At 45.9% G+C, this 57,671-nt stretch carries 53 protein-coding genes (2 of these 53 cut by a window edge); 35 read left to right on the top strand and 18 right to left on the bottom strand.

Annotation, left to right across the window (positions count from 1 at the left end):
• From RIF36_RS24455 to RIF36_RS24515, 13 genes are all read left to right on the top strand, one after another.
• Positions 1-442: the 3' end of a glycosyltransferase family 4 protein gene (locus RIF36_RS24455; RefSeq protein ID WP_350125377.1), read on the top strand. Its footprint begins 701 nt before the window's first position; only the last 442 of its 1,143 coding nucleotides appear in the window; its start codon lies off the left edge, out of view; it ends in the stop codon at positions 440-442.
• A 105-nt stretch (positions 443-547) separates the two neighbouring features.
• Complete coding sequence (locus RIF36_RS24460) at positions 548-1,684, top strand: glycosyltransferase family 4 protein (RefSeq protein ID WP_350072303.1); 1,137 nt, start codon at positions 548-550, stop codon at positions 1,682-1,684.
• Between the two features lie 96 nt (positions 1,685-1,780).
• On the top strand, positions 1,781-2,392 hold the full coding sequence (locus RIF36_RS24465) for a sugar transferase (protein ID WP_350072304.1): 612 nt from the start codon (positions 1,781-1,783) through the stop codon (positions 2,390-2,392).
• 9 nt (positions 2,393-2,401) lie between these two features.
• Positions 2,402-3,043 (top strand): acetyltransferase, encoded by a 642-nt coding sequence (locus tag RIF36_RS24470; RefSeq protein ID WP_350072305.1) that lies wholly within the window; start codon positions 2,402-2,404, stop codon positions 3,041-3,043.
• Positions 3,044-3,065: 22 nt separating this feature from the next.
• Positions 3,066-4,130, top strand: a complete 1,065-nt coding sequence (locus RIF36_RS24475) for a ketoacyl-ACP synthase III (RefSeq protein WP_350125379.1) — start codon at positions 3,066-3,068, stop codon at positions 4,128-4,130.
• Positions 4,131-4,156: 26 nt separating this feature from the next.
• Positions 4,157-4,384 (top strand): acyl carrier protein, encoded by a 228-nt coding sequence (locus RIF36_RS24480; protein WP_339792897.1) that lies wholly within the window; start codon positions 4,157-4,159, stop codon positions 4,382-4,384.
• A gap of 87 nt (positions 4,385-4,471) precedes the next feature.
• A complete protein-coding gene (locus RIF36_RS24485; protein ID WP_350072308.1) occupies positions 4,472-5,533 on the top strand; it encodes a 3-oxoacyl-ACP synthase III family protein in 1,062 nt (353 codons plus the stop codon).
• Positions 5,534-5,677: 144 nt separating this feature from the next.
• Positions 5,678-6,442, top strand: a complete 765-nt coding sequence (locus tag RIF36_RS24490; RefSeq protein ID WP_350072309.1) for an SDR family NAD(P)-dependent oxidoreductase — start codon at positions 5,678-5,680, stop codon at positions 6,440-6,442.
• The gene (locus RIF36_RS24495) at positions 6,442-7,227 is read left to right on the top strand and encodes an SDR family NAD(P)-dependent oxidoreductase (protein ID WP_350072310.1); all 786 of its coding nucleotides are present in this window, start codon (positions 6,442-6,444) and stop codon (positions 7,225-7,227) included. Before RIF36_RS24490 ends, RIF36_RS24495 begins: the two co-directional genes overlap by 1 nt.
• A 228-nt stretch (positions 7,228-7,455) precedes the next feature.
• Positions 7,456-8,130: an acetyltransferase gene (locus RIF36_RS24500; protein WP_350125383.1), complete on the top strand. Its 675-nt coding sequence runs from the start codon at positions 7,456-7,458 to the stop codon at positions 8,128-8,130.
• Positions 8,131-8,298: 168 nt separating this feature from the next.
• Positions 8,299-8,889, top strand: coding sequence for a YdcF family protein (locus RIF36_RS24505; RefSeq protein ID WP_350125386.1), 591 nt, complete (start codon positions 8,299-8,301; stop codon positions 8,887-8,889).
• Between the two features lie 1,039 nt (positions 8,890-9,928).
• The gene (locus RIF36_RS24510; RefSeq protein ID WP_350072313.1) at positions 9,929-11,038 is read left to right on the top strand and encodes a DegT/DnrJ/EryC1/StrS family aminotransferase; all 1,110 of its coding nucleotides are present in this window, start codon (positions 9,929-9,931) and stop codon (positions 11,036-11,038) included.
• A 237-nt stretch (positions 11,039-11,275) separates the two neighbouring features.
• The gene (locus RIF36_RS24515) at positions 11,276-12,571 is read left to right on the top strand and encodes an enolase C-terminal domain-like protein (RefSeq protein ID WP_350125389.1); all 1,296 of its coding nucleotides are present in this window, start codon (positions 11,276-11,278) and stop codon (positions 12,569-12,571) included.
• Positions 12,572-12,578: 7 nt separating this feature from the next.
• Here RIF36_RS24515 and RIF36_RS24520 read toward each other — a convergent pair whose 3' ends face one another.
• From RIF36_RS24520 to RIF36_RS24530, 3 genes are all read right to left on the bottom strand, one after another.
• Entirely contained in the window at positions 12,579-13,034 is a 456-nt protein-coding gene (locus RIF36_RS24520; protein WP_350123815.1) for a heme-binding domain-containing protein, read from the bottom strand.
• 3 nt (positions 13,035-13,037) lie between these two features.
• Positions 13,038-13,442 (bottom strand): heme-binding domain-containing protein, encoded by a 405-nt coding sequence (locus RIF36_RS24525; RefSeq protein WP_151998739.1) that lies wholly within the window; start codon positions 13,440-13,442, stop codon positions 13,038-13,040.
• Positions 13,443-13,621: 179 nt separating this feature from the next.
• Positions 13,622-13,996 (bottom strand): iron chaperone, encoded by a 375-nt coding sequence (locus tag RIF36_RS24530; protein ID WP_350125392.1) that lies wholly within the window; start codon positions 13,994-13,996, stop codon positions 13,622-13,624.
• Between the two features lie 186 nt (positions 13,997-14,182).
• On the opposite strand from RIF36_RS24530, the gene RIF36_RS24535 reads away from it, so the two are divergent.
• The 5 genes from RIF36_RS24535 to RIF36_RS24555 all read left to right on the top strand — a co-directional run bounded on the left by RIF36_RS24535 (position 14,183) and on the right by RIF36_RS24555 (position 24,477).
• Positions 14,183-14,563, top strand: coding sequence for a DUF8788 domain-containing protein (locus RIF36_RS24535; protein ID WP_323306979.1), 381 nt, complete (start codon positions 14,183-14,185; stop codon positions 14,561-14,563).
• Between the two features lie 3 nt (positions 14,564-14,566).
• The gene (locus tag RIF36_RS24540) at positions 14,567-16,486 is read left to right on the top strand and encodes a sensor histidine kinase (protein WP_350072317.1); all 1,920 of its coding nucleotides are present in this window, start codon (positions 14,567-14,569) and stop codon (positions 16,484-16,486) included.
• 909 nt (positions 16,487-17,395) lie between these two features.
• A complete protein-coding gene (locus RIF36_RS24545) occupies positions 17,396-17,953 on the top strand; it encodes an REP-associated tyrosine transposase (protein ID WP_350072318.1) in 558 nt (185 codons plus the stop codon).
• A 231-nt stretch (positions 17,954-18,184) separates the two neighbouring features.
• Positions 18,185-21,493, top strand: coding sequence for a UvrD-helicase domain-containing protein (locus RIF36_RS24550; protein WP_350125395.1), 3,309 nt, complete (start codon positions 18,185-18,187; stop codon positions 21,491-21,493).
• Complete coding sequence (locus RIF36_RS24555; RefSeq protein WP_350125398.1) at positions 21,490-24,477, top strand: PD-(D/E)XK nuclease family protein; 2,988 nt, start codon at positions 21,490-21,492, stop codon at positions 24,475-24,477. Before RIF36_RS24550 ends, RIF36_RS24555 begins: the two co-directional genes overlap by 4 nt.
• Before the next feature lie 76 nt (positions 24,478-24,553).
• Here RIF36_RS24555 and RIF36_RS24560 read toward each other — a convergent pair whose 3' ends face one another.
• The 3 genes from RIF36_RS24560 to RIF36_RS24570 form a co-directional block, all read right to left on the bottom strand.
• Entirely contained in the window at positions 24,554-25,522 is a 969-nt protein-coding gene (locus tag RIF36_RS24560) for a DUF4382 domain-containing protein (RefSeq protein WP_350125401.1), read from the bottom strand.
• Positions 25,523-26,388: 866 nt separating this feature from the next.
• Positions 26,389-26,784, bottom strand: a complete 396-nt coding sequence (locus tag RIF36_RS24565; protein WP_350125404.1) for a DUF423 domain-containing protein — start codon at positions 26,782-26,784, stop codon at positions 26,389-26,391.
• A 40-nt stretch (positions 26,785-26,824) separates the two neighbouring features.
• Positions 26,825-27,508: a YggS family pyridoxal phosphate-dependent enzyme gene (locus RIF36_RS24570; RefSeq protein ID WP_350125407.1), complete on the bottom strand. Its 684-nt coding sequence runs from the start codon at positions 27,506-27,508 to the stop codon at positions 26,825-26,827.
• A 97-nt stretch (positions 27,509-27,605) separates the two neighbouring features.
• On the opposite strand from RIF36_RS24570, the gene RIF36_RS24575 reads away from it, so the two are divergent.
• A complete protein-coding gene (locus RIF36_RS24575; RefSeq protein ID WP_350125410.1) occupies positions 27,606-29,168 on the top strand; it encodes a GH3 family acyl-acid amido synthetase in 1,563 nt (520 codons plus the stop codon).
• A 165-nt stretch (positions 29,169-29,333) separates the two neighbouring features.
• Here RIF36_RS24575 and RIF36_RS24580 read toward each other — a convergent pair whose 3' ends face one another.
• Together RIF36_RS24580 and RIF36_RS24585 are read right to left on the bottom strand one after the other, a co-directional pair.
• Positions 29,334-29,711 carry an HMG-box domain-containing protein gene (locus RIF36_RS24580; RefSeq protein ID WP_350089571.1) on the bottom strand — a complete coding sequence of 126 codons (378 nt, stop codon included), beginning with the start codon at positions 29,709-29,711 and terminating at the stop codon, positions 29,334-29,336.
• Positions 29,712-29,723: 12 nt separating this feature from the next.
• Entirely contained in the window at positions 29,724-30,275 is a 552-nt protein-coding gene (locus tag RIF36_RS24585) for an RNA polymerase sigma factor (protein ID WP_151998726.1), read from the bottom strand.
• A 155-nt stretch (positions 30,276-30,430) separates the two neighbouring features.
• On the opposite strand from RIF36_RS24585, the gene RIF36_RS24590 reads away from it, so the two are divergent.
• On the top strand, positions 30,431-31,495 hold the full coding sequence (locus tag RIF36_RS24590; protein WP_350125413.1) for an LA_2272 family surface repeat-containing protein: 1,065 nt from the start codon (positions 30,431-30,433) through the stop codon (positions 31,493-31,495).
• A 23-nt stretch (positions 31,496-31,518) separates the two neighbouring features.
• Here the strand turns inward: RIF36_RS24590 and RIF36_RS24595 are convergent, their stop codons facing one another.
• The 3 genes from RIF36_RS24595 to RIF36_RS24605 are packed head-to-tail and all read right to left on the bottom strand — an operon-like array spanning position 31,519 to position 34,337.
• The gene (locus RIF36_RS24595) at positions 31,519-32,580 is read right to left on the bottom strand and encodes a vWA domain-containing protein (RefSeq protein ID WP_350125416.1); all 1,062 of its coding nucleotides are present in this window, start codon (positions 32,578-32,580) and stop codon (positions 31,519-31,521) included.
• Positions 32,573-33,442, bottom strand: coding sequence for a hypothetical protein (locus RIF36_RS24600; RefSeq protein WP_350125419.1), 870 nt, complete (start codon positions 33,440-33,442; stop codon positions 32,573-32,575). Before RIF36_RS24600 ends, RIF36_RS24595 begins: the two co-directional genes overlap by 8 nt.
• A gap of 16 nt (positions 33,443-33,458) precedes the next feature.
• Positions 33,459-34,337, bottom strand: coding sequence for a DUF58 domain-containing protein (locus RIF36_RS24605; RefSeq protein WP_151998723.1), 879 nt, complete (start codon positions 34,335-34,337; stop codon positions 33,459-33,461).
• A gap of 51 nt (positions 34,338-34,388) precedes the next feature.
• Here RIF36_RS24605 and RIF36_RS24610 point away from each other — a divergent pair, with 51 nt between their 5' ends.
• Complete coding sequence (locus RIF36_RS24610; protein WP_350125422.1) at positions 34,389-34,766, top strand: DUF4296 domain-containing protein; 378 nt, start codon at positions 34,389-34,391, stop codon at positions 34,764-34,766.
• A complete protein-coding gene (locus RIF36_RS24615) occupies positions 34,763-37,162 on the top strand; it encodes an endonuclease MutS2 (RefSeq protein ID WP_350125425.1) in 2,400 nt (799 codons plus the stop codon). Before RIF36_RS24610 ends, RIF36_RS24615 begins: the two co-directional genes overlap by 4 nt.
• Positions 37,163-37,211: 49 nt before the next feature.
• On the opposite strand, the gene RIF36_RS24620 is transcribed toward RIF36_RS24615, so the two are convergent.
• The 6 genes from RIF36_RS24620 to RIF36_RS24645 form a co-directional block, all read right to left on the bottom strand.
• Complete coding sequence (locus tag RIF36_RS24620; protein ID WP_151998720.1) at positions 37,212-37,715, bottom strand: hypothetical protein; 504 nt, start codon at positions 37,713-37,715, stop codon at positions 37,212-37,214.
• Between the two features lie 105 nt (positions 37,716-37,820).
• Positions 37,821-38,438, bottom strand: a complete 618-nt coding sequence (locus RIF36_RS24625; RefSeq protein ID WP_350125428.1) for an ABC transporter ATP-binding protein — start codon at positions 38,436-38,438, stop codon at positions 37,821-37,823.
• Position 38,439: 1 nt separating this feature from the next.
• Positions 38,440-39,219: an acyl-ACP--UDP-N-acetylglucosamine O-acyltransferase gene (lpxA, locus tag RIF36_RS24630; RefSeq protein ID WP_350072332.1), complete on the bottom strand. Its 780-nt coding sequence runs from the start codon at positions 39,217-39,219 to the stop codon at positions 38,440-38,442.
• The gene (locus tag RIF36_RS24635) at positions 39,216-40,610 is read right to left on the bottom strand and encodes a bifunctional UDP-3-O-[3-hydroxymyristoyl] N-acetylglucosamine deacetylase/3-hydroxyacyl-ACP dehydratase (RefSeq protein WP_350125431.1); all 1,395 of its coding nucleotides are present in this window, start codon (positions 40,608-40,610) and stop codon (positions 39,216-39,218) included. The genes lpxA and RIF36_RS24635 overlap by 4 nt, the downstream gene beginning before the upstream one ends.
• Positions 40,600-41,658, bottom strand: a complete 1,059-nt coding sequence (gene lpxD, locus RIF36_RS24640; protein WP_350125434.1) for a UDP-3-O-(3-hydroxymyristoyl)glucosamine N-acyltransferase — start codon at positions 41,656-41,658, stop codon at positions 40,600-40,602. The genes RIF36_RS24635 and lpxD overlap by 11 nt, the downstream gene beginning before the upstream one ends.
• A 25-nt stretch (positions 41,659-41,683) precedes the next feature.
• Positions 41,684-42,913: an HD domain-containing protein gene (locus RIF36_RS24645; protein WP_350125437.1), complete on the bottom strand. Its 1,230-nt coding sequence runs from the start codon at positions 42,911-42,913 to the stop codon at positions 41,684-41,686.
• 60 nt (positions 42,914-42,973) lie between these two features.
• Between RIF36_RS24645 and porX the strand changes: the two genes are divergently transcribed.
• From porX to RIF36_RS24665, 4 genes are all read left to right on the top strand, one after another.
• A complete protein-coding gene (gene porX, locus RIF36_RS24650) occupies positions 42,974-44,533 on the top strand; it encodes a T9SS response regulator signal transducer PorX (protein ID WP_350072336.1) in 1,560 nt (519 codons plus the stop codon).
• Position 44,534: 1 nt separating this feature from the next.
• Positions 44,535-44,963, top strand: coding sequence for a tRNA (adenosine(37)-N6)-threonylcarbamoyltransferase complex ATPase subunit type 1 TsaE (gene tsaE, locus RIF36_RS24655; protein WP_350125440.1), 429 nt, complete (start codon positions 44,535-44,537; stop codon positions 44,961-44,963).
• Complete coding sequence (locus tag RIF36_RS24660) at positions 44,956-46,182, top strand: alanine dehydrogenase (protein WP_151998712.1); 1,227 nt, start codon at positions 44,956-44,958, stop codon at positions 46,180-46,182. The genes tsaE and RIF36_RS24660 overlap by 8 nt, the downstream gene beginning before the upstream one ends.
• 179 nt (positions 46,183-46,361) lie before the next feature.
• Entirely contained in the window at positions 46,362-49,493 is a 3,132-nt protein-coding gene (locus RIF36_RS24665; RefSeq protein ID WP_350125443.1) for a T9SS type B sorting domain-containing protein, read from the top strand.
• A 12-nt stretch (positions 49,494-49,505) separates the two neighbouring features.
• Here the strand turns inward: RIF36_RS24665 and RIF36_RS24670 are convergent, their stop codons facing one another.
• Entirely contained in the window at positions 49,506-50,060 is a 555-nt protein-coding gene (locus tag RIF36_RS24670) for a DUF4287 domain-containing protein (protein ID WP_350125446.1), read from the bottom strand.
• A 319-nt stretch (positions 50,061-50,379) separates the two neighbouring features.
• Between RIF36_RS24670 and RIF36_RS24675 the strand changes: the two genes are divergently transcribed.
• The 9 genes from RIF36_RS24675 to nqrE all read left to right on the top strand — a co-directional run.
• The gene (locus RIF36_RS24675; RefSeq protein WP_350091496.1) at positions 50,380-50,709 is read left to right on the top strand and encodes a hypothetical protein; all 330 of its coding nucleotides are present in this window, start codon (positions 50,380-50,382) and stop codon (positions 50,707-50,709) included.
• Positions 50,710-50,809: 100 nt separating this feature from the next.
• Positions 50,810-51,298, top strand: a complete 489-nt coding sequence (locus RIF36_RS24680) for a hypothetical protein (RefSeq protein WP_350091494.1) — start codon at positions 50,810-50,812, stop codon at positions 51,296-51,298.
• Positions 51,299-51,573: 275 nt separating this feature from the next.
• A complete protein-coding gene (gene cmk, locus RIF36_RS24685) occupies positions 51,574-52,275 on the top strand; it encodes a (d)CMP kinase (RefSeq protein WP_350091491.1) in 702 nt (233 codons plus the stop codon).
• Between the two features lie 59 nt (positions 52,276-52,334).
• Positions 52,335-53,234: a 4-hydroxy-3-methylbut-2-enyl diphosphate reductase gene (locus RIF36_RS24690; protein WP_350125449.1), complete on the top strand. Its 900-nt coding sequence runs from the start codon at positions 52,335-52,337 to the stop codon at positions 53,232-53,234.
• A 136-nt stretch (positions 53,235-53,370) separates the two neighbouring features.
• Positions 53,371-54,729 (top strand): Na(+)-translocating NADH-quinone reductase subunit A, encoded by a 1,359-nt coding sequence (locus RIF36_RS24695; protein ID WP_350125452.1) that lies wholly within the window; start codon positions 53,371-53,373, stop codon positions 54,727-54,729.
• A gap of 8 nt (positions 54,730-54,737) precedes the next feature.
• Positions 54,738-55,934 (top strand): NADH:ubiquinone reductase (Na(+)-transporting) subunit B, encoded by a 1,197-nt coding sequence (locus RIF36_RS24700; RefSeq protein WP_350125455.1) that lies wholly within the window; start codon positions 54,738-54,740, stop codon positions 55,932-55,934.
• 28 nt (positions 55,935-55,962) lie between these two features.
• A complete protein-coding gene (gene nqrC / locus RIF36_RS24705; protein WP_350091479.1) occupies positions 55,963-56,682 on the top strand; it encodes an NADH:ubiquinone reductase (Na(+)-transporting) subunit C in 720 nt (239 codons plus the stop codon).
• Between the two features lie 36 nt (positions 56,683-56,718).
• On the top strand, positions 56,719-57,381 hold the full coding sequence (locus RIF36_RS24710) for an NADH:ubiquinone reductase (Na(+)-transporting) subunit D (protein ID WP_152000432.1): 663 nt from the start codon (positions 56,719-56,721) through the stop codon (positions 57,379-57,381).
• A 4-nt stretch (positions 57,382-57,385) separates the two neighbouring features.
• Positions 57,386-57,671: the start of an NADH:ubiquinone reductase (Na(+)-transporting) subunit E gene (gene nqrE / locus RIF36_RS24715; protein ID WP_152000433.1), read on the top strand. The gene runs 326 nt beyond the window's last position; the window shows 286 of its 612 coding nt (coding positions 1-286); its start codon is at positions 57,386-57,388; its stop codon lies off the right edge, out of view.

Raw genomic sequence — 57,671 nt, forward strand, 5'->3', positions numbered from 1 at the left:
CCAAGGTTGCAAACCAGTTGTGGTCATGACGGGAAAAATCCCTGACGATACCAGCATGCCGCACATTGCCGAATTGAAATCTCTGATCGCTGACCACGAGTTGCAAGGACAAGTATTTCTTCTGGGGCTGCTTGCGAGAGAAGAGCAGCTTTGTCTTATGAAGTACGCACAGGCTGTCATCCAGCCTAGTCTTTTTGAAGGATGGAGCACGGTGATTGAAGATGCGATATCCCTGCAAACTCCCGTTATTGCCTCAGATATCGATGTGAACGTGGAACAACTTGGCAGTTGGGGCGTATATTTTGATCCACATAGCCCAAATCAGCTGGCGTCAGCTATCAAAGAGTTTCCTGAGAGAACCGATTTCGACAAGATGATCTTTGAGCGTTACGATGAAAGAGTTAGAAAGGCAGCAAGAAGCTTTATTTCTATTTTTAGTTAAGCAAAGGTTGATTACTTTTTTACAAATGCTCGTTCATTTTTCAAATTCGTGGAATTTTTCCACCTGGGTTCAATGCAATAGACCTTATTATATGCCGATCCAAAAATGAAGAGCCAGATAGTCTTCGTCAATCAAAGCTCAGGGTATCTCATGATCGACATTGTCAACGCATTTGACGGGATTTATGACGAACGAACAATTATTTCAGGAATTGTGGTGGAGCGAAACACTGCGCTTCAGAAGGAAGTGAAACAAGAAAGAATAATTCCCTACGATCGCAGTACAAAATTTAGAAGGATTTTTACATGGGTTTGGGGCTTTATTCAGATCGTTTGGTTAATTCGGTGGAAATACCCGAAAGCTCATCTTTTTTTGGTCACCAACCCTCCGTTCTCCACCTTGCTTCCTTTCTTTTGCCGAAACTCTTTCAGTTTTTTGATTTTTGACGTCTATCCAGACGCTCTCATTGAGTATAAGGTGTTGAAGGAAGAGTCATTCATTGTTCGAAAATGGAGAAAATACCACGAAATTGTTTTCAAAAGAGCCACAAGGGTAATAACCATAAGTTCAGGAATGAGGCAGAATTTACTTCAATATTACCCTGGCGTGCCCATAGACACTGTTAATGTGTGGGCCGACGGACTTTTCTTTAAGCAAATACCAAAGGACAAAAACCCTTTCATTACTGACCAAAGCCTTGCCGACAAATTTGTTATCATGTATTCTGGGAATCTTGGCCGCACGCACGATGTAGATATCCTGGTCGATATTGCCGAGAAACTACAGGACACCGATGCCTTCGTGCTTATTATTGGTGGCGGTGAGAAACGTGACATGATCGATAAGAAAATTGAAAAATTGAAATTGAAAAATTGCAGATTATTGTCGCTATTGCCTGTCCAGATGTTACCTTACAGTATGTCGGCTGCTGACTTAGGGGTGGTGAGTTTGGGGCGAGAGGCATCTTTGCTAAGCGTGCCCAGCAAGACATTTAGTTTGTTGTCTGCCGGCCGCCCCCTATTATGTATTGCCGACCCGAGTTCTGAACTCGCTTGTTTGGTTAAAGAACATTTGGTCGGCGAATCTTTTTCGCCGTCTCAATTGGATCAAATGGTTTCATTTATTAGGAAATTGATGCAGGACAACGTGTTGAAAGACCAGCTTTCAAAGAATGCATTAGATGCCTCGAAAAAGTACACTCCAAATAATGCGTCAGAAATTGCCGCATGGTATTCAGCTTAGATTTTCGATCAAGCCCTGGATCACCCTGCAGAAACTGAAAAAAGGCTATCCACTGACGCTCACAATCAGTAAAAAGACCTCAGTTTAAAAGTCGCTATGTACGTTTTTTTGTTTAAGAGGCTAATAGATATTAGTGTGGCCGCTACCTTACTTGTGTTAGTATCGCCAGTGCTCGTCTCACTTTCGGTGATACTCGTAATTTCGAATAGAGGCAAGCCTTTCTTTTTTCAGAATAGGCCTGGAAAAAATGGTGTGCTTTTCCGAGTGATTAAGTTTAAGACCATGAACGACAAGCGTGATTCCATGGGTAATCTGCTTAAAGATAGTGAAAGAATAACCAGAGTGGGGAGGCTTGTGCGGTCGACGTCCTTAGATGAAATCCCTCAATTATTTAATGTTTTGAAAGGTGAGATGAGTCTTGTCGGGCCAAGGCCTCTTTTGATCCAATACTTGCCTCTTTATAATGACCAGCAGGCACGTCGCCATGAAGTTAGGCCTGGAATCACTGGATGGGCGCAAGTAAATGGAAGGAATTCTATTTCTTGGGAACAGCGATTCACATTTGATTTGTATTATGTAGATAATGTTTCCCTGAGCCTTGATATGAAAATTCTTTTTCTTACTATCAAAAAGGTCTTTATGAAGGAAGGAATCAACTCAGCAAAGGATGTTACAATGGAAGCATTTAAGGGAAATAGGGCAAATTAGAATAACAAATTGAAGAAGATAGCAATCTACGGTGCAGGCGGGTTCGGAAAAGAAATTGCATGTTTGATCAACCATATCAACAGTGAGTTTCTAACTTGGGATTTCATCGGGTTTTTTGATGACGGGCTTCCAAAAGGCTTCAAGAACAAATTTGGGACAGTATTGGGAGGAATTCAAGACTTAAATAGTTACTCAGAAGAACTGGGAATTGTCATTTCAGTGGCGAGCCCTGCGGTAATAGAAGATTTGTCCGGGAAAATTGACAATCAGCTTGTGTATTTTCCAAACCTAATTGCACCTAATGTTCTATTTCTTGACAAAGCGTCCATGAAGATTGGGAAGGGCAATGTTGTCTTCTTCAGTTGCCGAATAAGCTGCGATGTCACAATTGGCAACTTTAATTTGCTAAACAGTATGGTTTCGTTGGGTCACGACGTAGTGACGGGAGACTACAACGTTATTGGCCCCTCTTCCCGCATTTCAGGCGAAACTACCATTGGCAATGCTAACTTTTTCGGCGTTCAATCTACCGTTCTTCAGGGATTGAAAATAGGAAACAGAACTAGAGTTGGTGCCGGAAGCGTTATCATGCGGAACACAAAGAATGATGCATTGTATTTAGGGAACCCGGCGAAACGGATTGTATTTTAGTAAATAACATTAAGTATCGAATATGGCTTTTCAATATATTCCTAACATTGCCGTCAAAGGAATGGCTGCTTGCGTTCCAAAAAAAATCGAAGATAACCGAGAGCTCTCTTTGTTTGAGACAGAAGATGATAGGAACAAGTTTATTCAGGCGACAGGCATATTGAAACGGCATACAGTTAAAGGAAGCGATTTATGTGCTTCAGACCTTTGTTTTCAAGCGGCAGAGACTCTCCTGGCTGAAATTGGGTGGGAAAGAAGTGAGATAGGTTATCTGATATTTGTATCACAAACCCCGGACTACATTTTCCCAGCTACTGCATGTATTCTTCAAAATAGGCTGGGGCTTAGCCAGGAATGTTACGCAATGGATATATCCCTTGGCTGCTCTGGTTGGGTATATGGATTAACTACGATTGCATCACTGCTTTCTTCAAGTGTCAACATGAAAAAGGGTTTACTGTTAGTTGGCGATACCACCACCATAACCAAATCTCCAAAAGACAAAAGCACATACCCACTTTTCGGCGATGCCGGCACTGCAACTGCCGTTCAGTATGAAGAGGGGAGCATCGGGCTGAAGATTCATGCAGCCACCGATGGAAGTAGTCACAAAGCTATAATGATTCCTGATGGTGGCTTCAGGAATTTTTTCTCCAGTGATTCTTTGGTTGAACACGAGATTGAGCCCGGTATTGTTAGAAATAGTCTTCAAAGCATTCTTGATGGGCCCGGCGTTTTTACGTTTGGAATAACTAAAGCGCCAAAAAGTATATCCAGCGTATTAGAGTATTTTGACATCAAGATTGACGCCATCGACTATCTCGTTTTGCATCAGGCTAATAAAATGATGAACGAAAAAATTAGAAAGAAGCTTAAAATTGAGCCGGAAAAGGTGCCATATTCACTTCCAGAGTATGGAAATACTTCATCGTCATCTATTCCTTTAACGATGGTTTCGCAACTATGCGACCCACTTAGATTCCGACACAACGTCATTGTTGCATGCGGATTTGGGGTAGGATTGTCATGGGCTTCTGTGATTTTGGAAACGAATAAAATTGTGTGTCCTCCGGTTATTGAAATATGAATTAAAACACATTTAAAAGAAGAAAAATGGAAGAAAAATTTATCAAAGCTTTCAAAGAGGCGTTAGAATTGGAAGATAGGACAATCGACCTCACAGATACTTTTCGAGACTATGAGGAATGGGATTCGTTAGGTCATCTATCACTTATAGCAATTCTTGATGAGGAATTTGGTGTTGTCATTGAACAGGCCGAGTTTAATAAACTAAACACAGTTGGAGAACTAATGGTAGAAGTTAAAAAGAGAATGGTTTAACATCCCAAGTATTGAATTGTGACAAGTTAATTATTGTAATAGTCTGACAATTATGCACCGTCGAATATTTTAAAAGATGCTTTTACTATGTCACTACTAAGTTTTAATGGGATAGGTATTTCAGGTTTGTCTGCCGCAGTGCCAACAAATACGATTGATAACCTGGCCTACCAAAATGCTCTCTTTGGCAAAGAGGTGGCACATGATATCGTCAGCAAGACTGGGATATTTGAGAGGCGTTTTGCCCCCCCCGGGATGTGTGCCTCTGACCTTTGCTACGCAGCAGCCGAAAAGCTACTGACAGATTTAGCTATTGACCGATCAGAAATAGATCTTGTCTTATTTATTTCTCAGACCCCTGACTATCGAATGCCCGCAACCTCGGTTCTTTTGCAAAACAGGTTAGGGCTTTCAAAGCAAACTGCTGCATTTGACGTCAACTTAGGATGTTCGGCATTTGTCTACGGTCTGTCAATAGCTTTTTCTTTTCTTCAGCAAGGTGGTTTTCGCAAGGTGTTGCTGTTGGATGGCGAAACCCGGTCAAGGGTGTATTCTGAAAACGACAGAAAAGTTGCGTATTTATTTGGAGACGGTGGTGTTGCGGCTGTTCTTGAACGAGATAAAAAATTTGGAGACAGCTATTTTTCTCTAAATTCAGATGGGAGTCGAGAGAATTTGATAAAAATAGACGCCGGAGGCTATCGCAAACCAAGCTCGGCCGACACAGTGGCTAGCCGCATGGTGGATGATTTCGGAAACGTAAGAAGCGAAGAGCATGGCTACATGAATGGTGCGGATGTATTCAATTTTGTAATTGATGAAATCCCGAAAGATCTTCGGAGATTGTCGGAATATGCTGAAACCGATTTACATTCGCTGGATTATTATATTTTTCACCAGGCTAATAGTTATATGAACAACTATCTGGTAAAAAAACTAAAAATTCCTGTGCACAAAGTTCCTACCTCTTTGGAGCGGTTCGGGAATACTTCATCTGTGTCTATTCCATTGACTATAGTTGACAAACTGAAATTGCAACTAAAAGAGTCAAATAATGTGCTTTTATGTGGATTCGGTGTCGGTATGTCCTGGGCCTCTGCTATTCTCGAAATGAGGGCTTGTCAAATAAGTGATCTGGTAGAACTATAGACATTTAACATCATAATTGGAGTAATCTTGTGTTCATACCTAGATTCAGTTCGCAATCTTGATGAGAGTGCTGTTTCTAATAGGTAACTTCAAGAGCTGCTCGCTTATTCTTCAATGCCAAAATATATTTGAACCCAGTCTACCATGGATTCTCCATTTCTTTTAACAAACGAACATGTAATTGTAACAGGCGCTTCATCAGGTATCGGGCGTCAATGTGCGATTGCATTCAGCAGGCTCGGTGCGAATCTCACGTTACTGGGCAAAAGTGAGGAGCGCTTGAATGACACGCTTTCGCAATTGGAGCGAAAAAAGGAGCATCAATTTTTTTGTTTGGATTTGCTAAAGAGTGAAGAAATGGAAAAAGTAGTCGAATTATCAGTTAAAAAACTAGGTAAAGTGCATGGCCTCGTTAACTCGGCCGGCATAGCAACTACTATACCGCTAAGATCAGTCACGAATGCTAAAATGGAAGATTTTTTTTCGGTTAATGTTTTTGGGGCTATAAATCTGACCAGAATTGTTACAAAGAGATATTTCATGTCACCAAACAAGGGCAGTATCATTTTTATAGCTTCCATCATTGGTGTGGTGGGTGACTCCGGAAAGTCGTTGTACGGAATGACAAAAGGTGCCCTGATATCGGGGGTAAGGTCACTTTCTATCGAATTGGCGGCCCGAAATATTAGAGTCAATGCTGTTTCGCCAGGGGTCGTCGTAACGCCAATGTTAAGCAATGCATCTTATAGCAAGGATCAAATGGCATTTGAAAAAATAAAGAATGCTCATCCACTCGGCTTGGGGGCTCCTGAAGATGTTGCTAATTCTTGTGCCTTCCTCCTGTCTGATGCAAGTCGATGGATAACTGGCTCTAATTTGATAATTGATGGAGGATATTCTGCGGTTTGATGGCAATGCATCCATTTCTGCTAACAAATAAGACCATTGTCGTAACGGGGGCCTCATCGGGCATTGGGCGAGCTTGTGCTTTTGAATGTGCAAAACAAGGGGCGCAGATTATTGCTTTAGGAAGAAATAAGCAAAAATTAGAATTGCTAATGGAAGAATTGAAAGAAATTAGCAAGCAAAACCCGGATAGTCGTCATAGTTATTGCATCCTTGATTTGTCGGGCGATTTGAAAGAATTCAGAGGCGTCATCGACCGATACATTGGGAACAAAAATCGCATCGATGGTTTTGTCCACGCAGCTGGCATTGAAAAAACAATTCCTCTTGTCTCTATGAAATCAGCAGATTTCAATGAATTGTATAAGTTGAATGTGGTTGGTGGATTGGAACTCGCAGGAATATTCTCAAAAAAGAAGTATGTTTCAAATCATGCAAGTTTTGTTTTTATTTCTTCCATAACATCTATGATTGGAAGGGCAGGTCTGGTAGGATATTCCGCATCAAAGGGAGCTCTTGTTTCTGCTGTAAAATCAATGGCGATCGAACTAGCCAATAAAAATATTAATGTTAACTGTATTTCTCCGGGAACAGTTTTGACGCCGATGATCTTGAAGTACCTTCAAAGTTTAGGCCCGGAAGAACAGGAAAAGCGAAAACAGAACTTTCCGCTAGGCTTGGGAAAACCCGAGGATGTGGCTTATTCGTGCGTTTTTCTTTTGTCGGACAGTGCAAGATGGATAACAGGGACAAACCTGGTAGTCGATGGGGGGTATACTGCCAAGTGACGAAAGACAGATGAAATAGCCATAAGGAGAGCCACACCCAACGAGAATGAATAACGTCGTAGAGCAATCGATTTTTATTTTCAAAGGAACTGGGGCTATTCCATGTGGCCGCTGAAAAACAAATTTTATACACATGAAAATTAGATCAATTGTTGCTGGCAGGTAAGTGAAAAAGTGTACTGTCATTGAAACCCTTGTTTTTGAACGGTTTGCAGAAACACAAAGTTTATGTCAGACAAACAAACTAAACTAATAGTGATCGGAGCGGGTGGCCATGCCGCTGAAATAGATGAATATATTCAGTATGCCAATCAAGCCCCAGCATCCACTGAATGGGAAGTTGTTGGTTTTCTGGATGACAACCCGGATAGTTACGCCAGGTATTCCTTTTCAGCCCCGTTCTTGGGTACCATTCGCAACCACAAGATACTAGATGAAGCGTCGTACATAATGGGCATCGCCAACCTGACCTACCGGCGCCCTATAATCGAGAAATTTGTTGCTGTTGGCGCCAGGTTTGCTACCGTGATTCACCCCGGTACTTATGTCTCAAAAAGTGCCTTAATCGGACAGGGAGTTGTGGTTGCACCAAATGTCAACATCGGGCCTAATGTAAAGATCGGAGACTTTACCCTGCTCAACGCACGTTGCAGCATTGGCCACGATTCTGAGCTGGGGCATTATAATTTTATTTGCCCTAATGTCTCATTGTCTGGCTTCACCAAAGTAGGAAATGAAAACCTTTTCGGTATCAATAGCGCAACCATTCCAGGCATAACAATAGGAGACAGAAACAAGATCGCTGCCGGGATGGTTGTTGATAAAGACGTAGACGACGATACAGTGGTATTTTTCCGTCAGAAGGAGCGTGTGATTGCGATTCCAAAAAACTCTTCTGGATAAATGAAGTCCCTCCTTGCATATTTTCTTAATCCGGTTTTCATTTCGATTATACTCCTGCTCCCTGGAGTTTTTTTTCGTTTTTATGGTCAGCAGAAGATCGCTTGGGTAAGTTTTTTCCTATCCGCATGCCTTTTTCTTGCAACTTCTACATCCTTCATCCCTAACTACTTGATCCGTCAACTTGAAAGTGCCTATCCCGTATGTGACCTAGGTCTGCTATCGCTATTGAAAGAGCCGATTCCTATTATCGTGCTGGGCGCAGGGTATGGGTACAACGAGGAGCTCCCCCCTTTGAACAGGCTGAACATCACCACTTTGGGCAGGCTGGCTGAAGCGGTGCGTATCTACAAAGCCCTGCCGGATGCCAAGGTAGCTGGTTCAGCAGGCCAGATCACACAACCTATCAGCCAGGCACAGGCCATCGCCGAAGGCGCCCTTGCCCTGGGTGTCCCGCCCTCCGATACCCTTCAGCTCAGAGGAGCCCTCAATACCTGGGAAGAAGCCGGAAAATTTGTAGCCCGTTTTGGTAAAGGCAGCAAGGTAGTTATAGCCACCGATGCCATCCACATGCCCCGTGCCATGATGCTTTTCGAGGCCAAAGGCCTGCAACCCATCGCAGCTCCCACCAATCACCACATCAAAACAGAAATTTCCCTTACGCTATTTGATTTTTTACCTTCCACTGCCAGCCTCAGAAAAACCGAACTTGTGATGCACGAGTACCTCGGCATATTATGGGCGAAGTGGGTTTTGTTGTAGACATTCAGTCACTCAGACTTTCGGACAGTCGGACAGTCGGAACCATCCGAACCGTCCTGCCATCTGAACCGTCCTGCCATCTGAACCATCCGAAAGTCCGAACCATCTATCCATCGATGCTTTAGCGAAGGCGGGTTTACCTCCAGAAGCTTTAGCGAAGGCGGGTTTCCTTGCCGTAGCCTCTGCCGAAGGACTAACCTTTCCAGCGTCTGACGGCCCCAACGCAAATGCCCCCTCGCCGTACCGACGCCTTCCTTCGGTCTTCGATCTCCAGCCTCCGGTCTCCGGTCTTCCTACTCCGGTCTTCCGACTCCCGTCTTCGGTCTCCGGTCTTCCAACTCCCAACTTCGGTCTCCGGTCTCCCGTCTTCGGTCTTCCGACTCCCGTCTCCCAACTTCGGACTCCGGTCTACCGTCTTCGGTCTCCCGACTCCCGTCTCCAACCTTCTCAATTCCTAGTCCCCCGAAGCAATCTTCCCCGGAGGCCGTTAATCACTCTGCTCTCTCTGTGGTCAACTTACTTTCGACCACCCCCGCATGTGTTACCACCAGCTACCGCTGTGTGCACCACGCCCTACTGCACTCCTTTCTTAAGTCCAACTGCGGCCGAGCCACAACTTCATGGCTTAGGAGGTGAGAGGCCAAAATGGAGTAAGATGATGAGATCGTTAACTTGGCACAGATGCCCGGCTTAGGGGTGTGGTTCGTAGGTACTGCAATTTTTTACAAACTTTCTTTGAACACAACAAGAAATTCTGCGATATCATGCCTGGGTATTCTGTTGACTTCCTTAGCAATAACGCCCCGGAGGAGAGGTAGCACGCTGATACCGGTTGTAAGGTGTGGACGTAATTAAATTCCAACGAATGCAATTAGGAAGACCACTTCATGCTTTTTCTTCTACTTTTTGGCTGATGTATCCTATTTTCTTTCTTCCTCCTTTCAAAACAATTACTAACTTTGAGTAATTTTTTGAAATAATCCATTTTCCAACCCGCATGTCGAATCCCTCTGAAAAAATCTGGTTATCCTCTCCTCATATGGGAACCAAAGAATTGGACTATATCAAGGAAGCTTTTGATTCTAACTGGATTGCACCCGTAGGCCCTTGTGTGAATGCGTTTGAGGGAGCATTGCAGCGGTTGGTGGGAGTGCCGGCAACGGCTATTAGTTCAGGCACGGCCGGTATCCATCTGGCATTGATTATCGCTGGCGTGGAACGTGGCGACGAGGTGATTTGTCAGTCTTTTACTTTTTGCGGTTCTTCTAACCCTATTCTCTATCAGGGTGCCACGCCTGTTTTTGTCGATAGTGAGTTGGATACCTGGAATATGGATCCAGCTCTTTTAGAGGAAGCAATAGTAGACAGGCTTAAGAAAGGGAGGAAACCCAGAGCCATCATTTATGTACACTTGTACGGCATGCCTGCCAAGGGGGATGAAATCAGGCACATTGCCGATAAATACGACATTTTCCTAATAGAAGATGCAGCCGAAGCGCTTGGCGCTACTTATAAGGGCCGACCAGCCGGTAGCTTAGGCGATATCAGTGTACTGTCCTTCAATGGCAACAAGATCATTACCACATCTGGCGGTGGAGCATTGCTGTCCCCTCAAAGGAAATGGGTTGAGAAGGCTACCTACCTTGCCACTCAGGCACGTCAACCAGCCACTCATTACGAGCATACAGAGGTAGGGTACAATTATCGGATGAGCAATATTTGTGCGAGTATTGGGCGAGGGCAGTTGGAGGTGTTAGAAGAAAGGGTACAACAACGAAGAGCCAACTATGACTTTTATAAGAAAGAACTATCAGTGCACTCGGATATTTCATTTCTTTCTGAGCTCCCGGGGCATTTTTCAAACCGGTGGTTGACTACGATATTGGTTAACCCTGAAAAAGCAGGTAAAGTCACCAGGGAAGACATTAGATTGGCGCTTGAAAAACAGAATATAGAATGCCGCCCGACCTGGAAGCCCATGCACATGCAGCCGGTGTATAACGAGGCGCCGAAATACCTGAATGGGGTTTCGGAGCGGGTATTCAAAGAAGGACTTTGTCTTCCTTCTGGCTCCAATCTTACCCTACAGCAAAAACAAAAAGTGATAGGTGCGATCCATGGCGTGTTGAAGCAAACGAGCAACGGCTAACTTAACTTGCCTATTGTGATACATCCCGACGCTCATGTCGGCACTGTCGTACTTGCGTTATCTTCGGTGTGCTGTTTGACCATCTGAGCGTGTCACGATCTGACTGTCCGAATATCAACTAAACCGGCTTGTCCGATAGAGATAAGTTAGACAAATTGGTCAACCGTATTTGGGGATGGTCAATAACAGCTATCTGACTCAAAACATATTACCATTAACTATTCTCTGATTCCTCCTATGAAAGGCCCCATCATCAAAGACATTATCATCACCCCCATTGCCACAGTCGACCCGCCGCTACTTAACGCCGCTGGGTTGCATGCTCCCTATGCGCTCAGAACTATTGTAGAGATTGTCACCAACGACAACATTATTGGTATCAGCGAGATTCCAGGCACGACCGACACCAACGAAGCGCTGGAAAAAGCAAGGGAGCTTATTGTTGGAAAAGACGCCTTTCAACTCAATCAGATAAGAGACGCCATAGAAAGCCACTTTGATGAGGAAACCACCTCAGAGCGTGGCGACGCTCCGTGGGATCAGCGCAAAATTGTACATGTGTTCAGTGCCATTGAGGTGGCTTGCCTTGATATTCAAGGCAAGGTGCTCGGCAGACCAGTTGTCGATCTTTTGGGGGGCAAAAGAAGAGACCGGGTGCCATTTGCGGCCTACCTTTTTTATAAATATGAAGGAGCTGGCGGTGAACTAGCGTTTGGTACTCACCCCAACGCTACAGGCTGGGATGCTGCCCGGCAGGCCGAGGCGATTACTCCTCAGGGCATCGTTGAACAGGCCATAGCCATGGTGAAAGAATTCGGAAATAAGTCGATCAAGCTAAAAGGAGGTGCCTTTCCGCCTGCTGAAGAGGTGGCGGCTATGTTGGCGCTGTACGATCACTTTGGCCCGGATGTGCCCCTGCGTCTTGATCCCAACGCCATTTGGAAGCTCGAAACGGCCATCGAATATGGTAAAAAGATGGAGGGTATTCTGGAGTACTTCGAAGACCCAGTTCGTGGACAGGAAGATATGGCCAAAGCCCGAAAGGTGTTGAAAATGCCGCTGGCCACCAATATGTGCACGACCAGCTTTGAGGACATTCCTGGCAGCGTTGCTATGGGGTCTGAAGACATCATCCTTAGCGACCACCATTTTTGGGGAGGGCTGCGCAGCTCGATGGAGCTGGCTAAACTCTGCCAGACATTCGGGCGCAAGTTGTCCATGCATTCCAATAGCCATTTGGGTATTTCCCTGGCGGCCATGGTACATCTGGGCGCTGCCCTACCGGAGGTTCCTTACGCATTGGATACCCACTACCCCTGGCAGTCGGAGGAGGTAATCGCAGGTGGGCGAATGAAGTTCGAAGGGGGTGCTGTGCAGGTGCCCACCGGCCCTGGGCTAGGTGTGGAAATAGACCAGGAGGCGCTGAAAAAGCTTCACCAAAACTATTTGAAATGCGGTCTCACCAAACGTGACGATCTGGTGGAAATGAGAAAGGTGATTCCTGACTGGGAATTTAAGAAGGTAAGGTGGTAGACACCATTTATTCCTTCATCACCTCTGCCGAAAAACTCTCCGCCCAGTTAACGAGCAGATCCCTTTGCTCTTTGGTCAACTGCGCATCTCCATGCATGATTGTGTACGACTCCAGTGGCATTTTACCTTCGCCTACCTCTTCGGCCAGGTCTTTTAGAATCCTCACTTTCTTGCTCTTTCTGAGGCTCGCCCATTCTGAGAAATTCACCTCTTCTCTACCATGGCTGATATGGTCGAAAACGAACCAGGAAACTGGCGTGATATAAGAGTACCACGGATATCGGGTCTCGTTAGAATGGCAGTCGTAACACGCAGTCCTGAAAAGTGAACTCACTTCCGACGAAATTTGCGAAGTAGCAAGCAGGTCATCTGGATTTTCGGCAGTCACCTCAGGTGGCGTACCTCTGAAAAACTGGAGTCCTACAAAGAGGACTCCAATGCCTAAGACTATTTTCTTAATCAATGTTTATTCCAATTTAGCGAGCGAAGCTTCCGCCCATTTGTGCAACTTCGCCGACTCTTCTTCAGTCAGTTTCATATTTGGATACTTCTCCACCATTTTGGCAGGAGGCATTTCTCCTTTGTCGAGCACTTCTAAAATTTCATCGAGCATCGCCATGGCATCAGCACCACTCAGGGTTTGTAGTTTTTCCCATTGTAGCTTCTCTTTGGCCTTATCGCTTTTTCCTGAAGGAGAATGGCAGCCCAAACATTTTGCTTCAATCACCGACATCGCTTCAAGAGTGAAGGCCAATGTTTTTCCAGCATCAGCCTCGGGCACCAGCAGGATTTTTGTAGGTTCTTTTTCCTGAGCCATTCCTGAAGCTGCAAACAGCAGGAGAACTCCGGCAAGTAGGGTAAATCTTTTCATATGACGTAGGTTTTTTACCCTAATATATTAAATATCGGTCTGTATGAACATCCGTACATCAAAAAATTGCAGATGCCCGACTTTCCACTTTGATTTGAACCTCCATTCTATCATTGCTACTTCGTTTTAGCCAGAAAAGCAAGATACTGATCCATGGGATGACGTTTTCAGCGTGACGACTACACCTTCCATTTAGCATCTTCTTCCTCACATTCTTTTACTCTCAGCCTGGTCATTTTGCTGATCAGGTCAAGAGGCAACTCCTGACCGTGTGGAAATTGAACGGAGCCTTCAGCAGTCTTGTAAGGCTTCAGCTCGTTGGCGAAAGCGGCGACCACGGAGGGTGTTGGATAGAACCCAATATGTCTTTTGAATGCAGCCCAGGTGACTAGAATCCTCTTGGTGGTATACGCTGGCATGCGCCATTTGATGCCTTGCTCGGCAGCAGGAGCTACGGCCACTATGCAATCGTGTAGTTGGAACAGTCGTTCCCGAAGCGCTTCCGGGGCGTTTGAAATGTACTCGTCGATGTTTTGTGCTTTAGGTGGTGCCATCGGGTGTCGGTTTTGTCAACGACAAGCGAAAGATAATAAATTGGACTTCAATGGGTTTGTTTTTGGAAACAGAATGTAAATCGGGTCAGTTAGGCATTACTCTGAATTTAATATTGATTTCTATTTTTTTATTGAGAGATTTAAGAGCATTATTTTATTTCTAACCATTTCAATACAGCTAATGTTATGTCAACTATTCATGTTACGTTGGTGATAGACACTGACGCTCTGCCGTCAGACCCATCTCAATCACCAGCGGCTGCCTGCCTGCTTTATGACTCATGCCTTGATGCCGACACCGGGTCGAGTACCGATTTTACCGTGCATGCAAATCCAGGCGACACCGTCATATTTCATATTTCTTCGAAAAACAACACTTCAGCAGTAGCGATCAGCTCATTTGCCTACCTGGGGGGCGCTGTTGGTGTATTCAAGTCGCTTCCTTCAAGTCCAAATTGGGCAGGTACAGTTGGAGATAAGCCAGGAAAATCAGAAAGTTACACCATCGGCTTTAAGGCGAATGGAAATACCTATACCCTGGATCCCGATATTAAGGTGAATACCTGAAAAATGTGGAAACAGTTTGCAATTTGGAGGGCCTGCTTATGTGCTGCGGGTCTCCACCTCTTTTTTTGTGCCGACACTTCTGCCCAGGATCAACACGAAGCTGATAGTCTTATTCAGGTGTTGGAAACTACCGATGTGCCCGACTCAGCCAAATTTGAAATTTTGCGACGCATTGCCTTCCAGTCAACCAGGCCAGGCGAGATGCTTAAGTACGCAGAGCAGCTGATTGAGCTTGCCACAAAGCATTCCAGCTACGTTTGGTTGCATAGAGGGCATTTACAAAAGGGCAATGCGCTGAAGTTTCAGGGCGACTTTGATCTGGCAATTGCTGAGTATTTCAAAAGTGTCGAAATGGCCCAGAAGGGTAATTATAAGACCGGAGTAGGGGGGGCTTTTTTGTCCATTGCGGGTGTTTATGGTGATATGGGCGACCATGTAAAAGGAATCAAATACAAAAGGAAAGCTGTTGGCATACTTAGAGATTCCGGCGACTCGCTTACCCTGGCGGCTGCCTTGCTCAATACCGGCTATGAATACTACCGGATAGCCAACTACGACAGTGCGCTGTTCTTCTTCGACGAGTCTGGTCAGATTTATGAACGAAAGAGTTTTCTGGTAGGGAAGGCTTACAATCTGGGAAATTCCGGGCTCGTTTATGCCAGGACAGGTGCTGGTGAAAAGGCTGAGCAGTACCTGTCTGAAGCCATTCAAATACTCATAGGACTGAGTGATTCATATGCCATTACGGAGTTTCAAACTGAGATGGCGGACATCTATTTGCAAAAGAAGGACTTCAAAAGTGCGGAGAAATTGTTGCATGAAGCACTGCGGTACGCTGAAGCGGATGGCCTTCAGGAAAGAGTTCGTGATGCCAGCCTCAGGCTCTCCGGGCTCTATCGTGAGACGAGTGACCACGAAAAGGCCTACACTTATTTGCATCAATACATCACCTACCGGGATAGCATAAAAAACGAAGATGTGATTCAGGAAATGGCCGATCTTCGGACCGAGTTCGAGGTAGGGCAGAAGCAAATTGAAGTGGATCTATTGCAAGCTCAGGCCCGAAACCAGCGGATCCTTCTGATAGCGGTCGGTACTGTGCTGGTGCTGGTTGTGATTCTGGTGTATGTGCTATTCAGGCTGTACAAGCTTCGGAACCGGGCCATAAAAATATCCAGAGAAAGAAGGAAAATTATTGCCTCTCAGCGGGACCGCCTTGAAGAGCTGAACAATACGAAAGACAAATTCTTCTCGATTATTTCACACGACATCCGAGGGCCTGTCGGTAATTTCCATGGCTTTGTGCGACTCATTGAGCTTAGTCTCGAAAGTGGTGACACCAGTGACCTTGTTGAGATCAGCCAAATGCTTGATAAGTCCGCCATCGAGTTATCTGCGCTGCTCGATAATCTGCTGCACTGGGCCATGAGCCAGCAGGGGAAATTCCCCAACAAGCCGGAAGAGCTTGATCTTACCCGACTATGTCAGGAGAATTTGAGCATGATCGAAAACATGGCTGCCTCCAAGCAAATCACCCTCACCAGCGACTTACCGGGCACCGTCAATGTCTTTGCCGACAAAAACAGCGTGTCCACCATCATCCGAAACCTGCTCAACAATGCACTGAAGTTTACGAAAAAAGGAGGCACGGTGGGGCTATCACTGGGCTTAGAAGGAAAGGAGAGCGTTATTGCTGTTTCGGACTCCGGTATAGGTATCCCCGCTGAGAAAATGGAGACGCTTTTTGGCTTTGACGCAGGCCGCAGCCATTGGGGAACCGGCGGCGAAAAAGGAGTGGGCCTTGGCCTCAACCTTGTCAAAGAGTTTGTGGACATGAACAAAGGCCGCATTGAAGTGGAAAGCGAGGAGGGAGTGGGCACCACGTTTAGGGTGTATTTGCCGGTGGTTAATTCAGTGAAATAGGATGTGCCGAAATACCCCTTCCATCCCACAATCATTCTCAAGTGGTCTTTTTATTTCGGCGTCTCGCCGCTTTGAATTTGGCTCATCTTTTAGCTTTCCTGGTGCTGCTGGCCACTACAGTTTGGGTGATATGCCTCAACACTCGTGCGACACTTAAATTCTGTTATGGGGAAAGCCAGTACACCAGTGAAACGGGTAGCCCCATGTCTGGGAAAGCACGATGCACAACAGTAAAGCGCCTCCCAGGCTTGGGAAAGGGGGAAACTGCTATACAGGACAAAATCCCAGAGGTGGGGTTTGCTAAACAGACCTGAAATAACAGGTCCCAAGGGTGGGAAAACGTCCGCTGCATTGCATGGGCCGATTACTCGTTAGGAAATAAGATGCAACAGAGGTGTTGGAGAAAATTTAAGGAAGGGAAAGCAAAGATACAGTCCAAAAGTGTTTGATTGATCCCCCAATCCCGCAAGGGTCTTCCCCGGCCGGGCAGGCTTGTGAATTCTTAATTTCGGTGCCTCCCCGCTATTGTAATTTTCAAAATGTAACCTTTTCAGAAGCGAGACGCTTTATGAGAAGTAGTCCAAGCAAGACGCTTGAACTATTGGAGTCATTTAGGTTTCATAAAGCTCACCCACCTCCCTATATTTACCCCAATGACTCCCCAACCCGAATCCCTCAAATCCTTCATCATCTACCGCTCTTCTGCCGGGTCGGGCAAAACGTATACGCTGGCCCGGGAGTATATCCTGCTGGCATTGCAGTTTCCCAGCTACCCCCATCCCGCAAGGGTCTCCCTTGTGGGTTTCTCATTTCGGCGTCTCGCCGCTACAATTAATCGTCAATAGGAACCACCTGATAGTTCAATCTTCTGCTTTAACTAAATACATATTTGTTATTTTAGCTGATAGCATGAGCCGCAATTACAAAATAGCTGAAAGTGGCTATCCATATTTTGTAACCTACACGGTTATTGAATGGATAGACCTATTCATTAGGAATGTATACCGAGAGGTATTTCTAGATAGCGTCAGGTATTGCCAACAAGAGAAAGGTCTGGTAGTTTATGCGTGGGTTATTATGCCAAGTCATATTCACATGATTTTGGGATCGAACGGCAAAATGCCGCTTGAGGGAATCATTCGGGACAACAAAAGCTTTGTCTCTAGAGAAATTAGGAAGCTGTTAGAGAGCAGTGAAGAATCCTTTGAAAGCAGGAAATCATGGATGTATCATATGATGCAGTCTGCTGGAATTAGAAACCCTAACAACAATGACTTTCAGCTTTGGATGCAGCATAACCAGCCAATTGAACTGAATACCAACTATCTAATGGATCAGAAGCTGAATTACATTCACAATAATCCAGTTGAAGCTGGGTTCGTATCCAATCCCGAAGATTGGTTGTACGGCAGTGCAATAGACTACGCCGGAGGGAAAGGCTTTTTAGATATTGAGTTTCTGGAATGATTGGCGGTGGGAAGCGGGACGCTTCAAACAAGATTGTCCAAGTGGACACTTGAACGAGGCTTCGTCAAAACATTTACACTATTTCAAGGGTCTCCCTTGGAATTTCTTCTCATCAGCGTCTCGCTGCTTCACTAATTGCCAATGAAGGGATCTGGTTCCAGCTAGGCCAAGAAACACTCCGAACAATCAACTCCCTTGCCACCATCCCACTATCAGCCTATATTTACCCTCGTGACCCAACAACCCGAATTCCCCAAATCCTTCATCATCTACCGCTCCTCCGCCGGGTCGGGCAAGACTTATACATTGGCCCGGGAGTATATCCTGCTGGCTTTGCAGTTTCCCGGCTACTTCCGGCATATCCTGGCCGTCACCTTCACCAACAAGGCCACCGCCGAAATGAAGGCCCGTATCATTCAAAACCTCGACATGCTGCGCAAAGGGGAGGGCAAAGGACTCCGGACAGAGATCAGAGACACGCTGGGCATCGCCGACCAGCAGCTGAGCAAAAAAGCCGACGACAGCCTCACCGCCATCCTGCACGACTACAGCCATTTCAATGTCAGCACTATCGACAAGTTCTTCCAACGGGTGCTGCGAGCCTTTGCCCGGGAGGTAGGCATCCAGGGCGGTGTTACCCTGGAGCTGGATCAGGAAAAGGTGCTGGACGAAATCATCGACCGCATGCTGCTGGAGGTAGGGGATAATCCCCAGCTCACCCGCTGGCTCACGCAGTTTGCCGAGGACAAACTACAGCAGGGCAAGTCGTGGGACATCCGCAAAGACATCCGTAGCCTGGGTCGGGAGCTTTTTAAGGAACGCTTCAAAGTAGTCGCTCCTATGCTGGCTGAAGTCGCCAAAGACGACAACCGGGTGCAGCTATTTATGAAAGGCATGCAGGAGCTGCAAGCCGTTTTTGAAAATACGGTGAAGGGTTTTATTGCCAAATTTGACAAGGTGCTGGAGCAACATCAACTGACCGTTGCCGACTTTAGCAGAGGTGGCAGCGGCCCAGCGGGCCTGTTTGCCAAGTTTGCCAAAAACGAATACGAAATTTCCGATACCCGTCGGGGCGCTACCGACAACCTCGATGCGTGGATCACTAAAACCAGCAAGATCAGACCTCAGCTAGAACAGGCGCTGGAAGGAGGCATCCTGCTGGCCTACAACGGCATGATCGACTACCACGATCGCAACATTTTAGCTTATAACAGCGCCATCCAGGTCATGCGCTACCTGTACACGCTGGGCATCATTTCCGACCTCAGCCGCAACCTCGGCGACTATCGGGATGAAGAAGAGGTGATGCTGATTTCCGATGCGCCCGACTTTCTTAACCGCATCATTGGCGACAACGAAACGCCCTATATCTACGAAAAGGCAGGTACTTTTTACCGGCACTACCTTATCGACGAGTTTCAGGACACCTCCGGCTTTCAATGGCGCAACTTTCGACCTTTGGTAGAAAACAGCCTGGCGCAAGGCTACAAAAACCTGGTGGTGGGCGACGTGAAGCAGTCTATTTACCGCTGGCGGGGTGGCGACTCCCAACTGCTGCTCGACCAGGTAGCCAACGACATCGGTGAGGTGTATACCCAGGCCGAGCAGCTCCAAAACAACTGGCGCAGCTATGCCAACATCATCAACTTCAACAATAAGCTATTTGAACTAGCCCCGAACTTCCTGGCCGATCTGCTATTGGAGGGGGCCTCTTCCATTCCTGAACCAGCCATGCAGGCGAGGGTAGAGAAAGAGCTGGAACGGTTCCGCCTGTCGTACCACGAGGCGGCTCAGGGCCAGGGCAACGAAAACAAAATAGGCGGCCTGATAAAGCTTCAGTGGTTTGAAAGCGACAGTCCGGATGATGACGAGGAGGCGTCAGAAGAAGCGGGGAGCTGGGATGAAAAAGCGATTCAGGAGGCGATAACCACCATTGAAGACCTTCAGCCTAAATATGCGCTGCGGGACATTTGCATACTGGTAAGAAGGGCCGAAGAGGGACGGAAGATGGCCAAAGCTTTGCTGGAGAAAAAAGAAACTGCCACCGGCAAAAAGCGCTACGACGTCATTTCACCGGAGTCACTTTACCTTGGGGCGTCGCCGGTTGTGCGGTTGCTATTGTCTGCCTTCAGCCATTTGTACAATCCCAAAAACAACCTGGCCCTGGCGCAGCTGGTGTACGAATACCATCATTTTCTTACCCAAAAAGCTGTGCCCGGATTGTCGGAGCTATTCATTTGGGCGGGCAATAAAGAAAAGCAGGCAGAGTTTGAGCAATTGCTGCCAGCGGATTTTATTGAAGAACTACCTGCCTTGCTGAAGGTGCCGTTGCTAGAGCTGACCGAGCGCTTGATCGGGTTGTTTGGCTTGACAGAGTACCCAAGAGAATTCCCTTACCTCCAGGGCTTTCAGGACGCCCTGCTGGAGTACAGCAAAAACAACCGGGGCGATGTGGGCTCCTTCCTGCAGTGGTGGACTGATACCGGCTCCCGTCGCAGCGTGCAGGTGCCGGAAGAGCAGGATGCCATCCGCATCATGACCATCCACAAAGCCAAAGGCCTGGAGTTTAAGGCCGTCCTGGTGCCCTTCTGCAGCTGGGACTTTGACCACAAGCTGGAAGAGGTGCTGTGGTGTGAGGCCCCGGCCGTTCCGCCCTTCGACAGACTGCCCTATTATCCGGCGCGTTATTCCAGCAAGCTGACGGCCACGTATTTTGCGGAGGCTTACTACGAGGAAAAGAAGCAGATTTACCTCGACAACCTCAACCTCCTCTACGTGGCACTCACCCGGCCAGAGGAAGCGCTTTACATTTATGCGCCTTTGCCCAAGTTCAATAAGTCGGGTGGCTTCAGCATCAATAAAGTATCGGACTTACTTTATAAGCTCTTTCTGGATGAGAGCACCGAGGACTTCGCTATCACACCTGCGTCGGAAATAGATGCAGCCAGCTACTCAGTGCAAATAGGCGGACTACCCTTGTACGACGACGAGCAGATAGGGGACAAGCAGCCCACGGTTGGCCTTAAAAATTACCTTTCGACCAACTGGCGCAACAGGCTCAGCATTCGCTTGCAAGGCGGCACACTTGATGAAGGTGTCAGAGAGAAAAGCCTCATCTCCACCCAAAGAGGCACGGTGTATCACAGACTGCTGTCGCACATAAAACACCAGGATGATATCCAGAAAGTCCTTACTGACATGCTGCCATTGGAGCCAATGGACAAGCAGGAGCAGGAGGGTATTAAAGAGCGGCTTGAAAATTTATTCAACCTGCCAGAAATGAAAGGCTGGTATGGTGGAGAATGGGAGGTGCGAACCGAAAGTCCAGTGCTTCCCATGAGTGGTGACATCCGACGTTTCGACAGAGTACTACTGAAAGACAATGAAGCCGTGCTGATAGAATTTAAAACAGGTATGCCTTCGAATAACCATGTCAGACAGGCGACTGAATACGTGAGTTTGCTCTCCGGCATGGGCTATGCTAAGGTGACTGGCTTCCTGGTGTATATCGACGAGCTAAAAATTAACCAGATAGCATGAGTGAGCAGCGAACATTTCTGGAGGAGATTGCCGATGCGCTCATTGCCGAGGGGGGCGAAGACCTGGGCAAGGTAAAACTCATTTTCCCCAACCGCCGGGCGGGGCTTTTCTTGCGCAGGGCGTTGGCAAGGAAGATCAACAACCCTGTGTGGGCACCGGAGATTTACAGTCTCGAGGACTTCCTGTTTCAATACACCGACTTGCAAATTGCCGACAAGCTGACGCTGGTGTACGAAATGTACAGCTCCTACCAAAAGGTCAACCCCGAAGCAGAGTCACTGGAGAAGTTTTTTTTCTGGGGCGAAGTGCTGGTTGGTGATTTTGAAGACATTGACCAATACCTCGTGGAGCCTGATCATCTCTTTCAAAGTATCCAGACCCAGAAGGAGCTCGATGATGCTTTTGCTTACCTGGGCGACGAAGAGCGGCTGGTGATTCAGTCATTCTGGAAGAGTTTCATGCCTCAGGCCAAAGGTGATCAACTGCATTTTCTAAAGACCTGGAAGCTGTTGGTGCCTATTTATCAGGATTACCACAAGCGACTACAGGATAAAAAGCTGGCGTACAAAGGGATGGTATACCGCAGCATTGCCGAGGACTGCAAGGGCGATACCTTCGACCCAAAACAGGGCGACTCGCAGTTTTGGTTCGCCGGGTTCAACGCATTGACTTCCGCCGAGGAGGAGGTGCTGAAGTACTTTGTGCGGGAAACCAATGCCCGCATCTTTTGGGATATGGACGACTACTATGTGCGGTCAGAGCAGCAAGAGTCAGGGCAGTTTTTCAGACAATACAAAGAGGATAAGCTGTTGGGCAAAACCTTTCCAGAGGAGATTCCGGCTAATTTCGAAAAACCGAAGGAGATTGATGCGATTGGCGTATCACTGGAAATAGGGCAGGCCAAATACGTGGGAGAGCGATTAGAGGAGCTGGCGAATGACCCTGCCTGGGTGCCGGAAGAAACCGTGGTGGTAATGCCGATGGAACACTTTCTGTTTCCTGTGCTCAACTCGTTGCCAGAAGAGGTAAAGCAGGTGAACATCACCATGGGCTATCCGCTGAAGGACACACCACTTTTTGGGTTGCTGGATGCGGTGCTCGACCTACGCAAGAACACGAGGACAAAGAGAGACGGCGACACAGTCTTCGAAGCCTATTCCTACAGGGATGTCCTGGCGATTTTGAGACATCCATACGTTTTCTCCACGGTTACGAAAGAAGCAAGCAGCCTCATTTATACGATAGAAAAAGACAATATCATCTCACTGGATAAGGCCGATTTTGCTGATGCCGGAAGTTTTATCAGGACGTTGTTCTATTCGGAAGCGTCGCCGCTTGACCATTTGCTTGCACTGCTGAATCTCTTATACGAATCGCTTCAGGAGATTCAGCCGGAGCAAGCTGACCTGGAACAGACTAATCTGGAGCAAGCTGACCTGGAACAGACTGATCTGGAACAGACTCATCTGGAACAAGCTAACTTGGAACAAGAATATATCATCAAATTCCATGAACAGTTGATGCGGTTGAAAATGCTACTTGTGGGCAACGACACACCCGAGGTTACCCTTTTCCAAAAGCTGTTCCGAAAGGTGGCGCAGTCAGTGCGTATTCCCTTCAGCGGCGAACCACTCAAAGGACTGCAGGTGATGGGCGTGCTCGAAACCAGGAACCTCGACTTCAGGCAGGTCTTCGTGCTGGGTATGAACGAAGGCTACTGGCCAGCGGAGGCTGCTACGCAGTCTTTTGTGCCCTACAACCTCAGGAAAGGCTTTGGTCTACCCACCTTCGACCAGCAGGATGCCTTCTACAGCTACCTGTTTTACCGGCTGCTGCAAAGGGCTGAGAAAGTAACTTTCCTGCACAACACCAGCAATGAAACCAACCTGAAAGGAGAGCAAAGCCGCCTGCTGTACCAGCTTAAGTATGAGACTGTACACGGCGAGCACATCACATACAAATCGCTGAGCAGCGACGTGGCCATCAGCGTGCCCCAACCGATCCTGATTCAAAAGACCGAAGAGGTGTTGGCGAGGCTTGGTGAATTCTTGGTAACGGATGATGAATCTTCAACTCACCAACGGCTGTCGCCATCTGCCCTTAACACCTACCTTGACTGCCGTTTGCGTTTTTACTTCCGCCACGTGGCCAGGCTCTACGAGCCCGAAGAAGTGCAGGCGGAGATAGACCCGGCCGTTTTCGGCAACATCCTTCACCATGCCCTGGAGTTTCTGTATGCCGATTTCATAGAAAAGAAAGGCTCCACGCAAATTGATAAGGCCGATTTTGATAGCATAAGAAAAGGCGTTCCGGGAGCATTGCAAAAGGCCTTTGAAATGCACTACAGCCTGGGCACTGGCAAACAGTTCAAAGCCGAAGGAAGAAACCTCATTGCACAGTCGATTGCCCAAAAGCTAACGCTGGAAATCCTGAAGAATGACGAAAACTATGCGCCGTTCGAAATTCTGGGGCTTGAGCTGGATGAGCTTCCGCTTGATTTTCAGCTAACGGGCGGGCGCAAGGTAAAGCTAAAAGGGATCATCGACAGGGTCGACAGCAAAGAAGGCCTGGTGCGGGTAATGGATTACAAAAGTGGCGCAGACAATAAGGTTTTTTATGGTATCGAGACCCTTTTTGATCGTGAGCACCCTAAACGAAACAAGGCTGCCATGCAAACTTTCTACTACGGCATGCTCTATCTCGACAAAAACGCCGTTGCCAAAGACACCAAAGTATTGGCTGGCCTGTATAACAGCCGGGAGCTTTTCAACGATAATTTCCAGGTAGAGCTTGAGCTAAAGGCGGATGGGGCGAGAGGCAAGGGCACCCTGGTGCAGGACATCAGGTCTTTTATGCCCGAATTTGTGGGTGGATTGAAAACGTTGCTTGAAGAAATATTTGATCAGGCCACACCTTTCGGTCAAACTGAAGATTTGAAGAAATGTAAGAACTGTCCCTACAATTCGATTTGCCACCGAGACTAGGTAAGTCAAAATAAAAACCCCTCTCCAGAGGAGAAGGGTTTTATACAACTAATACTAATCAACCTAACCTTTATCTTTAGATGCCACTGGCAATCACATTGAGTGTCAATTGAACGCCGGCCTGTATCTTAACATTGTTGAGTAAGTTCGCATTAGTTTCGCTTTCAGCATCAATTATTCCATTAAGCTCCATTTCTCCGGCCTCATTCTCTATATATGAAACAAAGTGGAGCTCATATTCTCCCTCTTCGAGAAAATAGAAGCTAAAAGATTTTGTCAATGCGCCAAGTATCTCGGTCGAGGCAACTGCCTTTTTGAACTGAAGAGCTGCATTCTCATCAGTTTCCTGGCTTTCGTTGAAGCTACCTTTTTCATATGCATAAACTATGACCTTTTCGTCAGCCGCAACCTGGCCATCATAGTTTCCTTTTACGCTACCGGCATTGTCCTCGTCTGAAAATCTCAAGTAGCCATCAATGTCTGACTTGTTGACGAAACTGAAGTCGGATGCACTACCGGAGTCAGATTCTCTGATGAATTTTCTCAGGTCAAAGTCAAGCACAATGGTCGATTTGGCGTCAGCCATTACACGAGCCGCTCCGTTGAAGGTATATTCGCTTTTTTCGCCTGCGGTGCTTGCCAATTTGTGTTTGGTGCCGTCAGCCATCTCCACGTACGATCCGGGAGCATTTCCGTTTTCGTCCATTTCGGAGTCGAGCTCCAGCGTGATGTTTTGATATGACTTTGCGGTAAATTTGTCTGTTGCAAGCACTTCAGTCTTTCCATTTTGGAGCGCCATTATGTCGATGGTCTTTGGGCCTTCAAACCCATCTACCACCTGTCCACCTACTTTCACATTTGTTACGGTTACAAATACGGCTTCAATGCCATCATTGTCTGCCGGAGAATCGGTTACTCGAATCTCCATGCTGCCTTCACCCAGGTCTCCATCTCCCTCCTTACTACAGCTTGTAAATGCTAAAACACTTAATGAAAGAAGGCCGGTGGCCCACATTGACATAACTGAATTTTTTCTTTTCCACATAGCTTTTAATTTTTGGTTTACCCCCTTACCAACGAGCTCAAGCCGTTGTTGTTGTTGAAAAGTATTAAAAAATATAAAAATAGTTATATTTTTAGTGAAGTTCAAACTTGACACTTGCTATTATAAATAACTAAAAATCAGATTGTTATATCTTTTTATCAAGAAAAGGTACTAAATCATAAATTTTTTCGCAAAAAGGGATCAAACGGAAAAGTTGGGGAGTGATTGTACTAAGGAATGCCCAATCCGAATAACGTCATCTATATTGCCTCGGTGGCCGTGTCACCTGCCGCATGGAATGACCGGCCACTCAAGATTGGGCTTGCAAGTCTAATTGTATTGCTGTTAATAAGCCCCATTAAGTGTGAGGGCAAGATCGCTCGCAATTCCGGTCGGTCGGGGGACACGACCGGGGAAGCCTTTCTGATAGCCCAGGGCTAATCTAGCTGCCTTCGAATTTAACTATACCAAGTTGCTCCCAGATTTATTGCTTGATCCAAAAAAAAGTCATGACAGATCCAACGTCAGTCATGGAAAATAAAAAAAGTCCTCCCCAATGGGGAAGACTTTTTATGACAACTAATACTAATCAACCTAACCTTAACTTTTATACTCCATAGCTGGGACGTTCACATGAGTGAACAAATGGAATTCATATATGCTGTTTAACAGTTAGTCTCTTTTTGATTGCCTGCCTATTTCCAATTTCAGTGACAACCTACATGGCTCTAACGCAGTTGAGCTATTTATGTTATACGAAAAGTATAAAAAAAAATTAAATTATTCATATTTAAGAATAAATATTTTCTTTTGTCGGACAAGCGGAGGCTTAGCTGTTACAAAAGGATAAAAAACTATTTGAAGGTTTACTGGCGGCTGAGGCCAAAAGCCGTGATAAGCCAGCCAGCAATAAAGAATAGGCCACCAAAGGGAGTAATAATGCCCGAATACGCAAGGCTGGGGGCCAGGCACAGTGTATAAAGAGAGCCGCTAAAGAACAGGATTCCGGCCAGAAAAGAATTGGCAGACCACCTGAAGTACTTGTTATTGAAGCGCAACTGGAGCAAGCCAACCACCAGCAAGGCGAATGTATGGTAGAAATGATATCGTACGGCAGTTTCAAAGGTATCGAACCGGCCAATTTCCAATAAATGTGGTTTGAGGGAGTGTGCGCCGAAGGCTCCGATGCCCACAGCAAGTGCGCCGAAGACCGAAGCTACGATAAGGGTTCTTTTGGCATCCTTGTTCACTGAATCTGACATGATTGATCTTCTGCTGGGTGGTGTTGTGACAAACTACGATTTAGGCTGAATAATTCCTTTGACCAAAAATGGCACTTCCCACACGCACCATGGTGCTGCCTTCTTCAATGGCAAGCTGGTAATCACCACTCATGCCCATGGATAGTTCAGTCATTATTACTCTGGCGTGGTTAGCTTTCGATTTCAATTCTTCGAAAAGCGCCTTCAAATGGCGAAACTCCTTTTTAACCTGTTCCTCACTTTCCGTGTTGGTCGCCATGCCCATCAGGCCTACAATGCGGATGTTAGGTAGGCTGTCTAACACCTCCTGGCTTACCAGTAGCTTCACTTCTTCATCTGACAGCCCAAACTTGGTTTCTTCCTCTGCAATATGCACCTGAAGCAGGCAGTCGATCACCCGATTGGCTTTTTTCGCTTCCTTGTCGATGGTTCTTAGTAGTTTTTCGCTGTCCACACTATGAATCAGGTGAACAAAAGAGGCTATGTATTTAACCTTATTGGTTTGCAGATGACCGATCAAATGCCAGTGAATGTCTTTTGGCATCTCTTCATGCTTTTCTACCATCTCCTGCACCTTATTTTCACCAAACTCCCTTTGACCGGCCTCGTATGCCTTCATCAACAGACTCACCGGTTTTGTTTTGCTAACAGCAACGAGCTTTGCTTTACTTTGATCGATGGTGCTTAAAAAAGTTTGAAGATTTCTGCCAATATCAATATCCATTTTCTAGCGATTTTCGTAATCCAAAATTAATCAAGGGAGTTACTGATTCCATGTTTTGTTGTGTAACTTTCTAATTAAATTCAATTGCTGCCGGTTTATGGAGATAATAGGAAAGCTATTAAAGAAGGGAATTAGACTGAGGGAGAGTTTGGAGCAGGACTACTCGTTTCCGGCCGACCTTCAGAAGATGGAGCTGAGGAAGTTATTGATACAAGCCCGAGGCACGGAATTTGGCCAGGCTTACCATTTCAATGAGCTTTTGACCAGTTTCAAACACAAACACAGCGACCATTTTTATGACGAATTCAAACGGAGTATACCCGTTCATAATTATAGTAGCATGTATGCCAACTGGTGGCACAAGCTGATGCAGGGGAAGCCGGATGTGTGCTGGCCGGGAAAGGTAAAATACTTTGCACTTAGCTCGGGCACTTCTGAGTCGGCGTCGAAGCACATTCCTGTCACCAAAGACATGATCAAGTCCATCCAGAGAACCAGCATCAGGCAAATTCTCACGCTGTCCAAGTACAATGTATCTGACGAGGTGTTTTCTGCCGGCATATTGATGCTTGGTGGCAGCACGCAGCTTCAGCGAAATGGGTCTTATTTTGAGGGTGACTTAAGCGGCATCACTGCCGGGCAGATTCCTTTCTGGTTTCAGCATTTTTATAAGCCAGGTAAGCGAATTGCCAAAACAAGAGATTGGAACGAAAAAATTGAGGAGATTACTTTAAAGGCAAAGGATTGGGATATTGGCATCATTTCAGGAGTGCCGGCGTGGCTTCAAATCCTTATGGAAAGGATTATTGACCATTACAAAGTCAAAACCATCCACGATATCTGGCCGAACCTGACCATTTTTGTTCATGGTGGCGTTTCGATGGATCCCTATCGGAAAAGCTTCGAAAAATTACTGGCGAAGCCCCTCATTTACATGGAAACATATCTGGCTTCAGAGGGTTTCTTTGGCTTCCAGTACATCCCTTTCTCAAAGTCAATGCGACTGGTACTGAACAACGGCATCTTCTATGAATTTATCCCTTTCAACGAAACCAACTTCACAGCCGATGGGGAGATGGTGGACAACCCGCATACCTACAAAATTGACGAGGTAGAGGAAGGCAAGGAGTATGCACTGCTTATTTCTACCAATTCGGGTTCCTGGCGATACCTGATTGGCGACACCATCAAGTTTGTGTCTAAAGACGACTGTGAGATCATGATCACCGGCCGTACCAAGCATTTCCTCAGCCTCTGCGGCGAGCATTTGTCGATGGACAATATGAACAAAGCTGTGGAGTTGGTGTCGGATGAGCTGAATATAAGGGTGAAGGAGTTTACTGTCACCGGCGAAAAGTACGGGTCGCTTTTTGCTCATCGTTGGTACATCGGTATTGAAGACGAAACCGACCCAAAGCTGTTCAAAGAAAGACTGGATGCCAGGTTGAAGGAGATCAACGACGACTACAAAGTGGAGCGCACTGCTGCACTGAAAGAGATTTTTGTGGAGCTGATTCCATCGCAACTCTTCTACAAATGGATGAAAGCTCAGGGTAAAGAGGGCGGTCAAAACAAATTTCCACGTGTATTGAAAAAGGAAAAGCTGGAAAGCTGGAAGGCTTTTTTGGTGGAGGAGAATGTGGAATTAAAGGGTGGTTGAAAAGGAGTTACGTGATAGCCGCCTCTTTGGCCAGGGTTTTCTCAGTGCGGCACCTGATTCAGAATAACATTAAAAGGATTGGGCCCGAATTCTACAAAATGTAAACCTCGGGCCCGAAGGAATTGGGATGATTATTCCGCTAAGGTAATCATGGGAACTCTTACCTCAGCTTTGCTCTTCAGTATCCTTCCGCTCATCATCCCACCTTGTGTCACACCAATTCTTCCATCGGTTCTTGTACTTTTCTCTCTCTTCTTCTGACATATTTTTCCAGCGGTGTTTCCAATAGTCACTTCTATTGTGACTTTGTTTGTGCCCCTTGCCACCATGAAACCCGCCAAAGAGGATTTTTGAAAGGATGGTAATGGCAATCGCTTGCCAGAATGTAATGGTACTTATTCCGAATAGGGCTGGAAGGGTATAATTCCACAGCGTCATGACTACGAAGCCAAAGACGAACACGAAAAGAGGTGCAAGCAGAACAAATAAGCCTATCTTCTTCGCCCAATGTTTACCACGGTTGAACTTATTTTCAGTATACATAACTATGTTATTTTAATTCATTAATTCATTGTAAAGCGGCAGCAGCTTTTTTCTAAGATGCTGCACTGCGTATCGTTTCCTTGATATCAAAGTTTTGATATTCTCTCCCGTTAAGTCCGACATTTCCTGGAAGGTCATGTCTTCGATTTCGTTCCAGATAAAGACTTGCTGTTGATTGACCGGGAGCTCCTCAAGTGCTGCGAACAACTCCTTCCTGAATATTTCTTTCAGGTTTTCAAGCTCAGGCACATCTTCCTCGGATGGCAAAAGATCTCTCAACATGTAATCACCGTCGCCGTCATCTTCGAAGGTCTGATCGTCCAGAAGATCGACCTTTTTCTTTCGGTAGTTGTCGGTAATCTTGTTTCTGGCTACCCGGAATAGCCACGCATTTACCTGCTCTATCGACTCCACATCAACCAGGTTGCTGAATTGATACCACACCTCCTGTGTGATGTCTTCAGCCTCCTCCAGTGTTCGCACCCTCGATCTGATAAAGCCAAACAGACGTTTCCCGTATTGCTTTAATGCTTCAGCAATGTTTTGAGATCTTCTTTCGGTCATCGTGAGTGAAACAGGTTCGTTCATCAAATAAGTAGACGAACGCAGATTTGATTTTACTTTAAAGGTTCTAAAAAAACTTGAGAAATCTATTGTGCTCATGCAACCTACCCCAACTGGTGAACATCTTCCATTCAATAAAAACTCAAAAACGGACTATGAAAAAGACTACGATTTCAGCAGTGGTTGTGCTGGTTCTTTCAGCACAATGTGCCTTTTCTCAGGGCTTTGGCATTCCCTCAAAGAAAGGCGGTATCGGATTTGGTAACCTCCCAAGCTTCACCGGTATCCGGTTCAATTTTAAAGACAGCAACCTTGAGAAGGTCAACGGGATCAATATTACTGCCTGGGCACCCAAGGACGACGAACTTCACACTGGTGATGTGAATGGAATCTCTGTTGGCGTCCCTTTGGCATTGGGCTCCGAAAACAGGAGCGGGATAAGCCTGGGGATATTTGGTGTTGGGGCCAGGAGAAATGTGTCGGGCATCAACATCGCCGGCATTGGCGTTGGGGCTGGTAACAACTTGTCTGGAATAAATATCGGAGGTGTGGGAGTAGGTGCTGGTGGTGACGTAACCGGTTTTAATCTTGGTCTGGTTGGCGTTGGCGCCGGTGGTGACATCAAGGGCATCAATATTGGAGGCGTTGGCATGGGAGCTTCTGGCAACGCTGTAGGCTTAAATATTGGCGGTATTGGTCTGGGCGCTGGTGAGAGCCTGAAGGGTATCAACCTTGCCCTGGTAGGCCTGGGTGCTTCCGAGAATGCCATTGGCCTTAATGTAGCCGGAATAGGCATGGGGGCCGGTCAGAAAATGACAGGTATCAATTTGGCCGCTGTTGGGATCGGGGCCGGAGAGTCACTTACCGGTATTAACTTTGCAGGAATAGGCATGGGCTCGAAGAAAATCAGGGGTATCAATGTGGCACTGGCCATTGGTGGTCAGCAGGTGTCGGGCATTACGGTTGCTCCCATTTTCCTGAAGGTAGAAAGTGGATCGGATAGTTCATTGAATGGAATTTCCATCAGTGCCGTTAATGCTGTACAGGGTACTCAAAATGGCTTGAGTATAGGTATCGTTAACACCACCCATCGCCTTCGTGGTATGCAAATAGGGATCATCAATATTGTGAAAGACAACCCGAAGGGACTAAGGGTGCTGCCAATTATCAATGCCCATTTTGGAGGAGGAAGAAAGGATAGAATTGACCAGGATCAATAACCTTGACTTAGTTACTCAAGACTTTAGTCTCGCAGTATATTGCTCATAAAGCTGCTTTTGAGCAGCAGCCAAAGCAATAAGAACGCAATGGCCCATTTCAGGTACACGGTGTAAAAATCGGTCGTGTCCTTGAATTGGGTCGTTTTTATTTCTGCTTTTTCAAACTCATTAATTTCCTGGAATACTCTTTCCAATGCATCATTATCGATCGCTCTGTAGAACTTGCCTTCTCCAATTCGGGCAATTTCCCTTAGCGTAGTTTCGTCGAGTGTATTCTCCACAAAGCGGGTTCTTCCAAAGAAGTCGGTACCGAAAGGCACACGGCCTTCCTTTCCAATGGCAATCGTGTAAATTTTAATGTCATAGGCCCGGGCCAGCTCGGCGGCAGTGATGGGATCAATATTGCCGGCAGTATTATCACCATCGCTCAACAGGATAAGCACCTTCGATTTGGAATCGGACTCACGCATGCGATTGGTGCCCACTGCCAAAGCACTGCCAATGGCAGTTCCCCGGCTTTCAATTAAGTCGAACGTTACAGTGTTAATATTAGCATTGAGTAAGTCGTAGTCGGTTGTCAGCGGCGACATAGAAAATGCATCACCGGAAAATACCACCAAACCGATTCTGTCCTGAAACCGGCCGGTGATAAAATCCCGTGCCACTTGTTTGGCTGCCTCCAGCCTGTTAGGCTCGAAGTCCTGAATTTGCATGGACTCTGAGATGTCAATCACCAGCATAATGTCGATGCCTTCCGTCCACTGCTCCACTTTTTCGTTCGTCTTCTGCGGCCTTGCCAAAGCGATGATGAGTAGCAGGAACGTAAAGAATAGTACCAAACCGGGCAGGAACCTCAGTACGCTAAGCGGATCCGATTTTAGGTCGGTTTTGGTAAGGGCAATATCTAACTTTTGTTGTCTCTTAAATGTTAATAGCCATTTCAAGAGGAAGAGTATGGGCACGGCAGGTAGCAGATAAAGCACAAGAGGAAAAGCCCAATCAAAATTCTCAAATGTTGAAGGTGCAAACCATTTCAGAAAGAACCACGGAGTTTCTTCTGCCATCTTTATAGCTGCCTCATCCATGTTTCACCTCCTCTACCTTCTTGTTGTATTTGTCCTGGCAAATGTCTTCTAATACCTCGAATTGCTTGAACAATTCTTTGTCGTTTATTCGGCCGTAAATGCTTCTGTCTATACTTTTCAATGCCGTCTGAAGTTTTGGATTCTCTTCGCCTTTCAGTATCTCTTTCGTGGTCAGTTTGGTGTAGGGAATCTTTTCAAGAGATTCCAAATACGTCTTCCACAGTATAAGGGTTATTTCGGCATCCCTGATATCGCTTTTGCTGCGAATCGCTCTCAACTGTTCAGTATAGCTGTTGGAAAACTTCTCGTATTTCTTCCGCATCCGGTACAGGGCGATCTTTTTCCTCACAGTTTTTCCAAAAACAAGGAAAAGAGTGACAACAATGATGAGAAAAAGAACCCCACCAATAACGAGGTATGGATAGTTGAAAGCGAAATCCAGCGGGCTGTAGGCTACTGTTTCTTTTAATTTGGCATCCTGAGGAATTTCGTCGAGCAGGCCATCAATAAACAGTGAATCAATATTCGACATCACCTTCAGACTGTCTTTTTCTCTCAGCCGAAACACAGGGAGCTGAAGGCTTTGGTAGGGCTCAAGCTCAAAAGTGGAAAGCTCATAAATGACGCTATCTACTACGGAGCCATCTCTTAGTCGGGAAGGAAAAAACGTTTGTTTGTTGAATTCGAACGGCGCAAAACGATGAGTAGAGTCGGGAAATAGCACTTTAATGCTGCCAGGGTACTCGGCCACGAGCACATAGCTGGCAGGGCTACCCAGCTTCACGCTGTCCTCCAGAAAGTATCCTTTAACATTCACCGATTGGCTATGCAGTGCCCCCCAGCTAAGCAGCCATGCAGCCATGAAACAAACCGTTGTTTTACCCACTTTTCCTGACTTTATTTCTCACTCTAAACAAACGGATCAATTTTGGCACGTATTCTTCTTCGGTACTTATAGAAAGGTAGTTGGCTTGATTTTTTTTGCACAACTTTTCAAGATCATACTGGTTTCCCTGATAGATGGTTTCCACTTTTTTACGAAAGGCAGGGGCGGAAGTGTTCACCCAAATCGTTTTTTTACTTTCCTTGTCATACAATGGCACTATACCCAACCTTGGGAAATGCGTTTCTCTTCTGTCGCTCAGGTGGATCACCACAAGGTCGTGTTTTTTTGCTAAAGCCTTAATACCTTGCTGATAGTCATCGTCCACAAAATCGGAGATCATAATGATCACGCTTTTGCGATGAATCATATTCATGGCGCTTCTTATGCCCAGATTTAGATTGGTACCTGTTGATGATGGCTTCAGATTGAACAAGCTATCGATAATTTGATAGGCATGTCTTAGCCCCTTAGCTGGCTTGATATATTTTTCTTTTTGGTCAGAATAGCACAGCACACCGACCTGGCTGCCTTCCTTTATGGCTGAAAGAGCCAAAAGCCCACAGAGCTCTTTTCCAATATCTATTTTCTGCTGCCCGTCGGCACCAATTTCCTGAGAGGCACTTACGTCGAGAATGAAGAAGACCGTCTGCTCCTTTTCCTCCTTGAATGTTTTCACAAAGGTGCCGTGCCCTTTGGCAGTGACATTCCAGTCTATGGTTCTGATATCATCTCCGTACTGGTATTGACGCACGTCGTCAAACTCCAGGCCGGAGCCTTTAAAGATCGAATGAAAATCTCCCTGCATTTGTGAGGTGATTGCCTTCCTGATCTCAATCTCATATCTTCGCAGCTTCTTGAGGAAATCCTTCATCACTCTTGGTTTGGGGTTTAAAGTTAGAATTTATTTAGCTAAATTTTGTCGGTGAAAAATGTTTTTTGGAGCCTTGGTGGCCTTTTCTTTATATCTCTCTTTGGGTGTAGCGCCAAAGAAGAAATTCCTGTGGGTATCGTTGAACCCCAACGAATGATCAGTATTCTTACTGATATACATCAGCTGGAAACTGAGGTAGCGTCGCTGAAGTTAACCTACGACTCCTCAACAGCGCTTTACAAGCAGCAGCAACAACTTTTGTTTGACAAACACAACGTGTCGGATTCGGTTTACACGCATAGTTTTGAATATTATCTTGAGCACGTGGAAATGCTCGACAAAATTTATGCAGCAGTGGTAGATAGCCTCTCAGTGAGGCGGAATATGGGCCCTCGTAAGGAGCCTGATGAATCAGGAGAGTCGCTATGAGGGTGTTTCCTGATACCTTCGAGGCCAAAACGGGCTTCGACAAAATCCGTGAAATGGTGGCCGCCAAATGCCTTAGCAGCCTCGGCACAAGGCATGTGGAGAAGATGAAGCCTTCGGACGACTTGAAGTACCTGAAAAGGCTTTTGATCCAAACTGAAGAGCTTAGGCGGTTATTTGCGGCAGGTAACAGACTGCCCGACGCCAACTACATTGATCCGGCGGAACAGCTGGCCAAAATGAAGGTTAGCGGCACTTACCTGGAGGAAGAAGAGGCCTACGATCTTAAAAGGTCACTCAGCACCATCATACAATTACAGTCAGTGCTGACAAAGCATGCCGAAGAGTGTCCGACACTTTACGGACTCTCAGGCATGGTAGATCTTCCCGCCGACGTTATCAAATGGTTTGAAGCTATTATTGATGACACAGGAAAGCTAAGGGCCAACGCCTCCAAAGATCTCATGCAAATAAGGGCTTCTATGGTCAGCGAACATTCATCGCTGAGGAGGGTAATGGATCACATAAGCAAAGACGCACAAAAACAGGGCTGGTCTCCTGACGATGGTTCTATTGCTGTGAGGGGCGGGCGTTTGGTTATTCCGGTGCTGGCAGAACACAAGCGCAAGCTGAAAGGGTTTATTCATGATGAGTCGGCAACAGGACAAACTGTGTTTATGGAGCCTGCTGAAGCCCTGGAGATCAACAACCGTATCAGGGAGTTGGAGCTGGAAGAAAGACGGGAAATCATACGAATTCTTAGAAATCTTACAGATCAACTAAGACCTCACATTCCTGCGCTTGAAAAAGCTTACCACTTTCTTGGCGCAGTTGACTTTATACGAGCGAAGGCTTTGTTTGCCATTGAAATAAATGGCTTGCTGCCTATCATAGACGAAAAGCCGGTCATTGTTTGGCACAAGGCAGTTCATCCTCTTCTTTATCTTTTGCACAAAAAGGCTCAAAAACCCATCATTCCTCTGGATATTGAGCTCGACACGGAAAAGCGCATTCTGATTATTTCGGGGCCAAATGCAGGCGGTAAGTCTGTCTGCCTGAAAACGGTCGTCCTACTGCAATACATGCTGCAGTGTGGCCTTTTGGTGCCCGTGAGAGACGACTCCGTCATGGGTGTCTTCAATAAGATCTTCATCGACATGGGCGATGAACAGTCGCTGGAAAACGACCTAAGCACCTACAGTTCTCACCTCACTTCTATGCGCTTCTTTCTGGAAAATGCAGGGGGGAAGACCTTGTTTCTGATCGATGAGTTTGGTGCTGGCACCGAGCCGCAGTTTGGTGGGGCAATCGCTGAAGGGGTGCTGGAGCAATTATATAAGAAACAGTCACTCGGAGTCATTACAACCCACTATGGCAACCTGAAGAGCATGGCCGAGAAGAATGCCGGCATCATCAACGGGGCCATGAGATACGATGTAAACCAGTTGAGGCCTTTGTATGAACTGGAGGTAGGCCGACCCGGGAGCTCGTTCGCATTGGAGATGGCTGCAAATATTGGGTTGTCAAATGCAGTGATCGAAAGAGCGAAAAGCCTCGTTGGACACTCGCAGGTAAAATTCGAAACGTTGATCAACGAATTGGAAGCCGCTAAGAATGACTTTCAAACCAGATACGAGAGTGTTAACAGGAAGAATACCGAGCTTGAAAAGGTGCTGAAGGACTACCAGGATTTGAAAGCTCATTTGGATGCAGAAAAGAGCAAGATTTTAAAGGAGGCCAAGCAAGAGGCCAAGCGTATTGTGCTGGATGCCAATAAGGCTGTAGAAAACACCATTAGAGAGATAAAAGAGAATAAGGCCGAAAAGGAAAAGACGAAAGAGGTGCGTCAAAAGCTCACAGAAATACAGGTTTCGCTCACTGAGGAAGTGGAGGAAAAGAAGCCTGTTTGGAAAACTGTGGCTGGTGAGATAAAAGTGGGCGACAAGGTCAGGATGGCCGGGCAGGAGTCGGCAGGTGAAGTGGTGTCGATTCGGGGAAAAAAAGCGGAAGTACTCATGGGAGAGTTAAAATCTCATATTGCACTTAACCGTCTTGAAAAAGTAAAATCGTCCTTACAGGGAAAAAAGACTTTCAAACGAGAGAGCGTAGGTGGTGTTTTCAAAGGGATCGACATGAACCAGAGGAGGGCCGACTTCTCGCCCAATCTGGATCTTAGAGGAAAAAGGGCTGATGAGGCCATTCAATTGGTGGACGATTTTATAGATAGCTCAGTGCTTTTCAGCATGCACGAGGTGAGGATCGTACATGGCAAGGGCGACGGCATTCTCAGAGAGGTGATCAGGCGCTACCTGAGCGGTAATAAGTTCATTGAGCGGATGGCCGACGAACATGTGGAGAGAGGTGGTAGTGGGGTGACTGTTATCAGCTTCAGACAGTAAAAAAAAGGCCCGTTCTGGGCCTTTGTACTAGTCGTATCTGAGATCGATATTAGTTAGGGAATTCAAACACCCAAGTACCGGCTACACCTTGCATACGGCCCGCACCAGTGTCTTCGATAGTGAATGTCAGACTAAGCTTGGTAGATGTTACCGAAGCAGCCATCGTAACGCCATCGCTTCTTACGATTTTGCTAATGTCTTTCTCTCCGGCTGTTGCGCCGTCACCGAATGACCAGGTACCGCTTGCTGGCCAAACTACGTCAACATTGGGTACTTCTGAGGCTGCTGGTCTACCAGTAGCTGTGTAGCTTCCACTACTTCCAGAGCCGGTAAACTTCAATCCGAAGCCATCCCACTCTGTGGCTGCTACACCATCCTGTTTTACTGCTCCGGCCGCCACTGCCCATTCCGTTCCTCCATTGAGAAGCAGTTCGAGCCGCTCGGCTACGGGATCCGGCTCTGTTGTTCCGGGATCATCCCCGCCTCCGCAACTGATAAAAATAATCAATGCGAAAATTGTTGTTGCTGTGAATAGATTAGATAGTTTGTTCATGTGGATTTAGTTATAACTAAAAATTAACCTTTTTCAAAAATAGCAGAAATTGAAAATTATACCTAATTACGGTTTAAAAAATTAAAATAGGAATAATCCAATGTTTCACTTGAATTCTTCAATTGAAATGGTGTTTCTACACATTTCATATTCATAGGACTGGTTGGAACAGATCACCACCAACCGATCCTGTAGCACAGAATTCAAGCGTTCCAAATACCAATTTATTCCATTGGTGTCTAAATTACTTGTAGGCTCATCCAGGATAAGTAGTGGCGTGGCACTCAAAAAGCTGAGAGCCAGCTTGAACCGCTGTTTCATGCCCGACGACAGATGCTTCACTTGTTTTTGTGCCGAGTCTTCCAGCCAGGCGAAGGGTAGGACGTCCTCTTTCGACTTGCCACTTTCCAATCTTTTAAGGCTGAAATGGAAGTTGACCATTTCGGTTAGCGTGAATTCCTCGATGAGCTCCAGGTAAGGTGCTGCCAGTGACGTGTACCTGTAAACCAGGTGTTCATCGAGTACTGTGCCGTCAATAGAGTGTTTTACTACCCCTTCAGAGGGAATTAACTGCCCGCTCAACACGGCTGCCAACGTGGATTTCCCGCTTCCATTTCTTCCTGTAATGGCGTATGAGGAGCCTTTTTTGAGTGTATAGTTCAAATTCTTGAAAATCCACTCACGCAAATAGCGTTTGCCGGCATTTTCAAGCACTATCTCCATGTCAGACAGCAAAACCCTTCATTATTCCTCGTTCTGAGGATTTGATAAAATCAACGATCTGATCCCTTTCATTGGAATGAGGAGTTTCTGCCAGGATTAGCTCGATTGCCTTTGAGTGATTGAGGCCTCTGAAATAGATATAGCGATAGATGTCCTGTATTTCGTTGATTTTCTCATTGCTAAAGCCCCTTCTGCGAAGACCTACAGAGTTAATGCCGCAAAAACTTAATGGCTCTCTGCCTGCCGTAGTAAATGGAGGGATGTCCTTTCTGACCAGAGAACCTCCTGATACCATCACGTGAGAGCCGATTCTGGAAAACTGGTGAACGGCTGTGGTTCCACTAATAATGGCCCAGTCATCAATCACCACATGCCCGGCTATTTGTACTGAGTTGCCAAGAATACAGTTATTGCCAATCGCACAATCGTGGGCAACGTGTGCATAGGCCATGATCAGGCAGTCGCTGCCCACCACAGTCTTTAGCTTGTCGGAAGTGCCCCGGCTAATAGTGACAAATTCTCTTATGGACGTGCCGTCACCGATAAAGGTCTCAGTTGATTCTCCTTTGAATTTAAGATCCTGAGGCACCGTTGAAATGGAGGCACCGTTGAATATTTTTACGTTTTTGCCAATCCGGGCCCCCTCGTAAATTACCGCATGTGAGCCAATCCAGGTGCCTTCGCCAATCTCCACATTGTGATGGATCACAGCGAAGGGCTCAATGGTTACATTGGGCCCTACCTTGGCTTCAGGATGAACATATGCTAGCGGGTGGATCATACGTCTTTTCTAACTATGCTGGCGGTCATTGCACCTTCACAAACCAGGTTGGAGCCAACATAGGCTTCGCCTCTCATTTTGGCAATTCCTCTTTTGATAGGTGCCAAAAGTTCACAACGAATTACCAGGGTGTCACCAGGAAGCACCATTTTTCTGAATCTGAAGCCTTCGATCCCCAGAAAGTAAGTCCAGTAGTTTTCTGGGTCTGGCACGGTGTTCAGTACCAATATACCACCTATTTGCGCCATTGCCTCTACCTGAAGCACTCCGGGCATTACCGGATTGCCAGGAAAATGACCCTGGAAGAAGGGCTCGTTATAGGTTACATTCTTTACGCCTGCTACCCACTTCTCGTCCAGATGAAATATTTTATCGATCAAAAGGAATGGATACCGATGCGGAAGTATGTTAGTAATCTTATTGATGTCTAATACCGGCGGTATTTTCGGGTCATAGTAAGGTACGCCATCGTTGGTGGAGCTCTGCATCACCTTCTTGAGCTTCTTGGCAAAAGCTACATTGGCAGCATGACCAGGTCTGGCAGCCAAAATCTGAGCTTTAATTGGGCGACCAACAAGCGCAAGATCTCCCATCACATCCAACAGCTTATGTCTGGCAGGTTCGTTTTTGTATCGGAGGTCAACATTGTTGAGGATGCCTTCTTTTTTCACCTGCACTTTAGGCTTTCCTAATAGTTTCGCAAGGCTGTCGAGCTCGTGTTCTTCCACAACCCTGTCCACTACCACAATCGCATTGCTTAGGTCACCACCTTTAATCAGATTGTTTTTATGCAGCATTTCTAACTCATGCAAAAAGCAGAACGTACGGCACGAAGCAATCTCAGTGGCAAACTCGCCGACATTGGTTAACGTGGCATGCTGGCTTCCGAGCACCGGCGAGTTGTAGTCGACCATCACGGTTACCCTGTAGTCGTCCAGCGGGAGGGCAGCAATTTCTATTTCGTTGGTCTTGTCTCTGTAGAAGATGCTTTCAGGCACCTCAAAAAAGTTTCGTTGAGCATTTTGCTCTTCAACTCCTACTCTTTGAATCGCTTCTACAAACAGCAACGCACTTCCGTCCATAATCGGCACTTCCGGGCCGTCAAGCTGGATCAACACATTGTCTATTTCCAAGCCCACCAAAGCAGCTAAAGCATGCTCGGTTGTGCTTACCCTGGCGCCGTTTTGTTCCAGAGTAGTACCACGGGAAACATCGACAACTAAGTCAGCATCGGCATCAATAGTTGGCTGGTCTTCAAGGTCTACCCTTTGAAACTTTATGCCGTGGTTGGGTGGGGCCGGCACAAATGTCATTGTGGTATGGACACCGGTGTGTAAGCCTACGCCTGAAACGGTTACTTTCTCTTTTACGGTTTGCTGCCTAATGTTCATCGTCTGTCTTTAGCGACGTCAAATTTATAATTTTTTCTTCAAGTTCTCTGATCTTCTGGTTTAGTTCAGGAAGTCTTTTGAAAAGCATAGCGGACTTCATGTACTGCAAATGATCAAATGCGGGGCTCCCAAAAAGGATTTTCCCTTCTTCCTTAATGGACTTGCTGATGCCGGATTGTGCGGCAATTTTTGTCCGGGGCCCAAGTTGAATATGGCCCGCAAGCCCTACCTGTCCTCCGATCATGCTGTATTCGCCAACTTTCGAAGACCCTGAAATACCTGTTTGAGAAGCTATCACGGTGTGCTTCCCGATTTCCACATTGTGACCGATCTGAACAAGGTTATCAAGTTTTACGCCCTCTCTTATGATAGTGGAATCGAAGGTGGCGCAGTCAATGGTGGTGTTGGCACCAATGCTTACGTGGTCTTCCAGCACCACATTCCCCACTTGCGGAATTGTTTTGTAGCTACCATCGGCCTGAGGAGCAAATCCAAACCCGTCGCTACCAATGACAGCACCGGAATGGATCGTACAATGGTTTCCAATTTTCGTTCTGGCGTAGATTTTTGCGCCTGCATAGATAATGGTGTTGTTGCCAACAGTTACGTCGTCGCCTATGTAGCTGTTTGGATAGATTTTTACATTATCACCAAGCCTGACATTTTTTCCGACATAAGAGAAGGCCCCTCTATAGGTGTTTTCGCCCTCCGTGGCTGTATCAGCAAAAAAGGATGGTTGCTCAATCCCCAATTTTTGAAAGCTGACCAATTTATGGTACTCTTCCAGTAGTGCTGTAAAACTTAAGTATGGATCGTCGACAAGGATTAGACCGGCCGAAATTTCGCCTTTTGGTTTAAAGCCTTTGCTGACGATCACAGCCGATGCTGTGGTCTTGTAGATGAAAGGCTCGTATTTAGGATTAGACAAAAAGGTAATTGCCCCTTCGCCACCCTCTTCAATTTTGCCTACTCTGTTTACTTTTACTTGACCGTTGCCTTTTAGCTCGCCATTAAGAATGTGAGCGATTTGTGCCAGGGTAAATTCCATGCGAAATGGGCCTCAAATTTCTGTGTTACAAAGATACAATTTTGGGCCAGCATAGATAGTGTTTAGTTACGATTTTGCTCATGGCCTTAATGTTTGGGAGGTCTGACGCAGTGGCAACATCGACAATTTGCCCTGCTTTTGTTAAAATATTGATGGTCTGTCCTTCTGCAATATAAGCTTTGTTGCTGATACTCCCCTTGCCGATAAAGTAGTTGGCTTCGTCATCGTTTACACCCAGTTGAGATTGAATTTTCGTCTTCAGCCCTTCCGCTACCGACTCCTCAATTTTATCATTCGACATCACAATCTGGAATAGCTTGCGTTGCAGCAGCATGGTGGAGAGCATGCTCAGCACCTTGTCGTCGTAACTGGTCCAGAATTTCACAGAGCCCCAAATGTCGTAGTCGTCGAGGGACGCAAAAACATCAAGGAGATCGGGGTCGTCCTGAAGATCTTTTAGTGCGATGTTTCTTTCGAGAAAAATGCTGAAGGCTGGTGTCGCTTTAATAGATGTGCCGTTTTGCACCAGCCACTTGGCTCGTTTAATGAGCTGAATCATCATTTTTTCCGACGCCACTGAGGTTTTGTGAAGATATACCTGCCAGTACATGAGCCGTCTTGCACTCAGAAAATTTTCAATACTGTAAATTCCTTTTTCTTCCACTACTAACTGCCCATCCCGGATGTCGAGCATCTTGATGATTCGGTCAGCGCCAATGGTACCTTCGGAAACCCCCGTGAAAAAGCTATCTCTTTTCAGGTAGTCAAGCCGATCTATGTCAAGTTGACTTGCAACCAGTTGGTTAAAAAAGGTGCGATGGTATTTATTCTTGAAAATTTCGAAGGCAAGAGTAAGCTTTCCTTCAAAATACTCGTTAAGCTTACTGATAAGAAGAACGGATATGTGCTCATGACCGATGCCATTCATTAAGCTAAACTCCAGCGTATGCGAAAATGGGCCGTGGCCGATATCATGAAGTAAAATGGCAATGAGTGCCGCTTCGTATTCTTCGGGAGAAATTTCGTGACCTTTGCTCCTGAGGTTGTCGAGGGTAATGGTCATTAAATGCATGGCCCCCAGCGCATGATGAAACCTGGTATGAAGTGCTCCCGGATAAACAAAGTCACTCAGCCCGAGCTGTTTGATTCTTCTTAACCGCTGAAAGTAAGGGTGTTGGATAATATCAAAAATCAGATCGCTTTGTATGGTGATAAAACCATATACCGGATCGTTTATTATTTTCTTTTTGTTCAAACTAGTTGTACTGAATTTTGGGTGTAAATTGATCACTCAGCTTCTTAAAGTAAAGCCACTATGCAAAAATATTCCATTCTTTGGGCCGATGACGAAATAGACCTGCTTAAACCTCACATCTTATTTCTTGAAAGCAAGGGATACAAAGTCACACCGGTGATTAGTGGTGCAGATGCGTTGGATCAATGCGATCATAACGATTTTGATATTGTGTTCCTCGATGAAAACATGCCCGGAATGACGGGGCTGGAAACGTTGAGTTATATTAAATCGACCCATCCAAGTCTTCCTGTGGTGATGATCACCAAGAGTGAAGAGGAAGAGATCATGGAGGGAGCGATAGGAGCAAAAATCGCCGACTATCTTATCAAGCCACTTAATCCGAATCAAATCCTTCTGTCTGTCAAGAAAATCCTCGATAACCGCAGACTGGTGAGCGAGCATACTAACCAAAGCTATCAGCAGGACTTTCGGAACATAAGTATGGCTTTCAGTGAGCATATGGACTACGAAGAGTGGGTGGAGGTGTACAAGAAGCTGGTGTATTGGGAGCTGGAAATTGAAAATACAGAGGATAAAAGCATGGCTGAGGTGCTCGAAATGCAAAAAGCAGAAGCGAGCAAAAACTTCACTAAGTTCATAGCCGACTACTATAAGGACTGGCTTAACGATCCAGAGTCCAAAAAGCCAATGCTTTCACATCAGCTCATGAAGAAAAAGGTATTTCCTCAGCTGAAAGAAAATGACCCGTTGTTTTTTATAGTGATAGACAACCTTAGGTATGATCAGTGGGAGATCTTAGAGCCTGTGATTTCTCAATACTTTAATATTAAGGAGAAGGAAACTTATTTTTCTATTCTCCCCACAACCACAGCCTATGCCCGCAATGCGATATTTTCTGGCATGCTACCGAGTGAAATGGAAAAACATCATCCTGATCTTTGGGTGGGAGAGGATACGGACGATGGCAAAAACAACCATGAAGAAGACTTTCTGAAGCGGCAAATTCAGCGCAACAGGTTGAATATTAAGTCATCATATCACAAGATAATTCATGTAAATCAGGGCAAGCATTTGTTGGACAATTTCAACAACCTGATGAATAATGATCTTAATGTGATCGTTTATAATTTTGTGGACATGCTGTCGCACGCCCGCACTGACCTGGAAATGATCAGAGAACTGGCTCCCGATGAAGCTGCCTACCGGTCTATTACCAAATCATGGTTTGAACACTCGCCGCTTTTGGATGCGCTAAAAAAGATATCTGAAAAGAAATGCAGGACAATTATTACCACCGACCATGGTACGGTCAGGGTGAAAAAGCCTTTCAAGATTGTTGGCGATAAAAACACCAATACTAACCTGCGCTACAAGCAAGGCAAGAATCTTGGATACGATGGGCAGGATGTCTTTGTCGCCAAAAAGCCTGAAGAGATGTTTCTACCAAAGGTGAATGTTTCTACTTCTTACGTTTTTGCTGTAGAGGATTATTTCTTCGCCTATCCCAATAACTACAATTATTATGTCAATTTTTATAAGGACACCTTCCAGCATGGTGGAGTTTCCCTAGAAGAGATGATTATTCCTATTATTTACCTGACACCCAAGGGAGGCTGAGTTGACTACAGAATTGTTTTGTGAGGATATTTCTCAGCTTCCGGAGATTGCCGGTCAAATCATTGGACTGGCAGGCAAAAATAAGGTGTGGATTTTTGAGGGCGAGTTGGGCACCGGCAAAACCACACTTATTAAAGAAATTTGCGAGCAACTGAAAGTGGTTGACAATGTGAATAGCCCGACTTTTTCGATCGTGAATGAATACGAAAACACTGAAGGGGAGACTATTTATCACTTTGATTTTTATCGGATCAAGTCTGAGTCGGAGGCGGCTGATATTGGTGTAGATGAGTATTTTTATTCGGGGAATTATTGTTTCGTCGAGTGGCCTTCTAAAATTCCCTCGTTGCTGCCCGAAGAATACCTCAAAATTACCCTTATCTTAGTGTCAGGAAACCAACGGAAGATTTTGCTCGAGACATATGGCTGACAAGTACCGAAAGGAAGTGGAGGAACTAGCGAAAGAACAATCCCTGTATCCGCAGGAATCACTTCTGAAGGTAAGAGAGGGCGATAAATCCCTTTTTATAGGCATCCCCCGTGAGCGGTCGCTTCAGGAGAATAGAGTGGCGCTGAAGCCATCCTCAGTAGCTGTTTTAGCAGCCGGAGGTCACGAGGTTTGGGTAGAGACCGGTGCAGGAAAAGCTGCCAAATTCCTTGATAAGGACTATAGCGAGGCTGGCGCAAAAATTGTTTATTCTGCCAAAGAAGTTTATTCAGCCGACATTATGCTCAAAGTAGAGCCGCCCATGTCGGAGGAAATTAGTTACATGAAAAGTGGCCAAACACTATTTTCCGCCATTCAAACAGGCCGTCAGTCGGCTCATTTCATCAACGCACTCAATGAAAAGAAAGTAACTGCCCTGGCCTATGAGTTAATTGAAGACAAGGTAGGTGGACTGCCGTTGGTAAGGGCTATGAGCGAAATTGCAGGCAGCACAGTCATGCTCATAGCAGCGGAGTACCTCAGCAATGTGAATGGGGGGCAGGGAGTAGTTGTCGGAGGCATTACGGGCGTGCCACCCACACAGGTAGTTATCCTGGGGTCGGGAACGGTAGCTGAGCATGCCGCAAGAGCTGCACTCGGTCTCGGAGCGGATATTCAAATTTTCGACAACCATATTTATAAGTTACGGCGTGTAAAGCATGCCCTTGGTCAGCAGGTGTACACGTCCACCCTCGATCATGCCACTTTGCTGACAGCCCTGAAAAACGCCGATGTGGTCATTGGGGCCATGAGAGTCGAGAAGGGGAGGAACAAATGCGTGGTGACTGAAGAAATGGTGATGGAGATGAAACAAGATTCTATCATCATTGATGTTACCATCGATCAGGGGGGCTGCATAGAAACAGCAGAATTGACAACTCACAACGATCCGGTTTTTAGAAAACACGGAGTTATTCACTACTGCGTGCCCAATATCGCTTCCAGAGTGGCGAGAACCGCCTCTACAGCGCTTAGCAATATATTCACTCCAGTGCTAATGCAAATAGCCGAAGTGGGGGGCGTTGGCGACATGATATTTACTCACAAGTGGTTCATGAAAGGCGTATATACCTTCAAGGGAAGCCTCACCAACCCTCATCTTGCCCGCAAGTTCAATCTTAAGTACAAAGATTTAAATTTATTAATGGCGGCAAGATTCTAACTTGTTCTATTTGTAAGCTATCATATACCTCACCTTATTATATCGTAAAGTGGGCGTTTTAAAAAATGAATAGAGCAAGGATAATCATCTGTTTGATTCTCTTGTCGGGCCTTCTGAATCATAGGCACCTTATCGCTCAAGCATTGTCCACCGAGGGTAAAGAATTTTGGCTTGGTTATATGGATAATTGGCTTCAGGATCCAAATAACCCCATTCGCCTCGAATTGTACATCAGCGCCGATGATACTACATCTGGCATAGTAGACATGCCTCTGGTTAGCGGCTGGCAGCCTCTACAGTTTACTGTGATTCCTGGCGTTACCACTTCTCTAAGCGTCCCCACAAATGTTGCCATGGCTTTTGGGTCTGGTTTAGTCCAAAACAAAGGCATTCATATCACCACCGAGAAGAACGTAAGCGTATATGCCATAAACAAAAGGCAGTACAGCGCAGATATGGCGCTTATTTTACCTGTTTACTCATTGGGTAGCGACTATTTTGCCATGTCCCACTGGGAAAGTGGCAACAGAGACAATAATTCTCATTCAGACTCGGAACTGCTCATCGTGGCAGTTAGCGATGGCACAGAAATAGAAATTACGCCAAGCGTGAATGCCATTGGAGCGCACCCTGCCGGAACTCCTTTTCTTGTTACGTTGAATCAGGGTCAAGTGTATCAGTTGCAGGCCGGAAGCGACCTTACGGGCACCCACATCCGGTCAGTGAACACGGTGGAAGGTACCTGTAGCAACTTTGCAGTTTTTGGCGGTAATCGATATACCAAAGTAGGCCAATGCGAGCATCCCGATGGGCACGATCACTTATTTGCCCAGATGTATCCGGTTGATACCTGGGGAAAAGAATACATCACCGTTCCGTTTGCTTCTCGTTTGGGCGGCGACCTGGTGAAAGTACTGGCTGCAGAAGAAGGCACAAATGTTACCGTTAATAACGTAGCCTATGAGCTGGCTCGGGGAGAGTTCAAAAGTTTCATTCAACGAGAGGTGACCGCAGTTAAGTCCGATAAACCTGTTTCCGTGGCTCAGTTCAGCCTGAGCCAGGGTTGCGATGGAACAACGGGAGATCCATTTGTGGTGATGATTAGTCCGAATGAACAACTCATGAAGAAAATCACCTTCAATGCTCCGTCAATAGCCACTATTTCGAAATACGAAGTCACGATCATTTCGCCTTCATCCAGCACGGCGAGCCTTACATTCGATAATAACGATATCAGCAGCAGGTTTGCAGAAGTACCTCAAAGTCCAGGCTACTCATTTGCTACATTGCAGTCATCCGGTGGCAATCACACTATACGATCGGGCGGTGATGGGTTCATTGCTTATGTGTATGGCTACGGTAATAACGAATCATTTGGATATCCAACCGGGGCAGCTTTGGGCAACCTAAAGGTAGATTTTAACATTATAAGCACTACTGGTCAGCTATTGGCTAAAGATAGTCTGTGTCCCACTACCTCGATTTATTTCGAACCCGTCAGCGAGTTTGAGTTTGATCACTACGTGTGGGATTTCGGCGACGACTCCACCTTGATCAGTGACAGCAAACAGGCGGTAGCGCACGCATACGCAGAACCCGGAGAGTACCTGATCCGGCTTGTTGCGTCCACAGGTCTGGGCGAATGTGGCAATGGAAATCAAGAGACGAGCATCAAATTGGTCAACGCACGCTATCCGAGTGTTGAAGTGCTGGGGCCAAGATCGGTGTGCCCAAATACACACAATGTTGTTTACAAGGTGGAGAATGGTGGGGGCTATGCCCTCACCTGGAGGGTTGAAGGTGGCACTGTGAACTCGTTCAACGGAGATAGCATATCTGTAAATTGGGGGCAAACATCCAGTACTGCTTTTGTAGGCGTTGTAGCAACAAATAGGTTTGGCTGTGCGGGTGCGCAAAGTATTTTCCCCGTCAAAATAAACGTTCAACTCGATCCGGAGGCCCCCTTTGGGCCCGACAGCCTCTGTGTGAGCAGTGCAAAGGCCATTCCTTACGACACTTACTTTACCGAAGGCTCCACCTACAATTGGCAGGTGTCGAATGGCAGTATAGCGAGTGGGCAAGGCAAACACCAGGTAAATATCGACTGGCTTGAGCCCGGCTACGGGTGGGTCTGGTTCGAACAACTGACTTCTACTGACACGCTGTGCGCTGGTTTTTCAGATTCACTGCAAGTTTATCTTCAACGTGAGCCTTCCGGAGAAGCAATCATTGACCGGAAGCCAGAGAGGCCTTATGTTTTACAGGAAACAGTGTTTCAGCTGCATGCCGATCCTCTTTTCACATTAGTCAATTGGGATTTTGGCGACGGAACAACCCTTGATAGCATACCAGTTAATGATAAGGTAACGCACACTTACCCCTGCCAGGGAGTGTATGATGTCACAGCTCTTGCTTACGACTCGGCTATTCTGTGTAATACAGAAGCTAGGGTGTTAAACCAGATCACAGTGCTAGCTCCACCGCTTGAGCTCCTCAGGGTTACACATAGTGAAGAGGTCGATAACGCCATTCAAATAGACTGGACTGGATTGGCGGCAGTTGAAGGATATGACAAACCACAATTTCTTTACCGTCGAACTAACTCGCCTGTCGCTTCAGCCTGGAGGATACTGGCAACTTTGACCGACGGTGAATCCGAATATCTAGATCAGAGCCTGTTGGAGACAAAGAACAATAGCTATGCCTACAGGCTGGAGACCAACACCAATTGCGAAGAGAGTATTGCCACTAGTGTCCATGAAAGCATTTTGCTAACTGGCGGCGTTAGTGACGATCATACCAGTGGTTCTATTATGTGGAACGATTATGCCGGGTGGCAGCATGGCACAAAGCGCTATGAAGTTTGGAGGCAGGTTGATGATGGTGAGTTTGAACTACTGGAGACTGTCACAGGGAATAGCTTTGATTTTTCTTATGGGGAAGATGGTTTCACCTACTGCTTCAGGGTGAAGGCGTTTGAACAAGACGGCAATAACCAATGGTCACTTTCCAACGAGGCTTGTGTCAACTTTGAGCCAAAAGTATTTGCCTACAATGTTTTTACGCCCAATAACGACGGGCTCAACGAATGCTTTATCATAGAGGGTGTGGAACTTTATACACAAAGCTTGTTGACTGTTGTAGATCGATCCGGTCATGAAGTTTTCAGCAAGGTTGGCTATAAAAACGATTGGGGTGGCACCCGAAACGGACAACCTCTGCCAACTGGTGTTTACTACTATGTGCTCGAACTGAATGAACCAAGAGTCGCTTTGGAAAGGGTTAATGGTGACGTCAGCATTATGCGATAGCGCAGGGGATCTTCAGCCAGCTTGCTCGTATGCTTCTTTCAACCATCCTATGGTTTCAGCCGAGATTTCGCCGGTAGACTCAAGCTTGATTCTGTGCGAACACATTGAATTCGCCGCCGTGATTTTCTCCAAAACGCTACTTGATTCGACTCCTTTTAAGTTGACCCCAATTTCGAAGCGGATTTTTGTAGCAGGCGTGAGCATGGCAAACTGCTTTTTGCGCCGCAGGCTTACGTAGGCCTTTTTCGGCGCTACTTCCACGTCGGCACCGAATTTCTTTATTTCGGCTATCAGCTGATCGTAAATGGGTTTTAAAGCCTCTTTGCCTTTATATTGTTCTGTAATCAGGTCGGCGAGGTTGGCTGCCGAGCCTGCATCGGATCCCTTCGCCTTATGAGCTACCAAATTGGCGTAGCCGTGTGTGAGGCCGTGTGTTTCCTTCAAAAGCTTTATTATTTCACCATGTTTCGAAAGACCGGTGCTTTTAACTATTGCTACCCATTCATCCAGCGACTTTCCGGAATTTTTCTCCAGGTTGTCAATCATAGTTTGTCCTGCCTGATCCATTGATCTTTCCGGTTTGATACACTTCCAATATAAGAAGGCTGAATAAAAGATGGTAAACCCGATAACCGAAGCCGCAAAAATGCCGACTCAAACCTAATATTTGGTAGCTTGACCTTTCCAAAGTCATTAACAGCAGGAAACTGTGCCAACCTTAAGCAATACAAGATAGCCGTTTGTCAATCTTTTAGGTGGTTCCTATAATTATCCAGGGTTGCCGCATTTGTGCCCTATTAAATTTAGTTATCTTGCGCTTGACGAAATAATCGTTGGTGTTTACGACACAACGCCATTGATCTTCGTTAGTATATACGATTCGACAATGAAGTTGACAAGGACATTATTTGTTGTTGCGCTTTGTTACTGGGGGCTGTTGTCCGTCGGTGTATTGTCATTGCCTCAGCACGGTGGCTTCAAAGTTGCCAATAAAGGTCATCTCAAAACCCAAATTCTCCATTCTTTCGATCTGCAAAGTGTACTGGCTGGAGAACAAGTTGAAGATGATATCAGATCCAAAAATCATCCCACCCGTGCAGTTGGCCTGGACTGGGGCTTTGTTATCGTCAATGAATCGACCTCGCTCGAAGATCAAAGAAATGTCCCTTCTTCAAATGCCTTAAAGGTATTTTCGCTCTACCATCAGTTTTTCTAAAGTAACTTTTTGACACCGGCCTTCGGTTTGATCCTGCCCTGCGCTATTGGTGCCAGGGAGATAGTTTTTTACATCTAATCATTCTCAAAAAGTTATTGCAATGAAGACAATAGAAATATTGGTCGCTTTGACCATTTTACTCCCAATCGTACTTTTTTACATCAAGAAAAAACTTAGTTCAAAAAAAACTCCACCTGATTATTTAAAAAAGATAAGCCAGGAAAACGAGTTAGATATTACCGATTTCGAGGACCTGCCCGGGAAGTTTCTGGTGATGGATACGCTGCATAAAAAACTCCTTTTCAGCAGGTATGCCAGCTCCAAAGTGCAGTCGCTGGTGATTGACCTCAGTCGCATACTAAGCTGCCGGATGGAAAAGGAAGTGATTATTACGTCCGGGCACGCCCACATAGAGAAGATAGGCCTGGTGTTTAAACACAAGTTCCACAAAGGTGAAGAAGATATTCACCTCCCTCTTTATGATAGCCATAGGGACGGGATAGACGAGGCCTTTCACTACTACGAAATAGCCAAAGGGTGGGCCAAAAGAGTGGAGCAAGGTCTCGACAAGCAAGTGCAAGTCAATTGAGTGATAGGTTAACGTACACCCTTTCGGAATTTTCGAAAGGGTGTATTTCTAGCTAGGTTTTCATCGTTAGCGCATCTATGACTACATTTGGTGGATGAAGAATTACCACCGTTCTCTGGCAAGACTTGCTGCTCTATTATTGATTTTTGTATCGGCGGTACTGTTCGAGAGCTGTAAGGCTTCCCAGTTTAAAACTCAGAAGCCCCGCACAATTAAAAAAGGAAAACCCATACCTTGTCCACTCAAGGACTGCTAATATTCAACACTAGAATTTGATGCAAAAAATAGTTATAGCTATCGATGGCTACTCAGGTTGCGGAAAAAGCACAACAGCACGAGCTGTAGCAGGTCTTTTGGGCTACATCTACATCGACACAGGCGCCATGTACAGATCGGTTACATTGTATTTTATTAACAACCATGTTTCGCTTACCGACCCCAAAGCTGTGTCAAAGGCACTCGAACAAATTGATATAACATTTCATTACAATGCTGGCAAGAAGGTGAATGAAGTGTATTTGAATGGGTTGAACGTGGAAAAAGAAATTAGGGGCATGGAGGTATCACAAAGGGTAAGTGATGTAAGTGCCATTAAAGAGGTGAGGCAGGCTTTGGTGGCTCAGCAGCGAAAAATGGGCAAGTCCAAAGGAGTGGTGATGGATGGCAGGGATATTGGTACGGTGGTATTTCCCGATGCGGACCTAAAAGTGTTTATGGTGGCAGACCTATATGTTCGTGCTGAGAGACGCCAGAGGGAGTTATTGGGCAAAGGCCAGCTTGTGGAGTTGGAGGATGTGGTCGAAAATCTACGATCCAGAGACGAAATTGACACCTCCAGAAAAGAGAGTCCCTTAAAGAAGGCAGTAAATGCTATTGAAATTGACACAACACATCTTACCTTTGAGGAACAAATAGAGCTCATTACCAACCTGGCCACGAGTAAATTAATTTCCGGAGTTGATCTAAGCAAGCATTAAAAGCTTGTATCAAGATTTTGAAATCGATCAACGACGCAAGTAGGGCGGGAAAAAGAGTTATGAACATTACTATCGACAAAAATTCTGGGTATTGTTTCGGAGTTGAATTTGCCATTAAAATGGCAGAGGATGAAATGGAAGACAATGGTCAGCTATATTGCCTGGGCGACATCGTTCACAACGACATGGAAGTCAGGCGGCTTTACGAGAAAGGTCTCCGGATTATCAGTCGGGACGACCTAAAAAACCTCCGCAATACAAGGGTACTAATAAGAGCACATGGCGAGCCGCCAGAAACTTATCAATTGGCTCTTGAAAACAATATAGAACTGATTGATGCCTCTTGCCCCGTTGTGCTTAAACTCCAGAACAGAGTGAAACACGCCTACGACAATATGAAAAAGGTGGAGGGGCAGATTGTTATTTATGGTAAAGAAGGCCACGCTGAGGTAATAGGGCTTGCCGGGCAAACCAGAGAAGAGGCTGTTATTGTTATGAGAGACGAAGACCTGGATAAACTGGATTATTCGAGGCCAATTACGCTCTTTAGCCAAACTACCAAGTCTACAAAGGGCTTCTATCATATCAAAGCGCTCATTGAAGAACGCATTCGTGAGAACAAGGGTGAGCTGCGGATTCAGGACTTTGATGCCAACGACAGCATTTGCCGACAGGTGTCGAACAGAGAGCCTCAAATGAGAAAGTTTTCGGAGGATCAGGATGTGGTGCTGTTTGTTGCCGGAAAAAAGAGTTCAAATGGCAGGGCTTTGTACGAAGTATGCCTGTCCATCAATCCAAGAAGTTATTTCATTGAGAGTGAAGAAGAGCTGGACTTGAACTGGCTTGCCGACGCTGAAAATATAGGTATTTGTGGGGCTACGTCCACTCCCATGTGGTTAATGGAGCGGGTAGCAGAATTCATTAAGGAAAAAAGTCCTAGTGAACCAACAATTGCTTAAATGTGCTGTTTATGTAAGTGAAACTGAGGGTAGTAAAAAACCTTCACACGAATAATTTCACTTACCTTTTAGTTGAGTTAAATTTTATTAATTTTGCCACGTTTTAAAGGATTTCGGTCTATTTTACCTATTGAAAATGTCTAAATTCGTAAAGCTCAAAAAAGGGTTTAATATCAATCTCGCAGGCAAGGCCGAGGAAAAAATTGGTGAAATTCAACAACCTGAGACTTTCGCAGTCAAACCAACCGACTTTCAGAGAATTACTCGCCCCAAACTACTGGTGGAAGAAGGAGCCAGCGTGAAGGCTGGTACGCCCCTGTTTTTCGACAGGCTCCAGGAAAATGTAATGTACACTTCGCCTGTTAGCGGAGAGGTTGTAGAAATAAAGAGGGGCGAGAAGAGAAAGCTTCTTGAAATCAAGATTCTTGCGGACAAAAAAATAGCATACGAGCAGTTTACCAAATTCACGGTGTCCGAAATGAGCTCTCTCACAAAGGAGAAAGCAACAGAGCTTTTGACTAAAAGTGGCGTTTGGCCAAATATTGTTCAGCGTCCTTTCGGCATCATAGCCGACCCGACCGTTACTCCTAAGGCCATATTTATTTCAGCTTTTGATACCAACCCCCTGTCTCCTGACTATGGTATCCTGTTCAAAGGACAAGATCAATTCTTTCAGGCAGGGATAGACGTTCTTAAGAAATTCACTTTAGGCATGGTGCATGTTAATATTAATGCCGATGCTGAGGTGCTTCCCATGTTCGCTCATGTGAAAGGGGCAGAGGTAAATAAGTTTTCAGGGCCGAATCCTGCCGGTAACGTGGGTATCCAAATTCACCACCTTGATCCGATTAATAAAGGAGATGTAGTTTGGACTGTTTCACCTTATGGTGTGATTCAAATAGGGAAGCTGTTTCTGGAAGGGATATACGATGCTTCTAAAGTAATAGCAGTTTGTGGGTCTGAGATAAGCAACCCGCAGTATTACAGCACTTACTCAGGAGCTAATGTTGGCAGGTTCATTGATGGTAACCTTAAATCGGATCACGTTAGGGTGATTTCAGGGAATGTGCTTTCAGGCGAGGCTGTTGGTAAAGATGGTTTTCTGGGCTATTACGCTAATCAGATAACAGTTATCCCGGAAGGAGATAAGGAGGAATTTTTGGGTTGGATACTGCCAACTTTCAATAAGCTGAGCTTTCAAAGAGCATTCGGTCTGTTTGCCAATACAAAAAGAGAGTTTGTATTAGATACGAATACGCACGGTGAGCAACGCTCATTCGTTCAATCTGGCAACCTTGAAAAGGTGTTGCCGATGGATATATATGTCACATACCTTATGAAAGCTATTTTGGCTGAGGACTATGATGACATGGAAGCTTTGGGTATTTACGAGGTTATCGAAGAAGATTTGGCACTTTGCGAATTCGTCGATGTTTCGAAAAATGATATCCAGAAAATACTCAGACAAGGACTTGACTTAATTCAATATAGCTAATCGTATTTATGAAGTTCTTACAAGATTTCTTCGATAAACTAAAGCCTTTTGTAGAGAAGGGTGGGAAGTATGAAAAGTATCATACGCTTTATGAAGGCCACAGAACTATTGTGTTTGCTCCAGACCTTACTACGGGAAAAAAAGGTTCTCAGGTAAAAGATGCTGTCGACCTGAAGCGAATGATGTTTACCGTTATCATCGCTATGATTCCGTGCTTGCTGTTTGGCATGTGGAACGTTGGTCATCAGCATTTTCTGGCAACAGGAGTGGAGGCTGAACTAATAGACAAGATATTGATCGGTGCTTTGAAAGTAGTTCCTATCATCATTGTTTCTTATGCAGTGGGCCTTGGTGTTGAATTTGTTTTCTGCGTGATCAGGCAGCATCCGGTAAGTGAAGGTTTCCTTGTGTCTGGCTTACTAATTCCACTTGTTATGCCTGCGACTATTCCTTTATGGCAGGTAGCATTGGCTACTATTTTTGCGGTGGTTATCGGAAAAGAAGCTTTTGGAGGCACTGGAATGAATATTCTTAACGTAGCCCTCGTGGCAAGAGCGTTTCTTTATTTCGCCTATCCCACTGCCATCAGCGGCGAAGTTTGGACATATCTTGGTGATGCTGCGCCAGTAGCAGCCTATTCAGGCGCCACACCATTGGCAATTGCTGCCAGCACCGTGGGCAACCCGGGTGCTACCCCGGTGGTGGATTTGCTCAACGATTCATGGTCGGCAGGTATTTATGATTTCTGGAATATGTTCCTGGGTATAATGCCAGGCTCAATAGGTGAAACGTCTACTTTGATGTGCCTGATTGGGGCGGCCATTTTGGTTTTAACCGGAGTAGGTAGCTGGAAGATAATTGTGGCGGTTTTTGCCGGGGCTTACACAATGGGACTTATCTTCAATCTCGTTGGCCTTAATGAGTTTATGTTGATGCCGGCGCAGTACCACTGGGTAATTGGAGGCCTGGCTTTCGGTGCTGTATTCATGGCTACCGATCCTGTTACAGCTTCTCAAACTGAAACTGGCAAATGGATTTATGGATTCCTGATAGGATTATTAACAGTTTTGATCCGTGTGTTTAACCCGGCATATCCTGAAGGAATCATGTTGGCGATACTTCTTATGAACGTATTTGCGCCACTTATCGATTATTACGTAGTACAAGCAAACAAAAAACGGAGGCTACAACGTGCGACAGTCTAACGCTTATGTTCTTTTATTTTCGGGAGTGATGACCATCATACTTGGTGGGGCTTTATCACTTGCCTCGGTTGGCCTTAAGCCAGCCCAAACCAAGCAGATTGAGCTTGATACCAAGAAGAAAATTCTTGGTGCGGTGATGGATATTTCCAATCTCGAAACCGGAGAGGAAGTGTTGGCACTGTATGACAAGCGATTTAAATCGGTGGTTGTAGACATCAACGGTAACCCTGTTGAGAAGGACGCTAAGGGTAATCCTTTGATTGCTGAAAAAATCGATATTCAGAAGAACCATAAAGTAGACAAGGAAGTGAAAAACTATCCTGTCTTCATGTTTCTTGACGAAAATGACTCATCGAAAGTGATTGCTTACGTATTCCCTATGTTTGGTAGTGGCCTTTGGGACTGGATTTCAGGCTACATGGCACTTGATGGTGACCTTAACACTATCAAAGGAGTAGCATTTGATCATAAGTCGGAAACACCAGGGCTTGGTGCCAGAATCACTACCCCAGAGATTCAGGGACGCTACGTTGGAAAGGAAATATTTGAAAATGGCGATTTGGTGTCTGTTACTATGGTGAAGGGAGAAAGTGGCAAGCCACAGGATGCCCACCATGTAGATGGAATGTCGGGTGCAACACTCACAGGAAAAGGAGTGAATGCGATGCTCGAAAATTACCTTTCGTCTTACACTGCATTTATTAAAAAGCAAAAGTCAGCTAGCGGGCAATCTGCGATGGCTTTTTGATTAGAAGAGATTAATAAACACTAAAATCAGTTTGCGATGAGCACTGAAACGCTAGAAAAACCAGTAGTTAAAGAAGCGGAACCTTTATTTTCAAAGAGGCGGAAAAAGTTTGTTACTGATCCTCTGAACGACGATAATCCGGTTACTGTTCAGGTGTTGGGTATTTGCTCGGCATTGGCAGTGACGGTGAAAATGCAGCCTACTCTTGTGATGGCGATTGCCGTTACGCTTGTAATTGTATTTTCTAACCTTCTTATTTCGCTCATGCGTACCCTTATCCCCAACAGGGTGCGAATCATCGTGCAGCTAGCAGTAGTGGCAACGCTTGTTACATTGGTAAGTGAGGTGCTAAAAGCCTATGCTTTCGATATGTACAAGGTGTTGGGAGCTTACGTCGGCCTGATCATCACTAATTGTATTGTGATGGGCCGTCTTGAGGCGTTTGCCCTGGCTAACAAGCCTTATGATTCAATGCTTGACGGTTTGGGCAGTGGCTTGGGTTATTCATGGATTATCCTTGCCGTGGCTTTCTTTAGAGAGCTTTTTGGATCGGCTTCTATATTTGACTTCAAAGTATTTGCCGCCATGGGACTGGACTTTCCAACCAACGGATTGATGGTTGACCCAATCGGTGCATTTATGATACTTGGGTTGATCATTTGGGTACAGAGAACTAAAAACGGTTACGTAGAACACTAAGAACATGGAAGCATTAAATATCTTCATTAAGAGTGCATTTATCGACAACATGATATTTGCCTATTTTCTTGGCATGTGTTCATTCCTGGCCGTTTCCAAAAAAGTGAGCACGGCAATTGGTTTGGGTGCTGCAGTAATTTTCGTTTTGGGTATTACCGTGCCGATCAACTGGGTAATGCAGACTTTCATACTGAACGAAGGGGCGCTTAGCTGGCTTGGGGCTAGTTTCGAAACGATAGACCTTAGCTTCCTTACCTTTATCATGTTTATTGCTATCATCGCTGCTATTG

Source organism: Imperialibacter sp. (genome assembly GCF_040222815.1).
Taxonomy (GTDB): domain Bacteria; phylum Bacteroidota; class Bacteroidia; order Cytophagales; family Cyclobacteriaceae; genus Imperialibacter.

What these genes read in the sequence shown, in the direction of transcription:
- nqrC (WP_350091479.1), top strand. Translation starts at nt 55,963, where the DNA reads ATGACCATCATACTTGGTGGGGCTTTATCACTTGCCTCGGTTGGCCTT.
- RIF36_RS24710 (WP_152000432.1), top strand. Translation starts at nt 56,719, where the DNA reads ATGAGCACTGAAACGCTAGAAAAACCAGTAGTTAAAGAAGCGGAACCT.
- RIF36_RS24600 (WP_350125419.1), bottom strand. Translation starts at nt 33,442, where the DNA reads ATGGCTGCATGGCTGCTTAGCTGGGGGGCACTGCATAGCCAATCGGTG.
- RIF36_RS24500 (WP_350125383.1), top strand. Translation starts at nt 7,456, where the DNA reads ATGTCAGACAAACAAACTAAACTAATAGTGATCGGAGCGGGTGGCCAT.
- RIF36_RS24635 (WP_350125431.1), bottom strand. Translation starts at nt 40,610, where the DNA reads ATGAACATTAGGCAGCAAACCGTAAAAGAGAAAGTAACCGTTTCAGGC.
- RIF36_RS24525 (WP_151998739.1), bottom strand. Translation starts at nt 13,442, where the DNA reads ATGAAAAGATTTACCCTACTTGCCGGAGTTCTCCTGCTGTTTGCAGCT.
- RIF36_RS24545 (WP_350072318.1), top strand. Translation starts at nt 17,396, where the DNA reads ATGAGCCGCAATTACAAAATAGCTGAAAGTGGCTATCCATATTTTGTA.
- RIF36_RS24605 (WP_151998723.1), bottom strand. Translation starts at nt 34,337, where the DNA reads ATGAAGGATTTCCTCAAGAAGCTGCGAAGATATGAGATTGAGATCAGG.
- RIF36_RS24515 (WP_350125389.1), top strand. Translation starts at nt 11,276, where the DNA reads ATGAAAGGCCCCATCATCAAAGACATTATCATCACCCCCATTGCCACA.
- RIF36_RS24475 (WP_350125379.1), top strand. Translation starts at nt 3,066, where the DNA reads ATGGCTTTTCAATATATTCCTAACATTGCCGTCAAAGGAATGGCTGCT.
- RIF36_RS24625 (WP_350125428.1), bottom strand. Translation starts at nt 38,438, where the DNA reads ATGGAGATAGTGCTTGAAAATGCCGGCAAACGCTATTTGCGTGAGTGG.
- RIF36_RS24675 (WP_350091496.1), top strand. Translation starts at nt 50,380, where the DNA reads ATGAAGTTGACAAGGACATTATTTGTTGTTGCGCTTTGTTACTGGGGG.
- RIF36_RS24580 (WP_350089571.1), bottom strand. Translation starts at nt 29,711, where the DNA reads ATGTATACTGAAAATAAGTTCAACCGTGGTAAACATTGGGCGAAGAAG.
- RIF36_RS24535 (WP_323306979.1), top strand. Translation starts at nt 14,183, where the DNA reads ATGTCAACTATTCATGTTACGTTGGTGATAGACACTGACGCTCTGCCG.
- RIF36_RS24570 (WP_350125407.1), bottom strand. Translation starts at nt 27,508, where the DNA reads ATGGATATTGATATTGGCAGAAATCTTCAAACTTTTTTAAGCACCATC.
- RIF36_RS24555 (WP_350125398.1), top strand. Translation starts at nt 21,490, where the DNA reads ATGAGTGAGCAGCGAACATTTCTGGAGGAGATTGCCGATGCGCTCATT.
- RIF36_RS24695 (WP_350125452.1), top strand. Translation starts at nt 53,371, where the DNA reads ATGTCTAAATTCGTAAAGCTCAAAAAAGGGTTTAATATCAATCTCGCA.
- RIF36_RS24585 (WP_151998726.1), bottom strand. Translation starts at nt 30,275, where the DNA reads ATGACCGAAAGAAGATCTCAAAACATTGCTGAAGCATTAAAGCAATAC.
- RIF36_RS24595 (WP_350125416.1), bottom strand. Translation starts at nt 32,580, where the DNA reads ATGGATGAGGCAGCTATAAAGATGGCAGAAGAAACTCCGTGGTTCTTT.
- RIF36_RS24660 (WP_151998712.1), top strand. Translation starts at nt 44,956, where the DNA reads ATGGCTGACAAGTACCGAAAGGAAGTGGAGGAACTAGCGAAAGAACAA.
- RIF36_RS24670 (WP_350125446.1), bottom strand. Translation starts at nt 50,060, where the DNA reads ATGGATCAGGCAGGACAAACTATGATTGACAACCTGGAGAAAAATTCC.
- RIF36_RS24480 (WP_339792897.1), top strand. Translation starts at nt 4,157, where the DNA reads ATGGAAGAAAAATTTATCAAAGCTTTCAAAGAGGCGTTAGAATTGGAA.
- porX (WP_350072336.1), top strand. Translation starts at nt 42,974, where the DNA reads ATGCAAAAATATTCCATTCTTTGGGCCGATGACGAAATAGACCTGCTT.
- RIF36_RS24615 (WP_350125425.1), top strand. Translation starts at nt 34,763, where the DNA reads ATGAGGGTGTTTCCTGATACCTTCGAGGCCAAAACGGGCTTCGACAAA.
- RIF36_RS24575 (WP_350125410.1), top strand. Translation starts at nt 27,606, where the DNA reads ATGGAGATAATAGGAAAGCTATTAAAGAAGGGAATTAGACTGAGGGAG.
- RIF36_RS24690 (WP_350125449.1), top strand. Translation starts at nt 52,335, where the DNA reads ATGAACATTACTATCGACAAAAATTCTGGGTATTGTTTCGGAGTTGAA.
- RIF36_RS24510 (WP_350072313.1), top strand. Translation starts at nt 9,929, where the DNA reads ATGGGAACCAAAGAATTGGACTATATCAAGGAAGCTTTTGATTCTAAC.
- RIF36_RS24590 (WP_350125413.1), top strand. Translation starts at nt 30,431, where the DNA reads ATGAAAAAGACTACGATTTCAGCAGTGGTTGTGCTGGTTCTTTCAGCA.
- RIF36_RS24485 (WP_350072308.1), top strand. Translation starts at nt 4,472, where the DNA reads ATGTCACTACTAAGTTTTAATGGGATAGGTATTTCAGGTTTGTCTGCC.
- RIF36_RS24495 (WP_350072310.1), top strand. Translation starts at nt 6,442, where the DNA reads ATGGCAATGCATCCATTTCTGCTAACAAATAAGACCATTGTCGTAACG.
- RIF36_RS24680 (WP_350091494.1), top strand. Translation starts at nt 50,810, where the DNA reads ATGAAGACAATAGAAATATTGGTCGCTTTGACCATTTTACTCCCAATC.
- RIF36_RS24540 (WP_350072317.1), top strand. Translation starts at nt 14,567, where the DNA reads ATGTGGAAACAGTTTGCAATTTGGAGGGCCTGCTTATGTGCTGCGGGT.
- RIF36_RS24620 (WP_151998720.1), bottom strand. Translation starts at nt 37,715, where the DNA reads ATGAACAAACTATCTAATCTATTCACAGCAACAACAATTTTCGCATTG.
- RIF36_RS24560 (WP_350125401.1), bottom strand. Translation starts at nt 25,522, where the DNA reads ATGTGGAAAAGAAAAAATTCAGTTATGTCAATGTGGGCCACCGGCCTT.
- RIF36_RS24700 (WP_350125455.1), top strand. Translation starts at nt 54,738, where the DNA reads ATGAAGTTCTTACAAGATTTCTTCGATAAACTAAAGCCTTTTGTAGAG.
- lpxD (WP_350125434.1), bottom strand. Translation starts at nt 41,658, where the DNA reads ATGGAATTTACCCTGGCACAAATCGCTCACATTCTTAATGGCGAGCTA.
- cmk (WP_350091491.1), top strand. Translation starts at nt 51,574, where the DNA reads ATGCAAAAAATAGTTATAGCTATCGATGGCTACTCAGGTTGCGGAAAA.
- RIF36_RS24460 (WP_350072303.1), top strand. Translation starts at nt 548, where the DNA reads ATGAAGAGCCAGATAGTCTTCGTCAATCAAAGCTCAGGGTATCTCATG.
- lpxA (WP_350072332.1), bottom strand. Translation starts at nt 39,219, where the DNA reads ATGATCCACCCGCTAGCATATGTTCATCCTGAAGCCAAGGTAGGGCCC.
- RIF36_RS24565 (WP_350125404.1), bottom strand. Translation starts at nt 26,784, where the DNA reads ATGTCAGATTCAGTGAACAAGGATGCCAAAAGAACCCTTATCGTAGCT.
- RIF36_RS24530 (WP_350125392.1), bottom strand. Translation starts at nt 13,996, where the DNA reads ATGGCACCACCTAAAGCACAAAACATCGACGAGTACATTTCAAACGCC.
- RIF36_RS24490 (WP_350072309.1), top strand. Translation starts at nt 5,678, where the DNA reads ATGGATTCTCCATTTCTTTTAACAAACGAACATGTAATTGTAACAGGC.
- RIF36_RS24665 (WP_350125443.1), top strand. Translation starts at nt 46,362, where the DNA reads ATGGATAATTGGCTTCAGGATCCAAATAACCCCATTCGCCTCGAATTG.
- RIF36_RS24465 (WP_350072304.1), top strand. Translation starts at nt 1,781, where the DNA reads ATGTACGTTTTTTTGTTTAAGAGGCTAATAGATATTAGTGTGGCCGCT.